General features: G+C 53.0%; 51 protein-coding genes and 2 tRNA genes (1 of these 53 running past the window's edge). 31 read left to right on the top strand and 22 right to left on the bottom strand.

The window, feature by feature from the left end; all coding sequences use genetic code 11:
* Nucleotides 1-1127 carry the 3' portion of a class II fumarate hydratase gene (locus ACT3RQ_RS07950; protein WP_441679132.1) on the top strand. The gene continues 250 nt to the left of window position 1, outside the view, so the window shows 1127 of its 1377 coding nt (coding positions 251-1377); its start codon lies beyond the left edge, outside the window; it ends in the stop codon at nt 1125-1127.
* Between the two features lie 8 nt (nt 1128-1135).
* Here ACT3RQ_RS07950 and ACT3RQ_RS07945 read toward each other — a convergent pair whose 3' ends face one another.
* Nucleotides 1136-2221, bottom strand: a complete 1086-nt coding sequence (locus ACT3RQ_RS07945) for an endonuclease/exonuclease/phosphatase family protein (RefSeq protein ID WP_444621886.1) — start codon at nt 2219-2221, stop codon at nt 1136-1138.
* 172 nt (nt 2222-2393) lie between these two features.
* On the opposite strand from ACT3RQ_RS07945, the gene ACT3RQ_RS07940 reads away from it, so the two are divergent.
* The 3 genes from ACT3RQ_RS07940 to ACT3RQ_RS07930 all read left to right on the top strand — a co-directional run bounded on the left by ACT3RQ_RS07940 (nt 2394) and on the right by ACT3RQ_RS07930 (nt 3140).
* Nucleotides 2394-2470 (top strand) — tRNA-Val (locus ACT3RQ_RS07940).
* A 21-nt stretch (nt 2471-2491) separates the two neighbouring features.
* A tRNA-Val gene (locus tag ACT3RQ_RS07935) sits at nt 2492-2568 on the top strand.
* 296 nt (nt 2569-2864) lie between these two features.
* On the top strand, nt 2865-3140 hold the full coding sequence (locus tag ACT3RQ_RS07930) for a hypothetical protein (RefSeq protein WP_193057209.1): 276 nt from the start codon (nt 2865-2867) through the stop codon (nt 3138-3140).
* Here the strand turns inward: ACT3RQ_RS07930 and ACT3RQ_RS07925 are convergent.
* The 4 genes from ACT3RQ_RS07925 to ACT3RQ_RS07910 all read right to left on the bottom strand — a co-directional run bounded on the left by ACT3RQ_RS07925 (nt 3137) and on the right by ACT3RQ_RS07910 (nt 6246).
* On the bottom strand, nt 3137-3604 hold the full coding sequence (locus ACT3RQ_RS07925; protein WP_444628744.1) for a GAF domain-containing protein: 468 nt from the start codon (nt 3602-3604) through the stop codon (nt 3137-3139). The genes ACT3RQ_RS07930 and ACT3RQ_RS07925 overlap by 4 nt on opposite strands.
* Before the next feature lie 67 nt (nt 3605-3671).
* A complete protein-coding gene (locus tag ACT3RQ_RS07920; RefSeq protein WP_172118430.1) occupies nt 3672-4463 on the bottom strand; it encodes a MetQ/NlpA family ABC transporter substrate-binding protein in 792 nt (263 codons plus the stop codon).
* A gap of 105 nt (nt 4464-4568) precedes the next feature.
* Complete coding sequence (locus ACT3RQ_RS07915) at nt 4569-5222, bottom strand: methionine ABC transporter permease (protein ID WP_087107396.1); 654 nt, start codon at nt 5220-5222, stop codon at nt 4569-4571.
* Complete coding sequence (locus ACT3RQ_RS07910; RefSeq protein ID WP_444621887.1) at nt 5203-6246, bottom strand: methionine ABC transporter ATP-binding protein; 1044 nt, start codon at nt 6244-6246, stop codon at nt 5203-5205. The genes ACT3RQ_RS07915 and ACT3RQ_RS07910 overlap by 20 nt, the downstream gene beginning before the upstream one ends.
* 462 nt (nt 6247-6708) lie before the next feature.
* On the opposite strand from ACT3RQ_RS07910, the gene ACT3RQ_RS07905 reads away from it, so the two are divergent.
* From ACT3RQ_RS07905 to moaE, 10 genes are all read left to right on the top strand, one after another.
* Complete coding sequence (locus ACT3RQ_RS07905; RefSeq protein WP_444621888.1) at nt 6709-7335, top strand: riboflavin synthase subunit alpha; 627 nt, start codon at nt 6709-6711, stop codon at nt 7333-7335.
* Nucleotides 7336-7532: 197 nt separating this feature from the next.
* A complete protein-coding gene (locus ACT3RQ_RS07900) occupies nt 7533-8831 on the top strand; it encodes an NCS2 family permease (RefSeq protein ID WP_444621889.1) in 1299 nt (432 codons plus the stop codon).
* A 38-nt stretch (nt 8832-8869) separates the two neighbouring features.
* Nucleotides 8870-9415 carry an adenine phosphoribosyltransferase gene (locus tag ACT3RQ_RS07895; RefSeq protein ID WP_172118434.1) on the top strand — a complete coding sequence of 182 codons (546 nt, stop codon included), beginning with the start codon at nt 8870-8872 and terminating at the stop codon, nt 9413-9415.
* 8 nt (nt 9416-9423) lie between these two features.
* Complete coding sequence (gene gpt, locus ACT3RQ_RS07890; RefSeq protein WP_087107385.1) at nt 9424-9912, top strand: xanthine phosphoribosyltransferase; 489 nt, start codon at nt 9424-9426, stop codon at nt 9910-9912.
* Nucleotides 9905-10588: a uracil-DNA glycosylase gene (ung, locus tag ACT3RQ_RS07885; RefSeq protein WP_193054653.1), complete on the top strand. Its 684-nt coding sequence runs from the start codon at nt 9905-9907 to the stop codon at nt 10586-10588. The genes gpt and ung overlap by 8 nt, the downstream gene beginning before the upstream one ends.
* Before the next feature lie 98 nt (nt 10589-10686).
* Nucleotides 10687-11316 carry a uracil phosphoribosyltransferase gene (gene upp / locus ACT3RQ_RS07880; RefSeq protein WP_087107382.1) on the top strand — a complete coding sequence of 210 codons (630 nt, stop codon included), beginning with the start codon at nt 10687-10689 and terminating at the stop codon, nt 11314-11316.
* An 87-nt stretch (nt 11317-11403) separates the two neighbouring features.
* Entirely contained in the window at nt 11404-12636 is a 1233-nt protein-coding gene (locus ACT3RQ_RS07875; protein WP_444621890.1) for a uracil-xanthine permease family protein, read from the top strand.
* Between the two features lie 50 nt (nt 12637-12686).
* Nucleotides 12687-13247: a molybdopterin-guanine dinucleotide biosynthesis protein B gene (gene mobB, locus ACT3RQ_RS07870; protein WP_172118438.1), complete on the top strand. Its 561-nt coding sequence runs from the start codon at nt 12687-12689 to the stop codon at nt 13245-13247.
* Nucleotides 13248-13252: 5 nt separating this feature from the next.
* Entirely contained in the window at nt 13253-14053 is an 801-nt protein-coding gene (gene moaC / locus ACT3RQ_RS07865) for a cyclic pyranopterin monophosphate synthase MoaC (protein WP_172118439.1), read from the top strand.
* 3 nt (nt 14054-14056) lie between these two features.
* Nucleotides 14057-14512, top strand: a complete 456-nt coding sequence (gene moaE, locus ACT3RQ_RS07860; protein WP_172118440.1) for a molybdopterin synthase catalytic subunit MoaE — start codon at nt 14057-14059, stop codon at nt 14510-14512.
* Between the two features lie 66 nt (nt 14513-14578).
* Here moaE and ACT3RQ_RS07855 read toward each other — a convergent pair whose 3' ends face one another.
* On the bottom strand, nt 14579-16156 hold the full coding sequence (locus tag ACT3RQ_RS07855; protein WP_444680342.1) for a ribonuclease J: 1578 nt from the start codon (nt 16154-16156) through the stop codon (nt 14579-14581).
* Between the two features lie 320 nt (nt 16157-16476).
* Between ACT3RQ_RS07855 and purU the strand changes: the two genes are divergently transcribed.
* A complete protein-coding gene (purU, locus tag ACT3RQ_RS07850) occupies nt 16477-17331 on the top strand; it encodes a formyltetrahydrofolate deformylase (protein WP_444680274.1) in 855 nt (284 codons plus the stop codon).
* A gap of 107 nt (nt 17332-17438) precedes the next feature.
* On the opposite strand, the gene lexA is transcribed toward purU, so the two are convergent.
* Entirely contained in the window at nt 17439-18116 is a 678-nt protein-coding gene (gene lexA, locus ACT3RQ_RS07845; RefSeq protein ID WP_444680273.1) for a transcriptional repressor LexA, read from the bottom strand.
* A gap of 266 nt (nt 18117-18382) precedes the next feature.
* Here lexA and ACT3RQ_RS07840 point away from each other — a divergent pair, with 266 nt between their 5' ends.
* The 4 genes from ACT3RQ_RS07840 (at nt 18383) to ACT3RQ_RS07825 (ending at nt 21289) form a co-directional block, all read left to right on the top strand.
* The gene (locus ACT3RQ_RS07840) at nt 18383-19060 is read left to right on the top strand and encodes a TetR/AcrR family transcriptional regulator (RefSeq protein ID WP_444680272.1); all 678 of its coding nucleotides are present in this window, start codon (nt 18383-18385) and stop codon (nt 19058-19060) included.
* Complete coding sequence (locus tag ACT3RQ_RS07835; RefSeq protein ID WP_444640400.1) at nt 19038-19565, top strand: L,D-transpeptidase family protein; 528 nt, start codon at nt 19038-19040, stop codon at nt 19563-19565. Before ACT3RQ_RS07840 ends, ACT3RQ_RS07835 begins: the two co-directional genes overlap by 23 nt.
* A gap of 77 nt (nt 19566-19642) precedes the next feature.
* Entirely contained in the window at nt 19643-20668 is a 1026-nt protein-coding gene (gene nagZ, locus ACT3RQ_RS07830) for a beta-N-acetylhexosaminidase (protein WP_444680271.1), read from the top strand.
* Between the two features lie 42 nt (nt 20669-20710).
* A complete protein-coding gene (locus tag ACT3RQ_RS07825; RefSeq protein ID WP_087107361.1) occupies nt 20711-21289 on the top strand; it encodes a hypoxanthine-guanine phosphoribosyltransferase in 579 nt (192 codons plus the stop codon).
* Between the two features lie 27 nt (nt 21290-21316).
* Here ACT3RQ_RS07825 and ppsR read toward each other — a convergent pair whose 3' ends face one another.
* On the bottom strand, nt 21317-22150 hold the full coding sequence (gene ppsR, locus ACT3RQ_RS07820; RefSeq protein ID WP_444621895.1) for a posphoenolpyruvate synthetase regulatory kinase/phosphorylase PpsR: 834 nt from the start codon (nt 22148-22150) through the stop codon (nt 21317-21319).
* A gap of 230 nt (nt 22151-22380) precedes the next feature.
* Between ppsR and ppsA the strand changes: the two genes are divergently transcribed.
* Both ppsA and ggt read left to right on the top strand, forming a co-directional pair.
* Nucleotides 22381-24756: a phosphoenolpyruvate synthase gene (gene ppsA / locus ACT3RQ_RS07815; protein ID WP_444621896.1), complete on the top strand. Its 2376-nt coding sequence runs from the start codon at nt 22381-22383 to the stop codon at nt 24754-24756.
* 119 nt (nt 24757-24875) lie between these two features.
* Complete coding sequence (gene ggt, locus ACT3RQ_RS07810; RefSeq protein ID WP_444621897.1) at nt 24876-26666, top strand: gamma-glutamyltransferase; 1791 nt, start codon at nt 24876-24878, stop codon at nt 26664-26666.
* A 53-nt stretch (nt 26667-26719) separates the two neighbouring features.
* Here ggt and ACT3RQ_RS07805 read toward each other — a convergent pair whose 3' ends face one another.
* Nucleotides 26720-28606: a glycerophosphodiester phosphodiesterase family protein gene (locus tag ACT3RQ_RS07805; protein ID WP_444621898.1), complete on the bottom strand. Its 1887-nt coding sequence runs from the start codon at nt 28604-28606 to the stop codon at nt 26720-26722.
* A gap of 183 nt (nt 28607-28789) precedes the next feature.
* Nucleotides 28790-31393 (bottom strand): bifunctional aconitate hydratase 2/2-methylisocitrate dehydratase, encoded by a 2604-nt coding sequence (gene acnB, locus ACT3RQ_RS07800; RefSeq protein ID WP_087107353.1) that lies wholly within the window; start codon nt 31391-31393, stop codon nt 28790-28792.
* A gap of 496 nt (nt 31394-31889) precedes the next feature.
* Between acnB and ACT3RQ_RS07795 the strand changes: the two genes are divergently transcribed.
* A complete protein-coding gene (locus tag ACT3RQ_RS07795; protein WP_087107350.1) occupies nt 31890-32546 on the top strand; it encodes a tRNA-(ms[2]io[6]A)-hydroxylase in 657 nt (218 codons plus the stop codon).
* Nucleotides 32547-32576: 30 nt separating this feature from the next.
* Nucleotides 32577-36476, top strand: a complete 3900-nt coding sequence (locus tag ACT3RQ_RS07790; RefSeq protein ID WP_444680270.1) for an AAA family ATPase — start codon at nt 32577-32579, stop codon at nt 36474-36476.
* On the opposite strand, the gene ACT3RQ_RS07785 is transcribed toward ACT3RQ_RS07790, so the two are convergent.
* From ACT3RQ_RS07785 to queC, 4 genes are read right to left on the bottom strand one after another with little or no spacing between them, the layout of a single operon-like run.
* A complete protein-coding gene (locus ACT3RQ_RS07785) occupies nt 36473-36763 on the bottom strand; it encodes a YkgJ family cysteine cluster protein (protein WP_192528300.1) in 291 nt (96 codons plus the stop codon). The genes ACT3RQ_RS07790 and ACT3RQ_RS07785 overlap by 4 nt on opposite strands.
* Nucleotides 36760-37593, bottom strand: a complete 834-nt coding sequence (locus ACT3RQ_RS07780; protein ID WP_192528299.1) for a 6-carboxytetrahydropterin synthase — start codon at nt 37591-37593, stop codon at nt 36760-36762. Before ACT3RQ_RS07780 ends, ACT3RQ_RS07785 begins: the two co-directional genes overlap by 4 nt.
* On the bottom strand, nt 37593-38237 hold the full coding sequence (gene queE, locus ACT3RQ_RS07775) for a 7-carboxy-7-deazaguanine synthase (protein WP_087107343.1): 645 nt from the start codon (nt 38235-38237) through the stop codon (nt 37593-37595). The genes ACT3RQ_RS07780 and queE overlap by 1 nt, the downstream gene beginning before the upstream one ends.
* Entirely contained in the window at nt 38237-38947 is a 711-nt protein-coding gene (gene queC / locus ACT3RQ_RS07770) for a 7-cyano-7-deazaguanine synthase QueC (RefSeq protein ID WP_441679152.1), read from the bottom strand. Before queC ends, queE begins: the two co-directional genes overlap by 1 nt.
* A 276-nt stretch (nt 38948-39223) precedes the next feature.
* Between queC and ACT3RQ_RS07765 the strand changes: the two genes are divergently transcribed.
* Both ACT3RQ_RS07765 and ACT3RQ_RS07760 read left to right on the top strand, forming a co-directional pair.
* Complete coding sequence (locus ACT3RQ_RS07765; protein WP_444680269.1) at nt 39224-39640, top strand: SRPBCC family protein; 417 nt, start codon at nt 39224-39226, stop codon at nt 39638-39640.
* Nucleotides 39633-40298 carry a VTT domain-containing protein gene (locus tag ACT3RQ_RS07760; protein ID WP_441679154.1) on the top strand — a complete coding sequence of 222 codons (666 nt, stop codon included), beginning with the start codon at nt 39633-39635 and terminating at the stop codon, nt 40296-40298. The genes ACT3RQ_RS07765 and ACT3RQ_RS07760 overlap by 8 nt, the downstream gene beginning before the upstream one ends.
* Here the strand turns inward: ACT3RQ_RS07760 and ACT3RQ_RS07755 are convergent.
* The 8 genes from ACT3RQ_RS07755 to ACT3RQ_RS07720 all read right to left on the bottom strand — a co-directional run bounded on the left by ACT3RQ_RS07755 (nt 40295) and on the right by ACT3RQ_RS07720 (nt 48689).
* Nucleotides 40295-40534, bottom strand: coding sequence for a DUF2789 domain-containing protein (locus tag ACT3RQ_RS07755; protein WP_172118460.1), 240 nt, complete (start codon nt 40532-40534; stop codon nt 40295-40297). The two genes, ACT3RQ_RS07760 and ACT3RQ_RS07755, sit on opposite strands and share 4 nt — an antisense overlap.
* Nucleotides 40535-40603: 69 nt before the next feature.
* A complete protein-coding gene (locus ACT3RQ_RS07750; protein ID WP_444680268.1) occupies nt 40604-41674 on the bottom strand; it encodes an asparaginase in 1071 nt (356 codons plus the stop codon).
* Between the two features lie 66 nt (nt 41675-41740).
* Nucleotides 41741-42940 carry an MFS transporter gene (locus ACT3RQ_RS07745; RefSeq protein WP_087107331.1) on the bottom strand — a complete coding sequence of 400 codons (1200 nt, stop codon included), beginning with the start codon at nt 42938-42940 and terminating at the stop codon, nt 41741-41743.
* Nucleotides 42941-42949: 9 nt separating this feature from the next.
* Nucleotides 42950-43453 carry a hypothetical protein gene (locus ACT3RQ_RS07740; protein ID WP_192528294.1) on the bottom strand — a complete coding sequence of 168 codons (504 nt, stop codon included), beginning with the start codon at nt 43451-43453 and terminating at the stop codon, nt 42950-42952.
* Between the two features lie 78 nt (nt 43454-43531).
* On the bottom strand, nt 43532-44785 hold the full coding sequence (locus ACT3RQ_RS07735; protein WP_444680267.1) for a DEAD/DEAH box helicase: 1254 nt from the start codon (nt 44783-44785) through the stop codon (nt 43532-43534).
* Between the two features lie 322 nt (nt 44786-45107).
* The gene (locus ACT3RQ_RS07730; RefSeq protein ID WP_444680266.1) at nt 45108-45698 is read right to left on the bottom strand and encodes a PqiC family protein; all 591 of its coding nucleotides are present in this window, start codon (nt 45696-45698) and stop codon (nt 45108-45110) included.
* A 13-nt stretch (nt 45699-45711) separates the two neighbouring features.
* Complete coding sequence (pqiB, locus tag ACT3RQ_RS07725) at nt 45712-47385, bottom strand: intermembrane transport protein PqiB (protein ID WP_192528291.1); 1674 nt, start codon at nt 47383-47385, stop codon at nt 45712-45714.
* Nucleotides 47385-48689 (bottom strand): PqiA/YebS family transporter subunit, encoded by a 1305-nt coding sequence (locus ACT3RQ_RS07720; protein WP_444680265.1) that lies wholly within the window; start codon nt 48687-48689, stop codon nt 47385-47387. Before ACT3RQ_RS07720 ends, pqiB begins: the two co-directional genes overlap by 1 nt.
* A 222-nt stretch (nt 48690-48911) precedes the next feature.
* On the opposite strand from ACT3RQ_RS07720, the gene ACT3RQ_RS07715 reads away from it, so the two are divergent.
* The 6 genes from ACT3RQ_RS07715 (at nt 48912) to ACT3RQ_RS07690 (ending at nt 56932) form a co-directional block, all read left to right on the top strand.
* Nucleotides 48912-49886 carry a calcium/sodium antiporter gene (locus ACT3RQ_RS07715; protein ID WP_444680264.1) on the top strand — a complete coding sequence of 325 codons (975 nt, stop codon included), beginning with the start codon at nt 48912-48914 and terminating at the stop codon, nt 49884-49886.
* A 201-nt stretch (nt 49887-50087) separates the two neighbouring features.
* Nucleotides 50088-51503 carry a cytochrome ubiquinol oxidase subunit I gene (locus ACT3RQ_RS07710; protein ID WP_444680263.1) on the top strand — a complete coding sequence of 472 codons (1416 nt, stop codon included), beginning with the start codon at nt 50088-50090 and terminating at the stop codon, nt 51501-51503.
* 2 nt (nt 51504-51505) lie between these two features.
* Nucleotides 51506-52507, top strand: a complete 1002-nt coding sequence (cydB, locus tag ACT3RQ_RS07705; RefSeq protein ID WP_444631627.1) for a cytochrome d ubiquinol oxidase subunit II — start codon at nt 51506-51508, stop codon at nt 52505-52507.
* A gap of 15 nt (nt 52508-52522) precedes the next feature.
* A complete protein-coding gene (cydD, locus tag ACT3RQ_RS07700; RefSeq protein ID WP_444680262.1) occupies nt 52523-54187 on the top strand; it encodes a thiol reductant ABC exporter subunit CydD in 1665 nt (554 codons plus the stop codon).
* Complete coding sequence (gene cydC / locus ACT3RQ_RS07695; RefSeq protein ID WP_444680261.1) at nt 54177-55904, top strand: thiol reductant ABC exporter subunit CydC; 1728 nt, start codon at nt 54177-54179, stop codon at nt 55902-55904. The genes cydD and cydC overlap by 11 nt, the downstream gene beginning before the upstream one ends.
* A 29-nt stretch (nt 55905-55933) precedes the next feature.
* Nucleotides 55934-56932: an adenosine deaminase gene (locus tag ACT3RQ_RS07690; protein ID WP_444680260.1), complete on the top strand. Its 999-nt coding sequence runs from the start codon at nt 55934-55936 to the stop codon at nt 56930-56932.
* Nucleotides 56933-57071: the final 139 nt, after the last annotated feature.

Below are 57071 nucleotides of genomic sequence, written 5' to 3'. Positions count from 1 at the left end.
ACGACGACCAGTTCCCGATCGACATTTTTCAAACGGGCTCGGGCACTTCTACCAATATGAACGTGAATGAAGTATTGGCTACCTTGGCAAGTCGTGAAGGTGTCGATGTGACGCCTAATGATCACGTGAATATGGGGCAATCAAGTAATGACGTTATCCCAACCGCCATACATGTGTCAGCAGCGATTGCGGTTAATGAGTCTCTCAAGCCAGCACTTGAGCATTTAAAGACCTGTATTGATCAGCGTGCCGAGGAGCTAAAAGATGTTGTCAAAACGGGACGCACCCATTTAATGGATGCGATGCCGTTACGCATGGACCAGGAGCTCGGGGCCTGGTCGAGTCAATTAGGGCAGGCTATTGAGCGATTCGACAGCGCGATGAGCAGGCTATGCCGCTTGGCGCAGGGTGGGACAGCGGTTGGTACGGGTATTAATGCACCTGAGGGATTCGCTGAGCAGGTAGCCAAAGAGCTAAGCGAGCAAACCGGGCTTAATTTTGCACCCAACGATAGTTTTTTTGCTAGTCTTTCATCTCAGGATGCCGCCGTTGAACTATCCGGGCAGTTAAAAGGCCTCGCGTGCGTCATTATGAAGATTGCCAACGACTTACGCTGGATGAACTCAGGCCCCTTGGCTGGGCTCGGCGAAATTGAGCTTGAGGCGCTTCAGCCGGGTAGTTCCATCATGCCGGGCAAAGTTAATCCTGTGATTCCTGAGTCGGCAGCGCAGGCGTCAGCCCAGGTGATTGGGTTGGATGCCGCCATTACCGTGGCAGGCCAGAGCGGTAATTTTCAGTTGAACGTCATGCTGCCACTGGTGGCAACGAATTTGCTCACGGCGATTACGCTAATGAGTAATACGTCACGGTTACTGGCGGATAGAGCAATTGCAACGTTCAAGGTGCGAGAAGATAACTTGCAAGTCCCCTTGGCTCGAAATCCGATTCTGGTGACCGCGCTTAATAGCGTGATTGGCTATAATGCCGCGGCGGCAGTGGCTAAAAAAGCCTACCAGGCAGGTAGGCCTATCATTGATGTTGCTGAGGAAGAGACGGATCTGGATCGTAAAACACTGGAACGCCTTTTGGATCCAGGCGTATTGACCCAGGGAGGCGTTCCGGAGTAACCCGTCGATCAGGTTAGTTGCTTCTCGGTTTTGCCTTTTTGAATCGTTTCGCTGGCTTGTTGATGCTCTTCGCTGTCTGCTTCGGGTCGCTCCTGCTCATTTTGGCGAGAGGGCTGATAGCATAGGGTGGCGAGAATAGGAAAGTGGTCAGACCCAAAGGCATCAAGGCGCTGCATGTTGACCAGGGTGAAGTGGTTGGTTACAAAAATGTGATCAAGAGGCCAGCGTAATAAGGGGTTCTTGGCGTGGAAGGTACTAAACATGCCCCGTCCGCGCCTAGGGTCAAGCATGCCGCTAACCCTGCAAAATAGTCGAGTGGTACGTGACCAGGCGACGTCATTCAGATCGCCAGCCACCAGGGTAGGCTGGGGCGTTTGGTGCACCTCTTGGCCCACCCATAAAAGTTCGGCATCACGCCATAACGACTTTTCGCTTTCTGATGGTGCAGGTGGGCGAGGGTGGACGGCATATAGGCGAATATAATCGCCGCTTTCAAGCTGCACCTGAGTATGAATGGAAGGGATATCCTCCTGAATTAGCCATTTAACGGAGGTGTCTTTTAGTGGCAAGCGCGAATAAAGATGCATGCCGTACAAGTTATCTAAAGGCACTTTAACGTTATATTTCCAGCGTTCTGCTAGCACGGGGTCGAGCTTATCCTGCCACCACTGATCTGACTCAAGGGTTAAAATGATATCCGGCTGGTGTTGCTGGATCATCCCCAATAATCCTTCCGTGTGCCGATTAGGCGTCAGCACATTGGCAATTAAAAGCGTAATGTGCTGTTTGCTGGAAGACTGCTTGGATGCGTTTTTAACGTCCACTGGCCATAGCCGAGTCCAAGGCAAGATATATTGGCTTTGTAAAGTGACGGTGATGAGAACGATAACCCAAATCGCGGTACGCCAATTGCCAGGCGATAGAAAGACGAGAGCGGATACCCCACAAAGCAGCGACAGAGTTGCTATTTGAACGCGAGGGAATTCAAAGCAGCGGATCCACCACCAGCGAAGAGGGATGCGTGCAATCAGTGTTGCAAGCAGTGGTATTAACGCTATGCACGCAAGGAGGGGGGTAAGGAGAGGGGCGAGCATTATGGGTTTCCTGCTTTAGAAAGAGGGGTGGACGGTTTAAAACGCTGAAAATTTAAATACTCACTTACGTAGCGATTTTATAGCGAGATAGGGCGTGAGTGGGTTGTTCAGAAAGAAAAAATTAGCTTGCAATGCAGTGATAAATAAGTAGAATACGCATCCGTTGCACGACAGGACCATAGCTCAGTTGGTTAGAGCGCCACGTTGACATCGTGGAGGTCGGCGGTTCAAATCCGCCTGGTCCTACCATCATCGCAACCTTTTCTATTTAGGACCATAGCTCAGTTGGTTAGAGCGCCACGTTGACATCGTGGAGGTCGGCGGTTCAAATCCGCCTGGTCCTACCAAATATGTTAGCCCCGTGCTTTTTAAAGCACGGGGTTTTTTTGTTTAGCGTCGTTCTCATGCCGTGCACGTTTATTGCGCGCAGCATTGCTATTCAGACACAGCTTACCTTGTCGGGTGTAACGCCCGGAGATCAGGGGGCTTGGTACGCTGTGTCTTTTGGCGTGAGATGATGCCTGTCACGATAACGTCATGCTTCATAAAGTACAATATGTGTATAGCTATTGGCATGGCGCTATGCGGGAATTCGCGCTGTGATGAACAACTCTCTCCATGAACATGATTCAAGGATGAAGATATGTATCTTAATTTATTGCCCCGTTGGGCCTCAGTTTTTGGTGGCTTAAAGTTAGGCCGTAAATCTGCAAATAAACCGCCGCTAGTGAGCGATAATAGTGAGAGTGTGGAGCTTGATGAGTATTTTCATACGGCTCAAGAGCTAGGGTTGAGCCGCTATAAGGCAGAAGAAATATTCAACCAAACGCTAAGAAAAGCGCGCCGCCGCTCTGAGCTATCCATGAGCGACGTTATTTTTCGCGCTTACTGCACCATTCATCTACATGCTTATCACTAGCGGGTCGGTAGATCTGTTTGGCGCTGAAAAGTCGCTATTAGCGCTTCGATTCCTGCCTGATCGTCTGCGGTAAAGCGCGCAGGTAGTGGGCTGTCCAGGTCTAGAACGCCCCATAGAAAGCCTTCTATCACGATGGGAATGACCAGCTCGGAGCGTGAGTCGGCATCGCAGGCAATATGGTCTGCGACGGCGTGTACATCATCGACCCGCTGTGTTTGCTGCTGACGCGCTGCGGCTCCGCATACGCCTTTGCTAAAAGGGATGGGGTGGCAGGCGGGCTTGCCCTGAAAAGGCCCTAGCCCCAGGATCTCGGGTTGACGCTGAAGATAAAACCCCACCCAGTTTAGGTCAGGTACTTCCTGCTGAATAAACGCGCACATTTGAGCGCTGTTGGTAAGCCAGTCGCGTGTATCAAGCAGGGCTTCGAGCTGGCGGTTGAGTAGCGCGTAATTAATGGTTGGCATCATTATCTCATCATAAACGCATCAGGCCGACACTAAGGTCGGCCTGATGAGGTGCTTGCTGAAGGGGTTATTCAGTCCAGCCCGGCACGGCAGCGCCTTTAAACAGCTCTTCAGCTTTGGCTGCTACTTCGTCGCGCTGATAGGCATCCACTAGTTGGCGAATATCTTCACGCTCTTCGTCACCGCCGCGTACGGCAATAAGGTTCACGTAGGGAGACTCAGGCCCTTCTTTGATCAGGGCATCGTCAAGCTTCAAACCAGCTGGTTGGGCGAACGTGTTGTTGATAAACGCCATGTCGACATCGCGCAATACACGGGGCAACTGGGCAGCTTCAATTTCACGGAAGCGGAAGTTGCGCGGATTCTCGGCGATATCGATCGGCGTCGCTTCCAGATACTCCGGGTCGTTCAGTGTGATCAGGCCTTCGTTATGCATCAAAATCAACGCACGACCTTCATTGGAAGGGTCGTTGGGCAGTGCAATCTGCGCGCCGTCGGGCAGATCTTCAATGCTATCGAATTTTTCTGAATAAGCACCGATCGGATAAACAAAGGTATAGCCTGCAACGGCAAGGTCATAGCCGCGATCGCTAACCATGGCATTCAAGTAAGGGGCGTGCTGGTAGGCGTTGGCATCAAGGCTACCGTCGGCCAGCGCAACGTTGGGCGTTACGTAGTCGGTAAATTCGATAATTTCGACATTAAGGTCGTACTCTTCTTTGGCAATCCGCGCCGCCACTTCCATGACTTCAGTTTCGGGGCCAGCAACGGTACCCATTTTCAGCGTGCGGGTTTCTGCGTTTGCAACGTTAACGGCCAGTGCCAAGGCTGTCAGGCTACCAATTATTAGTTTTTGCATGATAAGTCTCCTAATGCGTTGTATCGTCATTTTTTAATAATATTGGAATAAGAAAAATAATTCTAATGTTTTTTTGTTATAAGAGAGCATAGCCAATTGCGATCACTATTTACGATCACTTTTGCGCACCAGATAGTCGCCCAGGCTTTGAAAGCCTTGCACCATGACCACCAAAATAATCACGGTAATCAGCATAATAGTGGGGTTAAAACGGTTGTATCCATAACGGATGCCCAGGTCCCCCAGGCCGCCGCCACCTACCGCACCCGCCATAGCGGAGTAACTGACTAGCGTTACCAGCGTAATGGTTAAGCCTGTAATGATGCCGCCCCGTGCCTCTGGTACAAGTACCTTGCGAATAATCTGCCACGGGGTTGCGCCCATGGACTGAGCAGATTCTACCAGGCCCGGCGACACCTCATTGAGTGCGCCCTCTATCAGACGCGCCACAAAAGGGATGGCCGCAATGGTTAGGGGAACTGATGCGGCGTTGATGCCTATCGACGTACCTACCAGCATACGTGTGAACGGGATGATGGCTACCATCAAAATAATGAAAGGAATCGAGCGGCCAATATTAGTAATAATGCTCAATACCTGATTAAGCACTGGCTGGGCTAGAATTTGCCTTGGCCGTGTCGCGTACAACAATACGCCTAATGGTAGGCCGAGCAGTGTCGAAATGACGCCAGAGATGGCCACCATATACAGCGTATCCAGCGTGGCCTGTAAAATAAGGTCAAACATTGCGCTGGACATAACCAAGTACCTCGACTTCTAACTGGTGAGACTGAAGATAATCCATTGCCTGTTGCGTCTGCTCTGTCGTGCCAAGCAGTTCTGCAATCATAAGCCCTAAGGTGCGGTCCTGAATGGACTCGACTTTGGCCTGTAAAATGCTGACATCCACATTGCACTCGCGGGCCAGGCGGGAGATAAGCGGTGTTGAGACGGCATCGCCAGAAAACGTTAGGCGTACGACGGGGTGAGTGGTCTCTCCTGGCGTATCGCTTAAGCGTTCGATCAGCTCTTTAGGGGGGCTAAGCTGGAGAAAATCGTTCAAAAACTCGCGGCCAAGCTGAGTGCTGGGGGCCGTGAAAAAGTCGCCGACTTCTGCGTCTTCCACTAGTGTGCCGTTGGAAATAAGGCTTACGCGGTGGCAAATTGACTTAACCACTTCCATTTCATGGGTAATCAACAAAATGGTGATACCCAACTGGTGATTAATATCACGCAGCAACTCAAGAATAGAGCCGGTAGTTTGTGGATCTAATGCCGATGTTGCTTCATCACACAGCAGCACATTGGGTTGGCTGGCCAGAGCGCGGGCGATAGCAACACGCTGCTTTTGGCCACCCGAGAGCTGCGCGGGATACTGTTTGGCTTTGTCCGCCAGCCCGACCATTTCCAGTAGCGGAAGTACGCGGTGTTGAATGGCGCTACGTTTTTCACCCATCAGTTCAAGCGGCAGAGCAACGTTATCAAACACGTTCCGCGTAGTAAGCAAGTTGAAGTGCTGGAAAATCATGCCAATGCGGTGACGTGCCTGGTTTAGGGCGCCGCCGTTTAAGCGAGTCATCTCTTGGCCATCCACGGTCACGCTGCCACTGGTTGGCCGCTCAAGTAAGTTAACGCAACGGATTAGCGTGGATTTCCCAGCGCCGGATAGGCCGATAACGCCGTGAATAGCGCCTCTAGGTACGTGCAAATTAACATCTTTCAAGGCGTGAACGGCGTTATTGCCGCTGCCATAAGTTTTACTGACGTTGCTAAGTTCAATCATAGCGTCTGCCTTAATAGGAGGCCAAAGACGGAGTGCAAGGGAGCAAGCGTAGGGCGAGGAATAAAAAAAAGGCCACCCTTTCGGGTGGCCATCAACGCTGGACACACCCTTTTAGCTGCACTTCACCAAACCTGTGGCTTGGTGGGCGCCCGCAATATGGGTACAAATCGGCGCCATTACATGGGCCGAAAGTCTAAGCAGCCCCTTCCTCTTTGTCAATTGAAACCGGCTGCTTTACGCGTGTGGCCGCTTAATTAGGCGCAGTCGTGCGTTTTTAAACGTTTTTAGGCGTACTGCACTTTGCTTTGCGTCCATCAAGGCATTTGATTAGCGTCACGCATGCTGCTCATCATACTTTCCCGGGTGCGGTGTGCGCATTGTTAACTTCTCACGGATAAACTTGCGCCGGGTTGATTTCGTGTTTGAATAGGCGCTTTCACAGCGACATAGTAAGGGTGGATTATGTTTACCGGCATCGTACAGGGCACCGCAAGTATAGTAGAGGTGCATGAACTTGACGCGTTTCGAACCCATGTAGTGGCATTGCCACTCGAAATGCGTGAGGGGTTGGAAATTGGTGCGTCAGTGGCCCATAACGGCGTGTGTTTAACAGTTACTGCTATTGAAGGCGATAACGTTAGCTTTGATTTGATGCGAGAAACCCTGCGCTTGACTAATCTTGGTGCACTTGAACCGGGTGGGCGCGTCAATATAGAGCGTGCTGCACGGTTTGGTGACGAGATTGGGGGGCACTCGATGTCCGGCCATATTATCTGTATGGCCGGCGTCGTCGCGATAGAAGAAGCTCCCAATAACCGTCGGCTTTGGTTTTCTCTACCCGACACGGTTGGCCGCTTTGTGTTTGAAAAGGGGTATATCGGTGTTGATGGCATCAGTTTGACGGTCGGAGATGTGCGTCGCGCGGCAGATAATAGTGGCATTGAGTTCAGTGTGAATCTGATACCCGAAACGCTCTCACGCACCATGCTCAAAGAGCGTCTGCCTGGCGATAAGGTCAATATTGAAATTGATCCGCAAACACAGGTGATTGTCGAAACGGTCGAGCGCGTGCTGGCTAAACGATTATAAGAAAGCAGCGGGTGGTTGGCTGACCTGCTGGTTCGCTGATGGCCTGAAGATTGCTAGCGTTAGTGTCAGTGGAGGTGGCTCCGCTTAAACCGGCTGTGCGTTAGGTACTCGCATCGCGCGGGAGCTTTCGGTAATATGTGCGGCTTTTCTCGCTCCAAGGGGACGCATACTGCGTTTGCGCGAAGGATAAAACATACATGAAACTTCTGGATAAGTATTTCAAGCTCACTGAGCTAAATACGAATGTGAAAACAGAGGTGGTCGCCGGGATCACAACGTTCCTGACGATGGCTTATATCATTTTCGTAAACCCTAGCATCCTGTCGGAAGCGGGTATGGATTACGGTGCCGTCTTTGTCGCGACGTGCGTGGCGGCAGCGATTGGCTGCTTCGTGATGGGGATTTGGGCTAATTACCCCATTGCGCAAGCACCGGGGATGGGGCTTAACGCCTTCTTCACTTACGGCGTGGTGCTAGGTATGGGATATACCTGGGAAGCCGCGCTTGGTGCGGTCTTCTTCTCGGGTTTGATATTCTTCGTACTGAGTGTTTTTAAAGTCCGTGAGTGGATTATCAACTCGATACCACTCTCGCTACGCTTAGGGATTGCGGCAGGGATAGGGCTTTTTCTGGCCATGATTGCGCTTAAAAACGCAGGTATTGTGGTGGCTAATCCGGCGACTCTGGTCGCGATGGGAGATCTTTCACAGCCAGCGGCTCTTTATTCATTGCTGGGCTTTTTTGTGATTACCGCGTTGGCGTACCTGCGGGTCAAGGGCGCGGTATTAATTGGCATCCTGGGCATTACTCTCATTTCGATGCTGTTGGACCATAATGCATACAACGGTGTGATGTCGATGCCGCCCTCTATCGCGCCTACCTTTATGGCGATGGATCTGGTGGGCGCCCTTGATGTGGCGATGCTCAGCGTTATTTTTGCGTTCCTGTTTGTTGATCTGTTCGATACATCCGGCACGCTGGTAGGGGTTGCTCATCGGGGTAATCTACTCGACAAGGATGGCAAACTGCCTCGTATCGGGCGCGCCATGATGGCCGATAGCACAGCATCGATGGCAGGCGCGGCACTCGGTACCTCAACCACCACGAGCTATATCGAATCAACGGCGGGCATTGCATCGGGTGGGCGAACAGGCCTAACAGCCGTCGTGGTCGGTGTACTGTTTTTAATCAGTCTTTTCTTTGCGCCGTTAGCAGGCTCTATCCCGGCTTATGCCACTGCCGGTGCGCTGCTGTACGTTGCGGTACTCATGGCGGGCAGTTTATCCCATGCGAACTGGGAAGACCCAACCGATGCTGCTCCGGTATTAATTGCAGCATTGGCAATGCCGCTGACGTTTTCAATTGCTGACGGTATTGCCTTGGGCTTTATTAGCTTTGTAGGAATTAAAACGCTTTCAGGCCGGTTTAGCGACCTGAATCCTGCTGTCGTGATTCTGGCCTTGCTGTTTGCAGCGAAGTTTCTATTCCTGGGTTAATTACCCAGGCTATTTATTATTAATCTATGAGAGACGCGATGAGCATCTACGGTGACTACATTAAGTCGGTTATTCGCACCGTTCCTGATTGGCCTGAGCAGGGGGTGAACTTTCGTGATATCACTCCGTTATTACAAAACAGTGCGGCGTTTCGCAAACTAATTGATAGTTTCGTGCATCGCTATCAGGAAATGAACCTGGATGCCATCGCCGCGATTGATGCGCGTGGTTTCATTATCGGTGCACCGCTCGCCTATGAGCTAGGTTGTAGCTTTGTACCGGTTCGCAAAAAAGGCAAACTGCCTTTTAAAACGATCAGTGAAACCTACAAGCTGGAATACGGTCATTCGGAAGTAGAACTACATTCTGACGCTTTTCAGGAAGGTGACCGGATCCTGCTGATGGATGACCTGATTGCCACCGGTGGCACTATGCTGGCCGCCGCCAACCTTATTCAGCGTTCTGGCGGGCATGTCGTAGAAACCGCCACTATTATTGACCTACCCGAGTTGGGCGGTTCTCAGAAAATTCGCGATGCTGGCTTCAGCGTATTCGCGGTATGTTCTTTCAACGAAGACGAGTAACGCCTCTCATGAGCAGCGAACGCTATCACCAACACTTCATTATTTCCTGGGACCAGCTGCACCGAGATGTGCGTCAGCTTTGCCACCAAATGATGGAGCGGGACTTCAAGGGTATTGTGGCGATTACCCGTGGCGGGTTAATCCCAGCGGCACTTATTGCACGTGAGCTTAACGTGCGCCTGATTGATACGATCTGTATTAAAAGCTATGACCATATGGATCAGGGCGGTCTGAATATCATGAAGGGCGTTGACCATGATGGCGAAGGTTGGCTGTTGGTCGATGATCTGGTGGATACCGGTAAAACCGCGCGTGCGGTACGTGAAATGATGCCTAAAGCGCATTTTGTCACTATCTATGCCAAGCCAGAAGGGCGCCCTTTGGTTGACCAATATCTCACTGAAGTGGCTCAGCAGTGCTGGATTCAATTCCCTTGGGATATGGGAGTTGCCTATGTTGAGCCTCTCGTTGATCAAGTTAAAAGGACTTATGACTAATCCATTAACGAACGACTGGGGCCGGTGGCTCGGTGATGAATTTCAAGCCGACTATATGAAGGCGTTGAAACAGTTCTTGGCTCAGGAAAAAGCGGCTAAAAAGGTTATTTACCCTCACTCTTCTGATTGGTTTCGTGCGTTTGAACTGACGCCATTGGAAGAGGTGAAAGTCGTTATTCTAGGTCAGGACCCGTACCACGGCCCCCGTCAAGCGCATGGGTTAAGCTTTTCTGTTCAGCCGGGGGTGAAAATCCCCCCGTCGCTTGCCAATATTTATAAAGAACTGGCAAACGATGTGGGCGTTAAACCGGTGCCGCATGGCAGCCTGGTTAGCTGGGCCAAACAAGGCGTTTTGCTGTTAAACACGGCGTTAACCGTTGAGCAAGGCAATGCCGCGTCGCATCGCGGCAAAGGTTGGGAGCCGTTTACCGATCGAGCAATCGAAACGGTAAGTCAGCATGCTCCGCCGTGCGTGTTTTTGTTATGGGGTAGTCATGCGCGCCAGAAAAAAGCGCTGATTGATCAGCGGCGCCATTTAGTGCTGGAGTCGCCCCATCCTTCGCCGCTGTCTGCCCATCGGGGCTTTTTTGGCAATCACCAGTTTTCTCAAGCGAACCAGTTCCTGGTGGGGCAAGGACGTTCGCCCGTTGAATGGCAACTGCCCGAAAGCGCTTAACCTGATGGACAGATGCAGGTAGAATGCGCGCAATTTTGTATGCCTGAAGATGCGGCCTGAGTCGTTATCCTGATATCACACTGCAGTGAGGAAGCCCCATGAGTGTCTACGCCATTAACCATCCGCTTGTTCAACATAAGCTGGGACTGATGCGCGAAGTTGATTTGAGCACCAAGAGCTTTCGTGAACTGGCAGGTGAAGTGGCCAAGCTCTTGACTTACGAGGCCACGAAAGGCCTAGAGCTTGAGGATCACGAAATTCAAGGTTGGAACGGCGAGCCTATCGCCACGCGCCGACTTAAAGGTAAAAAAGTAACGGTTGTGCCCATTCTGCGGGCTGGTTTAGGCATGTTGGAAGGCGTTACGGATTTGATTCCCAGTGCGCGCGTCAGCGTTGTCGGCCTTTATCGCGATGAAGAAACGCTGCAGCCTGTGCCGTATTTTGCGAAATTCGCTAACGATATTGAAGAGCGTATGGCGCTGGTGATTGACCCGATGTTGGCAACCGGTGGTTCCATGATCGCCACACTGGACATGCTGCGTGAGCGGGGCTGTGAGCATATGAAGATCATTGTTCTTGTCGCTGCTCCCGAAGGCATCAAGCGTGTGCAGGATGCTTACCCAGACGTGGAAATTTATACGGCCTCGGTAGACGATCGACTCGATGAGAATAGTTATATCGTGCCGGGATTGGGAGATGCCGGCGATAAGATATTTGGAACGCGTTAAGCGTTTTTCCTAACGGTGCCCCTTACGCTTCGCGTTGGGGGCATTTTTTTGCCTTTTCGATATAAATTGATTCCTGGGAGTTGAGTGATGAGTAATGCTGGCAGCCGGTCCGAGTCTTGGCCGAAGGTACTGCTGACCGGAGCACAAATGCTGTTTGTCGCATTTGGCGCGTTGGTACTGGTTCCACTGTTAACGGGCCTGGATCCAAGTGTTGCACTTTTTACTGCCGGTGCGGGAACGTTAATATTTCATGCGGTTACCAAGCAGTCGGTGCCGGTATTTTTGGCGTCCTCGTTTGCGTTTATCGCGCCTATCCAAGGGTCTATTGCCAGTTTCGGTGTTTCCGCGACGCTTGGCGGTTTAATGGTAGCCGGTCTTGTGTATGTCGTTATTTCCCAGATCATACGCGTACGCGGTATCGGTTGGCTAAATCGTTTGTTGCCGGCGGTGGTGGTTGGCCCGGTCATCATGGTGATTGGCCTGGCGTTAGCGCCGGTGGCCGTTAGCATGGCAACCGGGGAAACCAGCGACAATATCAGCTATGGTCAAGCGATCTTTTTATCCATGGCCAGCCTGCTGGTGACGCTGGTATTAGCGGTATTTGGGCGTGGCCTGCTGCGTTTGATCCCCATTATGGGGGGGATTGTTACCGGTTACGCACTCTCCCTGGTGATGGGGGTTGTCGATTTTACACCGGTACATGAAGCGGCCTGGCTTGGAATACCCAATTTTACGGCGCCTAGCTTTCATTGGGCGGCTATTTTATTCATGATTCCTGTGGCCATTGCGCCTGCGGTTGAGCATATCGGAGATATGGTAGCGATTGGTTCGGTAACGCGTAAAAATTATCTCGAAAAACCGGGCCTGCACCGTACATTGCTGGGCGATGGTTTGGCGACTATGGCGGCGGCACTGTTTGGCGGCCCACCCAACACGACGTATTCCGAAGTAACCGGTGCCGTAACACTGACGCGGGCGTTTAACCCTGTTTATATGATTGTCGCGGCGATTATCGCCATTCTGCTGGCCTTTATTTCCAAGCTGGGTGCACTGTTGCAAACGATTCCAGGTCCGGTAATGGGCGGCATTATGACGCTGCTGTTTGGCTCGATTGCTGTCGTCGGAATGAATACGCTAGTACGTGCGGGTCAGTCGCTAACCGCGCCACGCAATCTGGTGGTGGTGTCGTTGATTTTAGTGTTTGGTATTGGCGGCATGCAATTTGGGGGAGGTCAATTTACCCTGCAGGGCGTAAGCTTGGCGGCTCTCGTAGGTATCGTACTGAATTGGCTATTGCCTCGTGAGCGCGAAGGGGAGTAACAGCTCCCTCGTCCTTATCAGGATTCATTACCAGGGAAGGAGACATGTATATGGTAAGTAATGTAGCCACTGCATTTCCCGTACTCGGCGTTGTCGCTTGGAGTGGAACGGGAAAAACGACGCTACTAACGCAGTTGCTGCCACGGTTGCGCCAGGCAGGGCTAAAGGTAGCTGTCATAAAGCATGCCCATCACAGTTTTGAAGTGGATAAACCCGGTAAAGATAGCTATGAGCTGCGTAGCGCCGGGGCGGCACCGATGCTGGTCGCCTCACGGGAACGCTTTGCGCTAATGCAGGAAACGCCGGGTCAGGATGAGCCAGACCTTGCAGCGTTGCTGGCGATGATGGCTTACCATGAGCCAGACCTTGTTATCGTCGAAGGATTCAAAGCATGGCCCATTCCCAAGCTCGTACTGTATCGTAAGGGAATTGGAGAGCCGTCTATTCTTCATGATGCGACGATTCAGGCGGTGGCACTTGATGATCAACCACCGGTTGAGCTTGACCCCCGGATTACCCCGCTAAACCTTAATGATATCGATGCAATTACTCACTGGGTGCGTACGTGGGCTAGTACTCAACCCAATGGCACATTTTTAAAACATAGGTGATAAACATGCAGCTAACCCACCTCAATACGCGTGGTGAAGCTAATATGGTCGATGTGGGTGATAAGCACGAAACACGTCGTGAGGCCGTCGCCTCGGGGCGGATTTTAATGCAGCCAGAAACGCTGAAGCTGCTAAGTGATGGCGAGTTACCCAAGGGCGATGTCATTGCAACGGCCCGTATTGCCGGTATTCAGGCCGCGAAGCGTACCCATGAATTAATCCCCTTATGTCATTCGTTGGCGCTTTCCAAAGTCTCCATTGAATTTGATATCGACCCTGCGCAGGGCTGTGTCCACGTGACGGCACTGTGTCGATTAAATGGGCGTACGGGTGTTGAGATGGAGGCGCTTACCGCGGTGTCGGTCGCGTGTTTAACGCTCTACGATATGTGTAAAGCCGTCGATAAGGATATGTGTATCGACGCTGTTCAGCTTGAAAGCAAACGCGGTGGCGTACGTGGCGATTATCAGCGCAGTGCTCGCCCGCAAGCCCCTATTGTGACGGGGGAGGGGACGGCAGGCGAAGTGACATTAGGCGAACGCTGCGCCTCGCCCTGTGTTCGGGTGAAGTTTTTAGCCGAGCTGCGTGAACGTGTCGGTGTGAGTGATACGGTGCTTGATCTGGACCAGGTGCCGAGCCGTGATATTGCGGGTTTGAAGGCTGCGCTGAGCCAGCGTGATACACGATTTAGCGTGCTCACCGACCAACGGACGCTGTGTGCGATTAATCAGGTGATGGCCAACGATAGCGCACGGATTACTGACGAGGATGAAGTCGCCTTTTTTCCACCCGTGACAGGGGGCTAAACGATGAATATCCAGGTCCGAGTCCAGTCAGCGCCTTTTTCATTAGGCGATGGCTATGCGTCAACGCTCGCCCAGCGAACCGATATTGGGGCGGTTGTCAGTTTTACAGGGTTGGTTCGGGACTTTAACGAGTCGCCTGATGTCACCGGGCTTACCCTGGAACATTACCCCGGCATGACAGAGCGTACGCTGGAGCAGATAGGCGAACAGGCGTGGCAGCGTTGGGCGCTTCAAGCGGTTTATATTGTTCATCGGGTGGGCTACCTGGCGCCGGGGGATCCCATCGTTAGGGTGCTGGTGGCGAGCGCTCACCGGCGCGAAGCATTTGAAGCGTGTGACTTTATTATGGATTTTTTAAAAACCCAAGCGCCGTTCTGGAAAAAGGAGCATTCCACCAAGGGTGAGTATTGGGTGAAAGAGCGCGCTACCGATTGGCAAGATGCCGAGCGCTGGTCATAAGGCTATTGCAGTACCCGCCTGGCGAGTGCACAGCGTTCTACAGGATTCGGTTACGCCTCGTTGCGTTTATAGAGGCGCTTCCGCGGCCATTATTTGTAAGTGGACCTCGGGCATGTGCTGCATGTGGTCCGCCAACCAATGAATCAAGCGTGGCTGTAGCGCAAGGCGCAAATCAGCCAGCGTATCCGCTTTAATCTCCTCCAACTGATTGTCCAGCCATTCGCTAAAGCTATCTTCGTCGAGCGGGCTGGCGCTGCTGCTATCCAGCATCAAGCGACCGATGCGCCACCATCCGGTATCGCTGGCCGCGACAGGCAGGGCGAGAAATAAACTGCCTCGGCGCGTCGTGGTTTTGGTGGCCTCCAGGCCCGGATGCGGTACAACGCTATTTTGATTAACGATACAGGGCGGTTGAGGATGGCGGGCTTCGCAGCGCAGCCCCAAGTGGTCCATAACGATCATGTCGCCATTAACGGGTGCTAAAGGTGCGCTGATGCCCAAGGAGTCTGCAATAGCTTGGTGGGCCTGCTGGTGGCGCGCTTCGCCGTGCACGGGGATCAAATATTTGGGCCTGATCCACTGGTAGAATGTGATGAGTTCTTCTTGCGCAGGGTGGCCTGTGGCGTGCAGCTCTGGATGATTAACCTCATCAAAGATCGTGACCCCAAGTTGGACCAAGCGTTTTTTGAGCTGCTCAATGGGGCGCTCATTGCCGGGGATAGCTTTGGCAGAAAAAATGACGTTATCGCCAGGCTCAAGGTCAATAAACGGATGGCGCCCTTGGGCGAGTCGTTGCAGTGCTGCACGAGGCTCACCTTGGCTACCTGTGGCGATAATCACCACTTCATCGGGGGGCAAATAGCCCAAATCATGGGGGGGGACAAGCGCTGGGAAGTCATCCATGTAGCCAAGCCCGCGTGCAATGCTCACCATGCGCTCCATGGATCGCCCCATCAAACTGACCCGACGGCCGCATTGATGAGCCGCCCGGCCAATGGCCAGTACGCGTGCCAGGTTGCTTGCAAAACAGGAGACCACGACGCGGCCCTTGCATTCCTTCAGGCTTTTAGCCAGCGCTTTAGCCACATCGCCTTCACTGCTGGAGTGGCCAGGCAGAGGGGCATTGGTTGAATCACCTACTACTAAATCAATCGGGGCAAGCGCTCGAAAGTGCGCCGCGTTAATGGGCGTGCCAATCAGCGGCTCTGGGTCCAGCTTCCAATCCCCTGTGTGCATTATGCGGTAATCGCCCGTCACGATGACCAGCGCGCAGCTTTCAGGGATCGAATGGGTAACCGGCAAATAGCGCACCGAAAAGGGCGCCGTTTCCATTGCTTCGCCCGGCTCGATGATCTTAATCGCGGCGCTACTTAGCTGGTGTTCAGCGAATTTCGCGCGTAAGAGGCCTGCCGCAAGTGGGGTGGCATAGATAGGGCAGTTCCACTTGGGCCATAACCAGGCAACCGCGCCAATGTGATCTTCATGTCCATGCGTTATAAATAACGCTTGGGGCGTTATGTTCAGTGCCTCGGCGGTGCCCAGGTTAGGTACCTGAAGGGGCGAGTTAGGCAAATCCTGGCGAATCATCATGCCGCAGTCGACCGCGATCCAGTGATCGTCGTATCCATACAGCGTTAGATTCATGCCGATTTCACCACACCCACCCAGCGGCAGTAGGCGCAGAGGCGGGCGGCGGCGAGGACGAAGTTGAACGCGTGGTGGATGCATCGGTTATGAAAAGCCTAAAAAGTAATGCCTTAACTATACGGGAAGGCAGGGGCGGCTAACAATGACCCCCGACATTAGATAACGGTGCTTCGTTAATAGGGTTCCGGTACACTAGGCAGCCGTTATTTACGGCGTCGCTATTTAGCCGCTGTTTGCGGCGCCGTTGCACTATGCCAATAGACGATGCCAATAGTGGTTTGTCATTTGTATTTCGTAGGTCGTCAAGAGTACTTCACATGTCTCATTATTACCGTTTAGTCGTTTCCTGCCCCGATCAGGTGGGTATTGTTGCCCGTGTGTCTGGATTTATTGCTCAACAAGGCGGCTCTATCACCGAGGCCAGTCAGCATTCTGACTTGCAAACGGGCCGCTTTTTTATGCGTTATGAGATATTGGCCGATTCGCTTGGCATGTCCGTTGAAACATTACGCAGCGCCTTTGAGCCAATTGCTCAAGAGTTTTCCATGCAGTGGGCGCTAATGGATACTCAAAAGCGTCGGCGCGTCATCCTCATGGTCTCCCGTGAGTCTCACTGCCTGGTGGATTTACTTTACCGTTGGCAGGCAGGTGAGCTGGATTGTGATATCGCCGGTGTGATTTCTAATCACGAAGACATGCGCTCAATCGCTGAGTGGTACGGTATTCCTTATCACCATGTGCCGGTGGACGCGAATAATAAGGAAGAGTCGTTTACTCAGGTGCAGGAACTTATTGATAACGCGCGAGCGGACTGTATTGTATTGGCGCGCTATATGCAGATTCTGCCCCCGTCGTTGTGTGAGCGCTATGCTGGGCAGGTAATTAATATTCACCACAGCTTCTTGCCTTCATTTGCTGGCGCCAAGCCTTACCATCAGGCTTATGAGCGCGGCGTAAAGCTAATTGGCGCGACGTGCCACTACGTGACGGAGGAATTGGATGCCGGGCCGATTATTGAGCAGGATATTCATCGTGTGAGTCATTGCCATACGCCAACCGACCTGGTTCGCTTTGGGCGCGATGTAGAAAAAGCCGTATTGGCGCGAGGCCTGCGCTGGCATCTGGAGGACCGCGTTTTGATCCACGGCAATAAGACCGTTGTCTTTAGCTAAGCGTTTTAAAAACTGTTTAAGCTGAACCAGTAACAAAACAAGGGGGTGGTCATGAAAATGGCCACCCCCTTGATGCTTTTCAAATCCAATTCCACGCAAACGGCTTATTAGCCTAGCGCTTGGCCATTACCGCCACGGATGACGCCTACACCTACGCCTTCAATATCCAGGGATTGGGTTCGCAGGTCGATTTCAATCGGTGCAAAATCAGCGTTTTCCGCAATCAGCATGACCTGATACCCTTGGCGTTGAAAGCGTTTTACAGTGACTTCATCTTCCAGCCGCGCAACGACGATTTGCCCGTCACGTACACGATCAGTGCGGTGCACCGCCAGTAAATCGCCTTCCAGGATGCCCACATCCTTCATGGATAAACCGCGTACCCGCAGGAGGTAGTCGGCTTTAGGGGTGAAATATTCTGCGGGTAGCGGGCAGTAACGGTCGATATGCTCCGCTGCAAGGATCGGGCTGCCAGCGGCCACTTCACCGATGACTGGCAAGCCCATCGGCGGAAGATCATTGCTGTTGGCTGCAACGGTGGCGGGTAATTCGCTAACGTCCTGAGCTTCCTGGTTGGGGAGGCGAATCCCCCGCGACGTATTGCGAATAATCCGGATAACGCCTTTACGCTCAAGAGCACGTAAATGCTCTTCAGCGGCATTGGGGGATTTAAAGCCCAAGGCCTTGGCAATTTCGGCGCGGGTGGGAGGGTAGCCGAATTCACCCATGGTTTTTACTATAAAATCAAAAACATGTTGCTGACGTGCTGTGAGTGGCCGCGACATACCAAACTCCATAAACAATAAAAGACAGTCGGTATCTGTCTGCTTGATCAGTATGTGTTTAAGTATACAGTATGTTGCTCTATCCAGTACATGGTTAAAAAAGCAGCTTGTTAAAACACTGTCTGTGAGCGGTAAGACGTTTGAATTAACACTAATGTGCAGGGTAGCCAATTAAAAAAAATCGGTGAATAAGGGTGATTGAGCCTGATTAAGATATGACTTACTATTCTGGCATGTTTTAAACACTCGTTTCTCCGGAGGCCATAATGGCACAATCTGACACGGTGTCACGCATTCTGGATACCGCTGAGGTGCTGTTTGCAGAGCGTGGCTTTGCTGAAACGTCACTGCGTAACATTACCAGTAAAGCGCGAGTAAACCTGGCGGCTGTTAATTATCATTTTGGTTCCAAGAAAGCCCTTATCCAAGCCGTATTCTCGCGCTATCTAGACCCGTTTACTCAGCGTTTTCATGGTGCGCTCGATGAGCTTGAAGCCCAATACGCCGATCGTGCCATCCCCCTGGAAGAGCTGCTTGAAACAATGGCCACCACGGTGCTGGCAGTGCCTGCTGAACGGGATAGTTTGAAAGTCTTCATGCGCTTATTGGGATTAGCCTATAGCCAAGCGCAGGGGCATTTACGGCGCCATATTCAAGAGCAATATGGGGATGTGTTTACCCGCTTTACCGGGCTTGTGCGTAAGGCGACCCCTGATTTACCCGATGCCGAGCGTTTTTGGCGGCTGCACTTTATGTTGGGTACGGTCATTTTCACCTTGTCGGGGCTGGATGCGCTACGTGATATCGCCTCCAAGGATTATCAGGAGCAGGTGACTGTGCGTGATTTAGTGCGACGCTTGCGCCCTGTGGTCGTTGCCGCCATGAATGCTCCACTGCCGCAAGAGGTTGAAGGAGCGCAGCATGCGAACGCCCCTGTTAGCTGAGTTGCCACCTAAAAAAGACGGCTGGATCGAAATTGATACCGGCGCACAAATCCTGCGCTGGTGGCAGGGTCAAACACCAGACTTTGAGTGCGCTATCTCTACTGGAGGCGCTGGCGTTGGCCAGCAAGAAGGAAGTGGCCAAACGCCGCATGGCTGGCACTATGTTCGCGCGGCAATTGGCCATGAACAGCCGGTCAATGCGGTATTTAGAGGCAGGCGTTTTACCGGTGAAATTTTCTCAAGTGACTTGGCCGACGCTCATCCGACACGTGACTGGATTTTGACGCGTATTTTATGGCTGTGTGGGTTAGAGCGAGGATTTAACCGTGCAGGCACGGTTGACTCTCAGCGCCGCTATATTTATGTACACGGAACGCCGCCCGATCAACCGATGGGCAAACCTGCTTCACATGGCTGTGTTCGTATGCGCAACGAGGACCTGCTTTATATCTTTGAGCGCGCCGTGCCTGGAACGCCTGTTTGGCTACATGGCAGCCATCTGTAATGGCCTTACGCAGAGGCTTTTTTGACTCTGTGCGTTGATCGTCTAAAATCATCGGCCCTTTTGTTGGATCCCTGCTAATGACTCAACCTATTGGCCCGGTCATGCTCGACCTGGAAGGGCCTGAATTATCCAATGCTGAAAAGCGCTTGCTGCTTGAACCTGCTGTCGGTGGCGTGATTTTGTTTGCCCGTAATGTGGAAGACGCCTACCAGGTGCGCAAGCTGTGTAGCGATATAAGGCGCATACGGGGCGATCTTTTATTGGCGGTTGACCAAGAGGGTGGCCGCGTACAGCGTATCAAAAAAGGGCTTACCCGCTTACCGGCCATGGCCCGGATTGGTGAGCGTTATGCTCAAGACCCTGAAGAAGGCCGCTCTCTCGCCATGGACGCAGGTTGGTTGCTTGGCATGGAAATGGCCGCCTGTGGGCTGGATTTAAGCTTTGCACCAGTGCTTGATGTGGATAGCGGGATTTCTAGCGTCATCGGCGACCGTAGTTTCAGTGGTGACCCTGAGCACGTTGCTCAATTAGGCGCCGCTTTTGTTGAGGGCTTACATCAGGCGGGCATGGGCGCTGTGGGTAAACACTTCCCTGGTCACGGCGGCGTAGCCGCGGATTCCCATGTCGCACTGCCCATTGATGAGCGTTCAATGGAGGCAATTAAACAGCGCGACCTTGTCCCCTTTGAACATCTAGCCCCCCAGCTGGATGGCATCATGCCCGCGCATGTCATTTATCGAGCGTTTGATACACGCCCGGCGGGCTTTTCGCCCAGTTGGTTGGGGATGCTACGTGAATCGCTGGGCTTTAAAGGCTGTATTTTTTCAGATGATTTGAGTATGGCAGGTGCTCACGAAGCGGGCTCGCCACGCGAGCGTGCCGCTGCTGCGCTCGCCGCTGGCTGCGATATGTTGCTGGTGTGTAACGACCGTGCCGCTGCGCTTGAGGTCGTTGAAGCCAGCCAGGGCATTGCCAATAAGCGCCCTGCGAAACTCCGCTATGGCCGTGCACGACCTGATTTGGATGCGCTGACCGCGCTGGGGCGTTGGCGACGTACGCATGCCAGGCTAGAAGCGCTGGCGGACTGCCCTAATCCCACCTGATTTTTCTTTTCGCAACGTTGCTACATTTTTGGGAGTTACCCCATGTCCAAATTGGATAAAGAAGCGCTTGAGTCATTGGACTCAATGCGCCAGCTAATGGAAACAGCAGACTGCCTGATCTCTCAGGAAGAAGTCGAGCGGGCGCTGGATCGCATGGCGGAGGCCATTACTGAAGACCTGGGGGACAAACTGCCGGTTTTTTATTGTGTGATGAACGGTGGCTTGATTACGACCGGGCATCTGCTGACCCGATTGGGGTTTCCGCTGGAAGTGGACTATTTGCATGCCACGCGTTATCGCAACGAGCTGCGCGGTGGCGAGCTTTTCTGGCGTGTGTCGCCTGAAATTCCCATGGCCGGGCGCCACGTCGTCATCGTGGATGACATTTTGGATGAAGGATCGACGCTCGCCGCAATTCTTGCTTACTGTAAAGAAGCTCAGGCAGCCAGCGTTACGACTGCCGTTCTGGTGGATAAGCAACATAACCGCAAAGCGGTGCCGGGCTTGAAAGCTGATTACTGCAGCCTGGAGGTCGCGGACCGCTATGTGTTCGGTTTTGGTATGGACTACAAAGGCTACTGGCGTAACGCTCCGGGTATCTTCGCCCCCAAAGGCATGTAATTTTTAGCGTTGTTATTTAGTGCTGGTTTAGCGGGGGGAGAAGCGCCTCGCTAAGCCTGTCTCGGCAATCATCCGTGTCGAAATTTCTTCTACTGAAAAGCGCGTCGCATCAATAAACGGAATATGCATAATGCGGTAAAGCGCTTCGGCCTGTTCGACTTCCTGCAGACACTGATCCATTGAGCTATAGCGGCTGTTCGGCCGACGCTCATTGCGTATGGCGGATAGCCTGCGAGCATCAATAGTTAACCCAAACAACTTGCGCTGGTGCGGTGCTAACACCTTGGGCAGCTTGAGCGTGCCGTCTTCGTCAAGGTCGTCCTCGGTAAGCGGGTAGTTAGCCGCTCGAATGCCAAACTGAAGTGCTAAATAAAGCGATGTGGGTGTTTTGCCGCAGCGCGATACGCCCACTAAAATAATATCGGCTTTGTCGTATTGATGCGTACGGGCGCCATCGTCGTTATCGAGTGCGAAGTGTACCGAATGAATCCGGTCCATATAGACGTCGTCACTGCCAATCGAGTGAGTTCTTCCCACGCTGTAAGAAGAGTGGGTGCCTAATTCCTGCTCCAAGGGTTTCAAAAAGGTAGAAAAGATATCCACCTTGAAGCCCGGCGCTTGGCGAATTACATCGCGTATCTGCTGGTCAACGATGGTATCGATAATGATCGGTTGTTGCTCATCTCGAGCGGCAGTGGATTCAATAACCCGGGCAAGCGCTTCCGCTTTTTCAAGCGTATCGATATAAGGCTTGGTCAGCATGTTGATCTCAATATCGCTGAATTGAGCCAACAGGCTGCGACCCAGGCTCTCGGCCGTAATACCGGTACCATCGGAAATAAAGAAAGCTGTCCGCTTCATAATCACGCCCGTCAATTAAATAATAGATACGCTATTGTGTGCCGAGCGTTCGCTAAGCACAACGCCCCAGGCGACTACATAAACTGCCCGTATACACCTTATGTTGTAAAAATCCTCCACTCCCTTCGCTATTAGACCAATGGCGAATAGGGTGGCACGGTGATAGGGTGACACGATCAATGATTGGCGATCTAAAAGATTGCATCAACGTCTTAAAGCGAGGGGGTTGCGTGGAAGAGTACATTCTGTGGTTCGATCAGTTAGGTATGGCCGACGTCGAACGCGTGGGTGGTAAAAACGCCTCGCTGGGCGAGATGATTTCCAATCTGTCAGGTGCCGGGGTAACCGTACCGGGTGGATTTGCCACTACGGCTCACGCATATCGTGAATTTCTCTCTCATGAAGGGCTTAACGAGCGCATTAACAGCACGCTATCGCGCCTGGACGTTGATGATGTTAAAGCACTGGCGGAAGCGGGTACTAATATTCGCCAATGGGTTATTGATACGCCGCTGCCGCCCGCTTTTGAAAGTGCGCTGCGTCAGGCCTATGAGCAACTGCAGGAGCAGCACCCTCAGCTGAAAGTAGCGGTGCGCAGCTCGGCAACCGCGGAAGACCTGCCGGATGCCTCTTTTGCGGGTCAGCAGGAAACTTTCCTGAATATCGAAGGTTTCGATAACATCAAACGCGCTGTACACGAGGTGTTTGCCTCGCTGTTTAATGATCGCGCAATTTCTTACCGCGTTCACCGTGGCTACGCCCACGAAAACGTCGCGCTGTCAGCGGGTGTTCAAAAAATGGTGCGCTCTGAGACGGGCGCTTCTGGGGTCATGTTTACCCTGGATACCGAATCAGGCTACCGCGATGCTGTCTTTGTGACGGCCTCGTGGGGGCTGGGCGAAACGGTTGTGCAAGGTGCTGTCAACCCTGATGAGTTTTATGTTCATAAGGGCACGTTAGCCGCTGGCCGCCCGGCGGTTTTACGGCGTAACCTGGGTTCCAAGCTCATCAAGATGGTTTACGGCCAGGAAACCAGCGCCGGTAAATCCGTCGACACCGTTGATGTGCCGCTTAATCAGCGTAATCGTTTCTGTATTAGCGACCAGCAGGTGATGGATCTTGCCCATCAGGCAGTGACGATTGAGCAGCACTACGAGCGCCCCATGGATATTGAGTGGGCGCTTGATGGTGACGACGGTAAGCTCTATATCGTGCAGGCACGCCCTGAAACGGTGGTCTCGCAGCAGGAAGGCGGCAAGTTAGAGCGTTTCCAGCTGCGCGAGAAGGGCCGTACCCTGATTACCGGCCGGGCGATTGGTCAGCGCATTGGCCGTGGCACGGTCAAAGTGGTCATGAGTCCGGAAGATATGGATAAGGTTCTTGACGGTGACATTCTGGTGACCGACATGACGGATCCAGACTGGGAGCCCATTATGAAGCGGGCTTCAGCCATTGTTACCAACCGTGGTGGGCGTACCTGCCATGCGGCGATTATTGCTCGTGAGCTGGGCATTCCGGCGGTGGTTGGGTGTGGTGACGCTACACAGCAGCTCAGAGAAGGCACCGATGTCACCGTTTCCTGTGCCGAAGGTGACACCGGCCACGTTTACGATGGGCTGCTGGATTTTGACTGCAAGGTTTCAAGCGTCGATGCCATGCCTGAAATCCCGTTCAAGATTATGATGAACGTGGGTAACCCTGATCGCGCATTTGGGTTTGCCAGCCTGCCTAACGCAGGCGTAGGGCTTGCCCGGCTTGAGTTCATCATCAATCGTATGATTGGCGTTCACCCTAAGGCACTGCTGGATTACGCAACGCTGCCCGCTGATTTGCAGCAGGTGATTGACCTTCGTACCGCGGGCTATACCGACCCGGTAACTTTCTACGTGGACAAGCTGGTGGAAGGTATTTCCACGTTGGCGGCGGCCTTTTACCCTCAGCGGGTTATCGTGCGTTTGTCTGACTTCAAGTCCAACGAGTACGAAAACCTGATTGGCGGTAAGCTTTACGAGCCGGGCGAAGAGAATCCCATGTTGGGCTTCCGTGGGGCTTCGCGGTATATCTCGGACGCTTTCCGGCCCTGCTTCGAGCTTGAGTGTCGCGCCTTAAAATACGTACGCGACGAGATGGGGCTTGATAACGTCGAAATCATGGTGCCCTTTGTACGCACCACCGATGAAGCCAAGCAGGTGGTTGATCTGTTGGCAGAAAACGGCTTGAAGCGCGGCGATGCAAGCGGGCTGAAAGTGATCATGATGTGCGAGTTACCTGCTAATGCATTGTTGGCTGAAGAATTTCTTGAACACTTCGACGGCTTCTCAATCGGCTCTAACGATCTTACGCAGTTAACGCTGGGGCTGGACCGTGACTCAGGCATCGTGGCGCATCTGTTTGATGAGCGTAATGCGGCGGTGAAAAAGTTGTTGGCAATGGCTATTCAGGCTTGTAAAGCCCAAGGCAAATATGTGGGTATTTGTGGGCAAGGGCCCTCAGATCATCCTGAATTGGCTAAGTGGTTGATGGAACAGGGGATTGATTCAGTATCCCTCAACCCTGATGCAGTACTTGAGACGTGGTTTATGTTGGCAGGCGAGACAATCACCTAACGTCGACCTGTAAACCGCTATTTTGCGCCCGGCCATTGTGCCGGGCGCATGCGTTTTATAGGCTACTCTGTTGTGTGGTTACTTACTTGATATTTCCCAGGATGCGAGAGGGCAGTGTAATGTCCCCAAAAAGGATTAAATTAGCACTATCAGGATTGCTGTTAGTGCCGGTCTATAGCTTTGGGTTTAGCTATGAAACCCCCTCTATAACGCCAGAAGTTGGGTCGGGGTATGAGGAAAAACCCGGCTGGGAGGCGGAGTCGTTTGCAGTTGCGGCGGCTAACCCGTTGGCAACGGATGCAGGCTATCAAGTGTTGGCAAATGGTGGTAATGCCATTGACGCTGCTATCGCTGTGCAAATGGTATTAACACTGGTCGAGCCTCAGTCCAGCGGTATTGGCGGTGGTGCTTTTTTAATGTTCTATGATGGCTCAAACGTTCAGGCTTACGACGGCCGAGAGACAGCGCCTGGTGCGGTGACAGGGGAATTGTTCATGGAAAATGGCGAGCCGCTGCCCTTTGCAGATGCGGTAGCCAGTGGACTTTCTGTTGGTGTACCAGGCACGGTGCGAATGTTGGAACAAGCACATAAAGAGCACGGCCAGTTGGCTTGGGAGGCACTTTTTGAACCCGCTATTACGCTTGCCGAGGAAGGGTTTGCCGTTAGTCAACGGCTGCACACCAGCCTTGCCAATGATGAAGCGTTACGTAGTGACCCGCTCGCCGAGAGCTTCTATTACCAGCCTAACGGCGAGCCGCTAGCGGTTGGCGACACGTTAAAAAACCCGGCGTTGGCGAGCATATTGCGCCAAATTGCGACCAACGGCAGCGCGGCCTTTTATGAGGGCGACATTGCTGAGGATTTAGTAAATCGTGTACAGAACCATCCGGTGCGGCCAGGCAGCATGACCCTTGAGGATGTTGGCGGCTACCAGACAATTGAGCGGGAACCGCTGTGTACGCCATGGCAACAGTGGGAAGTGTGCGGATTTCCTCCGCCTTCGTCTGGGCATATTACCATTATGCAAATACTGGGCCTTTTAGATCAGCAGCCGTTGTTGGAAGCACCCTTGGATAACGGCGTATCCAGCAGTGGTTGGCTGCATCAGTTTTTGGAGGCTTCTCGGCTGGCCTTCGCTGATCGCGGACGTTATATCGCGGACCCTGAGTTCGTAGAGGCGCCGGGTGGGGACTGGTCATTAATGCTGGCGCCTGACTATCTTTCAGAGCGTAGTAAGTTAATTGGCGACACCAGCATGGGCGATAGTGCGGAGCCAGGAAACCCTGGTGAGCTTGACGTTAGCTTTGCCTCACAGCCGGATCAGCCGGAATATGGCACTAGCCATATCAGTATTATTGATGCTGAAGGCAATGCCGTGGCGATGACCACGTCTATTGAGCAGGCGTTTGGTTCGCGCATCCTTGCCGATGGAGGAACCGGGCTGCCGGGTGGGTACCTGCTTAATAACGAGTTGACCGACTTTTCGTTTACCCCAGAGGTGGACGGCGAGCTGGTTGCTAATCGGGTTGAGCCTGGCAAGCGTCCGCGTTCAAGCATGAGCCCAACACTCGTCTTCGATAAAGAGTCGGGCGAGCTGGTGGCAAGCCTGGGGTCGCCGGGTGGCGCGGCTATTATTCATTACACCGCCCGCACGTTAGTTGCGATGCGTGATTGGGGGATGAGTGCTCAAGAAGCGCTCAATTTGCCTCACGCCATTACCATGGGAGGCGATGTTTATTTGGAAGAGGGGCGCTTCCCGGAAGCGACCCTGGAAGTGCTTGAGGAGTACGGGCATACCATCAGTGAAAGAGAGCTAACCAGTGGGCTTCAGGCCATCCGTAGGCTGGAGGATGGGACGCTGTTTGGCGGTGCCGACCCGCGTCGCGAAGGCGTTGTTATGGGCGATTGATCCCATTAACTGGCTTTACGAAATGAGCTGTCAGTGGCGTGTTTAAGTACACGTCACTGACGTAGCCAATTGCGCAGCTTCACCAACAGAAGCTCCCCATCGCTTAACGCTCGCCGCTCTTCAATCAATTCGCGTAAACGCGCGGGATAGTCGGTAATAATTGCATCAACCCCTAAATCGATCAGTGTAGACATTCTTGCCCGGTCATTGACTGTCCAGGCGTGTATCTCATAGCCATAAAGCGCTGCAAGACGCACTTCCTCTGCTGTAATACGGTTATGGCGAAGTCCCAAGGCATCGAAGCTTCGGCGGTCCAGCGTGCCTGGCAGGATTAATTGTGCCAGCAGTGTGACGCGTAGTTCAGGCGCTTGGCGTTTGATGTGGGCAGACAGTGATGGCGTCATCGTGGCTACCCGCATCTCCAGCATTGCGTTGGGAAAGCCGCACTCGCCATACGCTGTTATAGGATGACTGCTTTTAGCCCAGCAGGCATAGCGCATATCGGTCTCAGCACGCAGTAGGGCAATGACTGCATCAGCAAGTGCTTGTTCCTCGCCGGGCAGTGCCTTCATGTCGATCATCAATCCGGCATGGCCACGTACGCGTTCAAGTACCTCATCCAGGCCTGCGATAGGCTCGTTTTGAAAAGCATCACCGAACCAACTGCCTATGTCGTACTGACTAAGCTCTTCACGCGTTAAGTCGCCGAATTCTCTGTTATCACCGGTTAATCTTGCCAGGCTTCGGTCATGGTAAATCATGACCTGCCCATCGGCGGACAAGCGAACATCCAGCTCTACGGCGTCAGCTTTATCGATGATGGCCTGGTTAACCGCGGCCAGGGTGTTTTCGGGGGCGACCGTTGAACTACCACGGTGCGCAAACACGTTTACATTGTCGCGTAGTTCAAAGCTGTTCAGGATCCACCAGGCTTGTAAGGCGGCCAGTAGCAATACACTAAGTTCAACCGCCCAGGCAAATCGGCCCGGGAGGACGATTTTTGATGGAGGGGCAGGGCGCACCTTGTGATGCGCTAACTGAAGGTACAAACAAGCAGAAAGCAGTGCGTTAGCCGCAATACCGATAAAGGTAACGGCGAGGGTTAACAGCAGATAGCCTGTTAAATAGGCAAACATGATGGGAATTAGAAAAGTGTTGTGTTCTGGTAGCCACCAGAGAAGCGGCGTTACCAGCGCATCAAAGGCGATGGTGGTGATAACAGGTAGTGCAATAATGAGCAGTAACAGGATGAGTACGGCCGCGCCAATGGAGCGGTGCCAGCCTTTGGTTAAATGAAAACTGTGCGTCAGGGCGCGTAGCGGGCTGTAGTTATCAAGCGCTACTAAAGGAAGCGCTAACAGCCAGCGCAGATAAAGCCAGGCCGCTAAGCTTAGCCAAATCACCACAAGCGGCAGCGCGCAGGCAATAAAATACCAAAGCACTGGCGGCATGACACGCTGTAAATAGTAAGGGTCCAAGCCGCTTAGCCAAACACTATAAAGCCACGCAAGAGCGACCATGAAAGGGGCCAGCAGCAGCAAATGCGTACCGACCTGTAAAATGACTAACCCTGCCAGTGCGGGGAGGCGACGAACGCTTAACCAGAGTGCATCAAACGCAAGCCGGTAATGATTGCCGTGAGGCCGAACGGCGACCTGGAGCATGCCAGCCTGTTGCCAGTAAAGTATAAGAAAAGTAAAGACCAGGCCGACCAGCATGCAAGCAAGGCCCAAGGGGCTAAACAGCAGGCTGATTAGCTCGTCATTGGTGATCACTGTACGTTTTAATTGGGCAAGCAGGCCTTGGGTTATCCACCCAATTAGGGGTAATAACAGGGCAGAGGCCAGTAAGGTAAAAAACAAATGATAGGCGATCAAGGGGCGTAGATGATCGCGCAGTGTCTTCATTAAGGCCGAGCCAAGATGTGTCAGTGGCTGCATTGTCTTTTAAATCATAAGGATGAACTAACAGAGTGGCAGTATCCGGAAGCCCTCGCAAGTCGCCGACATCTTGCGGTAATAAAAACGCCCCACAACGAGAGGTTGCGGGGCGTTCGGTCATCGTCTCAGAATTAACGGAATTTCATTAAGTCTGTGATGGTGCGAGCATCGGCGATAGGATGGTTACGCTTCTTGAGCAACCGGAATCACGTTTGAGGCGATTTTCTGATACTCCTCAATTTCGTGGAAGTTCATATAACGATAGATCTCTCCTGCCATGGCGTCAAATTCACTCATGTAACGCTGATACTCTTCAACGGTTGGCAGGCGACCTTCCACCGCGGCAACCGCGGCGAGTTCCGCCGAGGCAAGGTACACGTTGGCACCATCGCCCAAACGGTTCGGGAAGTTACGTGTAGACGTAGACACAACGGTGCTTTTTGCAGCAACGCGCGCCTGGTTACCCATACACAGTGAGCATCCCGGCATTTCCATACGCGCACCGGCACGACCATAAATGCCGTAGTAACCCTCTTCGGTCAGTTGGTGCTGGTCCATTTTGGTCGGCGGTGCCAGCCACAGGCGAGTTTTGAGGCTGCCTGCAGGCTGCTTTTCAAGTAGTTTACCCGCTGCGCGGAAATGACCAATGTTGGTCATGCACGAGCCGATAAATACTTCATCAATCTTTTCGCCCGCTACGTCTGACAGCAAACGAGCATCGTCAGGATCGTTAGGCGCGCAAAGTACTGGCTCTTTAATCTCGGACAAATCAATTTCGATGACTTCGGCGTATTCGGCATCCGCATCGGCACGCATCAGGCTCGGGTCGGCAAGCCACGCTTCCATACCTTCGATACGACGACTAATCGTACGCTCATCGCCATAACCGTTAGCGATCATCCACTTCAGCAGTGTGATGTTGGATTTCAGGTACTCGGTAACGCTCTCATCAGACAGCGTAATAGTACAGCCAGCGGCAGAGCGCTCAGCAGAGGCATCGGAAAGCTCAAATGCCTGCTCGACCGTTAAGTCTTCAAGGCCTTCAATTTCCAGCACGCGGCCAGAGAACGCATTCTTCTTGTTGGCCTTATCAACGGTCAGAAGACCTTGCTTGATGCCGTAAAGCGGAATGGCGTGAACCAGGTCGCGCAGGGTAACGCCAGGCTGGCGCTTGCCTTTAAAGCGCACCAGTACGGATTCCGGCATATCCAGCGGCATAACGCCGGTGGCAGCAGCGAAGGCCACCAGGCCAGAACCAGCCGGGAACGAGATGCCCAGCGGGAAGCGGGTGTGCGAGTCGCCGCCGGTGCCTACTGTATCTGGCAACAGCATACGGTTCAGCCAGCTGTGGATGATGCCGTCGCCAGGACGCAGCGATACACCGCCGCGGTTCATAATGAAGTCAGGCAGTGTGTGGTGAGTGTCCACGTCAACCGGCTTCGGATAGGCCGCCGTGTGGCAGAATGACTGCATGACCAAGTCCGCTTGGAAGCCCAGGCAGGCCAGGTCTTTCAGCTCGTCCCGGGTCATCGGGCCAGTAGTATCCTGGGAGCCGACCGTGGACATTTTAGGTTCGCAGTACATGCCCGGACGAACGCCTTCCAGGCCGCACGCCTTACCGACCATTTTCTGCGCCAGGGTAAAGCCCTTGCCAGTGTCTTTGGGCTGATCCGGCAGGCGGAATACGTCAGAAGGCTCAAGGCCAAGAGACTCACGTGCTTTGCCCGTCAGGCCACGACCGATGATCAGAGGAATACGGCCGCCAGCACGTACTTCGTCCAGGATCAGCTGAGTTTTCAATGCAAACGTGGTGAGCACTTCATCAGTACCGTGCTTGCACACCTTGCCTTCGTAGGGGTAGACGTCGATGACATCGCCCATTTCCAGCTTTGATACGTCCAGTTCAATCGGGAGTGCGCCAGAATCTTCCATGGTGTTAAAGAAGATCGGAGCAATTTTGCTACCAAAACAGAAGCCGCCAGCGCGCTTGTTGGGAACGTAAGGGATATCGTCACCAAAGAACCACAGCACGGAGTTAGTGGCTGATTTACGTGAAGAGCCCGTACCCACGACATCACCGACATAAGCAACCGGGAAGCCTTTGGATTTGACTTCCTCAATTTGCTTGAGCGGACCCATAGAGCCCGGTACTTCAGGCACAATGCCGTCACGCTCGTTTTTGAGCATGGCATTGGCGTGCAGCGGGATATCGGGGCGCGACCAAGCATCGGGTGCTGGTGACAGATCATCAGTGTTGGTTTCACCCGGCACCTTAAAGACGGTCAGGGTGATTTTTTCTTCTAAAGCAGGCTTGGAAAGGTACCACTCTGCTTCTGCCCAAGACTGAATAACGTCCTTGGCAACGCTGTTACCCTTTTTGGCACGCTCTTCAACATCATGAAAGGCATCAAACATCAGCAGGGTATGCTTGAGCTGTTCGCCGGCTTCACGCGCTAACTCTTCGTTATCCAAAAGTTCTACCATGGATACGATGTTGTAGCCGCCTTGCATGGTGCCCAGCAGCTTAACCGCGTGGATTTTATCGATCAGCGGAGAGGTTGCTTCGCCCTTGGCGATTGCAGTAAGAAAGCCCGCTTTTACATAAGCGGCTTCATCGACGCCCGGCGGAACCCGGTTGGTGATCAGATCAAGAACAAATTCCTCTTCACCCGCCGGTGGGGTTTTTAGCAGCTCAATTAAGGCGGCAACTTGCTCGGCGTTTAGAGGCTTGGGTGGTACGCCTTCAGCGGCGCGTTCCTCGACATGTTGGCGATATGCTTCAAGCACGTTGGGGCCCTCTCATCTGCTTTATGGTGGCGAGCACACATTTTCACGGTGTTTGAGCGTGCGCTCGGACACATGACATACGCTTGGAAACAGCGTCTGGTTGGATGACACGGATTCTACGGCAAACTGTCGACAATGTTAAGAAGAAGGCGAGAGGCAGGTGTTGTACTTTATGTTGATACACAAAAAATACCGCTTTAAAGGCCTGTGTTTTGGCCGTTTGGGACACTTTCTGGCAGGGTGTGATGGGCCTGAGCATGCTAAAGGTGTGATCGCGGTTGCGCCGCGTTACCATGGCTTGGACGCTATAACGTTACGGTTGCTTTCCACGTTGAGCTAACCTCACAGCGAAGCGTAGAGCGCCATTATTTCTATTAGCGGTGGCCAGCAATATGTACCCAAGAGACATGGCATTGTTCTTGCGGTTTGGGAACGGGGTGAACGCTATCGGCGTTTAAATATTGTACAATTGTGAAAAAATGCTCGGAAGAACGTTATGTCAATGCAATTGCCGGAATTAACACCCGCAGACCATAAACTTCAAGCAGATGACTTGTTGCCCGAAAGTTTAAATGAATTTCTTGCCTGTATAACGCCGGACAGCTGGCTTAAATGGGCGCTAGATAACCCCGAAATACTGCTTGTTGACCACGCTCAGTGTGAGAAAAAGGCCGCTTCGACGGCCATGAGCTTGCTGTATCGTTATGTAGACCAGCCTCTTTTATTGAGCAAAATGTCTCAGCTCGCCCGCGAAGAATTGCTGCACTTTGAGCAAGTTGTGGGTTTAATGGAAAAGCGCGGCGTTGAATACAAGCATTTAACCGCTTCCCGGTACGCTGAGGGCTTGCGACGTCATGTGCGCAGCAATGATCCAGAGCGTCTTATTGATATCCTCATTATTGGCGCCTTAATAGAAGCACGCAGCTGCGAGCGTTTTGCTCGCTTGATTCCTTACCTGGATGAAGAGTTGGCTAAATTTTATCGCACGCTGGTTAAGTCCGAAGGGCGTCATTTTGAAGACTACCTACTGCTTGCGCAGCAGCAAACTAACGCTTCCATTGATGAAAGAATTGCTTTTTTTGTGGCCCGGGAAGCAGAGCTGATAACGTCACCCGATACGGCTTTTCGTTTTCATAGTGGTGTACCCGCTTAATACACCACTAGCCCAGGCAGGATATGTAGCATGCGCGATACTCGTGAGTCTGATCAGCTAATCCTCTTTGGTCATTTTTCCCTCTCTCAGGGGGATGGTGTACTAACCCACTTTAGCTATGACAAAGTCAAAGCGCTGTTAGTCTACTTACTGCTTCACCGCCAGCCGGTGAACCGTGCGGTGCTCGCCGAGCTGTTATGGCCTGACCAGGGGCTTTCATCAGGCAGGACTAACTTGCGCCATGCCCTGCACTGCCTGCGTCATTCGCTCGGGGATAACGCTGATCAAGTCTTGAATGTGTCGCGCCAAACCATCGCTTTTAACCTGCCATCGACTTGGCGCATCGATTTACATGAACTGCAGCAACTGCTGGAAGGCCCCCGCGAATTAGCAACGCTCGAAGCGGTGCTGACCTGCTATCAGGGAGACCTCGTTGAGGAGCTCCAGCTAACCAACTGTAGCGAATTTCAGCGGTGGTTCGTACAAGTGCGCAACGAATGGCGTCAGCGTGTCATTCGCTTTGCTGAGCAGGTCCTGGAAGCCCATGAGGATGCGCCAGATGTAATGCTTGAAGGCTTGGTAAGCCGCTTTTCTGGTTACGCACCTTTTCATGAGCGCTTGGTGCGCCAGCTTGCCGAGCAGAACCAAATCGCTGCTGCTCACGAGCAATACAATGGTTATTTACAGTTATTAGCACTTTCGGGGCAGCAGCCTGAGCCCAGTTTTTTACAGCTCGCAAGCTATTGGTCGGATGGGCCGCATGATCCTCGTGCTATGTCCCCTCAGGGCGCTTTTTCGCGCGTATTGGCAGCGGACAGCAAGCCGCTACGCGACGATGAAATCGAGCTGCGCCAGCTCTCCGTGATGGCTATTCGGCTGCGCTTGAAGGGCGACTGGCAGGAGCGTGCAGCAGTGCGTAGCTGTCTGGCCTTGCAGCTGGAGTTACTGCGTTGGTTAGAGCAGCAGTGTCATCATCTGGGGGGATTCTGGTTACCTGGGGCAACCGGAGGACTCGGGCTCGCCTGTTTTGGTACACATGGGCCCGCACACCAGCTTGCGGAGCTGGTAGCGCTTTACGAACACTGTCAACATGCGCTGCCGCAAGAGTCGGCGCGTCATTGGGACAGGGAAGGTGAGCCGCCCGCCTTTGAGCTTGCCGCCGGTTTAAATAGCGGGCGGGTCGTCTATTTGGCAGAGCGTCAGCTAGCGGACCCTCTTGGTCAGGTGACGCAAGTTGCCTTGGAGCTAATGAGTGCGGCAGAGGGCAGTGAGCTGGTCATCTCTCAGGAGGCCAGCCAGCACATGCCCCCCGCGCTTGATCTACAGCCACGCCTGGTGTCTCGGCTGGTGGCAAGCGATGGGCGTATTCGTCTGCGCGCGCTGGTCTTGGGTCAAAATGAAGGGGGGCGTGATGCGCTACCGCCGAGTTTAGTCGGGCGTGAGGCCGCGCTGCGTACGCTCCGCGATGCCTTGGCGCGGGCGGGAATTGGGCTGCGCCAAAGCGTGCTTGTCCGAGGTGCTTCGGGCATGGGGAAATCTGCGCTCATGGTGGGCTTTCGTCAGCTTGAATTAAGTCGCGATGCCGCGATTTGTTGGCAGCCAACGACGCGATTATCTGTACTTGAACCTTACGGCATTGCCCGCAGCCTGGTGGCCTGGCATCTAAATGCGCCACCTGCACTGGATACCTTGCATGCCATGCAAACAACTCTGGGCTTGGGTCTTTTAGAAAAGAGCCGACAGCACCTACTTGAAGAAGCGCTTGGGGTTAGGGACGTTCAAGAGGTGGCGCAGCTTGCGCAAAATGGCGAGGCGGCGGAGCTGGTCGTACAGTTGTTACATCGCTTGATTGAGCAGCAATCCAGTGAACGTACGCTGGTGCTAATGATTGATGATCTTCAATGGGTTGATGAACCCTCCTTTAAAGTGCTGGCAGGCCTTCAGGCGCGCTTGCCTATCAATACGGCGTTTATGCTGATTGCCAGTCACCATGGACGTGAACCCTTACCGGTTAAGCTTCACTGGGACCAGCAGATCAATTTGGGCAAGTTGGATGTCCAGCAATCGTCACGCCTGCTTTCACAGCTGTCACGCCGCTACCGCATACATTTAAGCCCCCGGCTGCGTAACCAGATCATAGAGCGGTGCGATGGCGTGCCGCTTTACATGCAGGAAATTTGCCGACGCCTGGACATGGACCGTCGCGAAGGACGTAGTGTCCAATTTGATGAGCTGCCGAAGGGGTTGCTGGGCTTGCTAGCCAGCCGTATTGATCAGTTGGAGGCCGACCGCATTATTGCCCACGTGGCGGCAGTACTTGGCAAACGTTTCCGGCTGGATTTTTTGCTGGAGTGCAGTGGCTGGGAGCCCGCTCGACTAACGCAAGCGCTCGAGCATATGCGTCAGCTCGAGATCATTGAGCCCGTTAATAAAGAAGTCGGTGAGCAAGAGTACCAGTTTAGCCATCAGCTTCTTCAGGAAGCTGCCTATCTCTCCTGCCCGCGCGATGTACGCGTCAAACTGCATCAGCAGGTCGTCACGCTAATTGAAGAGCGTTTCCCCATGTGGATTAGTCGCCATCCTGGCGACTTTGCTGCGCACTTGCGTAGAAGCGGTCATTACGCGCGCGGCGCACGCTATTTTGAGCTTTCTGCTCGCGAGGCGCTAAAGGTCAGTGCTAACCGAACGGCGTTGCGGATGGCCGACGCAGGGTTGGCAAGCTTGCGCCATGTTGAGCATGAGATAGAGCGCGAGGTTAGCCTGCTTACGGTACGTGGGCAGGCCGCATTTTCCTTGGAAGGACACGGCTCACCCATCGCTCATGAAAGTTTTGTTCGCGCCCGAGAGCTACTGCGTGAGTCCGGCAGCGATATGTTGGATGACCCTGAAGAGCTTGAGCAGGTCTTTCTGGTTAAGTGGGGGCTCTGGGTAGGGCGCAGCCAGCGCTATGCGCATGCCGATGCGTTTGCGCTTGCCTCGACGCTTGCGGATATCGCGGAGCGACTGGAAGACCCGCGCTATCGCCGTTTAGCGGATTATGCACGCGCTCAATGCGAGTACTGGGCAGGGCGTATCCAGCAGGCCCACGATCATCTGGATGAAATTGATCCGCTCAATGCGCAAATGATGATTGAGTGGTTACCGTTCTCTGATCACCCGCAGGTAACGGCAGCGTGTTTTCAAGGCTGGGCGCTCTGTTTACGGGGCGACTATCAGCGTGCAGAGCGGCAAGTATCGGCAGCGCTTCGGTTGGCGGAAAAAATTGGCCATCCAGGCACGCTGGCAATGTCGCTGTTATTCGCGGCTTCACTCTATCGTCAGTTAGGGCATGTGCACTTGGCGGCGCGCCAGGCGGAGAGGGCGGCAGCCATGACCGTCACGCCCGACTTGCAATTATGGCAAATCTCGGCCCAGGCGGTGTTGGGATGGCAGCGCGCATTGGCAGGTGATCAAGGGGGGCTTGCACAAATACGCGAAAGCCTTGAGCGGATGACCGAGCTTAAAGGGAGCGACCGCTACCAGCGCCCCTCATTATGGTATATCGATGCCTGTATTGAGCTGGGTGAGCTTGATGTCGCAGAAGACTATTTGGATCAATGCCTTGTGATCGCCCGTGAGCGTACTACGCTGTTTTTGCCTGAGCTAGCGACGCTGTTGGCGAGCGTTCGGCACCAGCTTGGACATCCAGCGAACGAGGTTAGGGCGCTTGCCGAGATGGCCATCAGCCAGTCCCGAGAAAATGGGAACCGCCACCAAGAGCTGGCGGCCCTTGAGTTATGGTTGATGCACATTGAGCCGGGCGACCTTAACGCCAAAGAGGCGTTCCGGCATTTGCTGAATGATGTTAGTCATAGTGATGCGCCGGTGCTGGTACGTTGGGTGAGCCTGCTGGATCGTCGTTTGACCCAGCCTGCGGGCGTAGAAGGTTAGGGGTATCCAGTTTCTGTTTCGAGGTGCGCAAGGGTGGCGAGTGCCTGATCACGGTGCTCGCCACAAACGCTGGCATCAAAGTTAAAGTTGGCGCATACGGCGGGGCGGCTTGTATCGCCAAAAAGCCGACATAGATTCTGCTCATCCAGCTGAATGCAGCGAACCCCGGCAGGCTTGCCTTGAGGCATCCCAGGAATCGGTGAGCTGATGGATGGCGCTATACAGCACGCCCCACAACCCGCTCGGCAGCCTTCGCTTTGCTTAACGATAATGCCTGCCTCACTCATGGCGTAAATTCCGCAAAGGCGCCTTTGTTAATCCCCTCGAATGCTTGAACATGTGTTGCGTGGCCGCTTTCATCGGCGATGCTACGTGCCAGCCAGATGGCGATATTCTCTACGGTAGTGGGGCCTGGTAATACCGCGCAGCGGTCTGTTGGCAGGCGAATGGCGAAGTCTCCCTGGGCTGCCTGGTAACGACAGGTCAAGAACACATCGTCCTGGTGTTCAATATCCGCTTGCTCAAGTAGGTAGCGGTTATCCAGCCAGTGTGCCCAGCGAGCTTCCAGCTCAGGTTGGCGCGTGCCCGATTGCCAAACAGAGAGCCTGGAGCGGTGGCCGTGGGCAATACGTTGGCAGTTGCCCTGGTGCCGTTTAAGGCCATGGCTATAGCCATAGGCTGCTCCGGTCGTAGCTTCATCACTTAACGTTAGCGTGACACGGTCAACGTTGACGGGGCGCTGCGCGGTCAACTCGCCACTTAAATACGCCGCTACCTGTTCAAGCGTAATAGATGCCCAGGGAAGCAGGCTAAAGGCTTCGGCAGGCCCACGTACTTCCATGGGGTAAGGTGTTTCGGTGCGAACGCAGAGGCCTTCCTCGCAATCAGTAATGCTTACACCGGGTGCCTGCGTGGGCACCAGAAGCGTATGGTCGAGACCGCTGTCCAGGGTGTGTTTGATCCAGGGCTTTACCTCGCCAAAATCAAATAGCATGCCGTCTTCACCCAAGGCGCCTTCAAGGAGCGCATCTACTTGCCAGCTGCAGCCGATGAGTCCGCGCGTTGGGCACCAAACAGAGACATCCATATGGGTTAACTGATTTACAAATAAAGCCATTAGTCAAACCCTGCGATTTTGTGAATTTGAAGCGTAAGGCGCCACTGTGGGTTAGCCATACAGTAATCCGTTGCCTGAGCGATGGTGTCGGACTGCAGCCCTAACGGGCTTACATCCATGGGCTGCAAAAAGAAGTGAGTAAACGCAAGGTCTTCAAATGCAGGAGGCAGAGCATTAGCCTGCGGATAAACAAGTTTTAATTCATTTCCCTGAGTAATGGCCAAAGGATTACTACCTTTAGGGCTAACGCACAACCAATCAATACCGGGAGGGGGAAGCAACGTACCGTTCGTTTCAACGGCTACTTCAAAGCCCTGCTGGTGTAGCTTGTCAATTAACGGTGTATCCAGTTGGAGCAGCGGCTCACCGCCGGTAAACACCACATAAGGGGTGGCATTCGCGCTACCTTTTGGCCAGAGCGCATTAATATGCGCAGCCAGCTCGGCCGCTGTCGCGAATCGCCCGCCGTTTTGTCCGTCAGTGCCGATAAAATCGGTATCGCAAAAGGTACATTTTGCATGAGCGCGATCCACTTCACGGCCTGACCACAAATTACAGCCACTAAAACGGCAAAAAACGCTGGCACGACCCGCTTGTGCGCCTTCGCCCTGTAGCGTGTAAAAGGCTTCTTTAACGTGGTACATCAGCGATTCACCTGAGCTGTCGCATCGTAAGCCAAAGGGTCGAGCACATTGTTAGCGGCAAAGGCCTCCAAGCGCTCTCGGCAGCTGCCGCACTGACCACACGCTAACGCACGTCCTTCATAACAGGTCCAGGTATGCTGGTAATCAAGCCCCATGGACAGGCCATCGCGTAAAATATCCGCTTTTGATGAGTAGAGGTAAGGGGCATGCAGCGTAACGTGCTCAAAGTTGGCAATACCCGCCACGTGATTCATGGCATCGACAAACTCGGGGCGGCAATCCGGGTATAAAACATGGTCACCGCCATGGGCGCCATAATCCACGCGCCCAGCGCCTATATTGACCGCTTTGGCAATCGCCAGGGACAGTAAAATCATATTGCGATTGGGAACGACAGTGGCGCGCAAATTATCATCTGCGTAGTCACCCGTCGGCATGGCCTGGTCGGCGTTGGTCAGTGCGGAGTTATCGATCAAACCGTGAATGGCTCGAATGTCGACTACCTGGTGAGGAATACCCAACTGACGGCACACGTGCGTAGCCACATCCAACTCGCGTGCGTGACGTTGGCCATAGTCAAAAGATAGTGCGTGAACCTCCAGACCTTCACGCAGTGCGCGGTGAAGCACCGTATAGGAGTCCATGCCGCCGGAATAGATAACCACCGTCGCTGTCGGTGACGTAGAAGGGAGAGAAAACGTACTGGACATAAATAGTGCTCGCTGTCGGAGAATTTTTCGTGCGCGATAAGGCTGCACGGAGTGCCGGGGTCCGGTCCGGGAGGGCGGCAGTTTACGCAATGAGAACGTATCTGACCAGCCGTAGTCTGAATGATCGTCTCTCCTTGTTCGCCATTCCCGATAAATTGAGCAGCATGCTACGCTCATTGTTTTGCTAAGCTTATCGTTTCCGGCGGTTACAGATGGTGTTTCGGTTTACAGGTAGCTTAGCGGTTAACAGTTAGTTTTCAGCGGTTCGAGGGGATCATGGCCACCATAGAGCACAGTGAAATTGTTAAAGCATCACCTGAGCGCGTATTTGAGCTATTGCGCCGCGTGGAAGATTTTGCTGATTATTCTGATTTAATACGTTCCATTGATGTATTGGGGGGCGACCGCTATCGTTGGCATGTCCGTGCAGTAGGTATGGACTGGGCATTTGACGTGGAAGTGACAGAGATTCAGGCGCCCCATACGCTGGCTTGGGAGTCGCTTGATGGGGTGAAAAATCAGGGGCGCTACCGGCTGCGTGAAGTGCCAGAAGGAACGGAAGTATCGCTTACGCTTGGTTATGAAATTCATAATCGCTTTATGGAAAAAGCCGTTAATAAAGCAGCGAAGCCGCTCGTAGGTAAAGTGAGCCGGCAAATTCTTGAGCGTGTTGAGGTCAGGCTGAATGCGTAATGCCTTTCGTCTTGTGTGGCGTTTGGCGATAGCCGTTGGCATGATAGCCATACTGGCGTGTATGTGGTTTTGGCACTCGCCGGATTTAATGGCGGTCAGGCATACCGTTGACGAATGGACACATCATCCCGCAGTAGTGGTTGGGGTGGTTGTCCTTATGGCCGTTACCCTGGCTGCCGGGTTGCCCGGGAGTATTGGCTTTTGGCTAATTGCGCCCTTTTACCCACCTGTCGTTGCCACCATTATGCTGACACTTGGAAGTGTGGCGGGCGCATTCGGTGGCCATCAGTTAGCAGCACGTACCCGTAGCGCATGGCAACCTAAAGGGCTAACCCTAAAAGTCATGCAAACGCTTCAGGACAGGGGAGATCTATTAACCCAGTGCGCACTTCGTGTCTTGCCGGGTTTTCCTCACGCGGTGATCAACTTTGCAGCTGGGCTATGCCGTGTGCCACTGTCGATTTTTCTTCTTGCGGCAACGCTAGGCCTATCGATTAAGTGGGGCGTATACAGCAGCGCTATTCATGGGGCGCTTGAAGCGATAGAGGAAGAAAATGCACTTCAGTTTGAGGTGCTGCTACCGCTTGTTGCTCTTACGGTACTATTGCTTGTTGGTGCTTGGGTCAAGCGCCGCTCGAAAGCGGCGCCAGCGCGTTAACTCCCTTGGTGCATGGCAACGTCCAACTCGTCGACTAGCTCGGCCCAGTCAGCGTCGTCTTCAATGGCTTCACGAAGAAATTCCGCTTGGCCTTCATTCCAACAGGGCGCATCGGAAAGCACCATCTCTTTGGGCAAAGGGCGATGGCGCTTGATGAAAACTTCAATCGACTCAGCGTCTGATGGCAGGCCCAGTTGTTCGAAAAGATCACTAAAAAGATGTACCGGTTTTTCCATAATTACGGGCTCCGTCAACTGGTTAGCATTGATTAAACATAGCGTAAATTACGGATATCACCATGCTTATTAGCGTTCGCCGACTAATGAAGCGAGAAAGCGTTGCCGCTGTGTCTCTACATCAAGCGGTTGAGCTAAAAGATGGACCAGTTTGGTAAAGGTGGCTTCTGGTGTCATGGCATCGCCTGAGAGCACGCCTGCATCTGTTAACCCCTCGCCCGCAGCGTATGCTCCCATATGAACGCTGCCTTCAGGGCAAAGGCTTATCGCCGCTAGCAATTTCCCCTCACCGGCCGCGCTAGCCAGTACATTCAATAGGGCTGGATCGTTAGGCAGATTGCCCGCTCCCCACAACTGGATAACAGCGCCTTTAACGCGTGAATCTCCAAGCCAGGCTTCCAGTTGCCAAGCGGCCAAACCGGGCCAGAGCGCGATACGAACCACTTCGCCTTTATCCAACCCTTGGTAGCTGGGGAGTTCAAAGCGTGGCGCGCCACGCTGTAGAAAGGCAAGCCCACGGCTTGGATAGTAAACAAAGTCATTGCCTACTCGCTCACCAAGTAGCGGATAACCTTGAGAGGTGAAGGCTGTTAGTGCGTCGCTGTGCAGCTTTATAGCTCGTACGCCACGCATTAACCGGTTTGCAAAATAAATAGCGACTTCCTGAAGCTCGGCGTTTGCCGCAAATCGCAGCGCGCCATGAATATTATCAAGGGCGTCGCTGTTTGGTGCTTCCAAGGGGCGCATTGCGCCGGTTACAACGACGGGGCGCTCTACGCCTTGCAATTGATAGGCAAGGCTGGCGGCCGTCCAGCTAAGCGTATCGGTACCATGAATCACGACAAACCCCCGGTAATCCGTTAACCGGGTGGCGATGTCGCTAGCTAACTGCTGCCACTGAAGTGGGGTCGCCGCGCTGGAATCAATCAGCGTGGTATAACTAATAACATCATAAGCAGGAAGCGATTGCTGTTGGGCAATGGGGAGCTTGCCAAACGCGGTCGCCATACGTTGGGTAAAGTTCGCACCGGGCGTCAGCCCATTGGCACCTTGCTGCATGCCGATGGTGCCGCCCGTATAAATAACCAAAATGCGTTCGTGGGTGGGAGCCGTTGCGGTTAAAGGTGAGAAGCTACTCATCACGGATTTCCTGGCGTAAATATTTGAAGGCCAAGCACTAGAACTCCTGTTTGATTCCAGTGCAGGTTAGTAGCGGTGAACCTGAAGCTTGCCGCTTTGATCGTCCAGCTGGCGCGTGCGGCCAGCCAACAGGGCGAATCCACAGCAAACACCAACCAACAAGATCAAAAGCCAGGCAATCTGGTCAGCATGAACGCCGGATTGGAGCAGCAAGCCGACACTAAAAGGCCCAATAGCGGCAATGGTATATCCTCCGCCTTGTACCAAACCGGAAAGTTGTCCTGCAAGGCGTGATGTCGCCGTTCTTAATACCAGCAGGCTAAGGGCCAGACTAAAACTGCCGCCTTGGCCAAGGCCTAACAAGATGGCGCCAGGCCATTTCCAGGCTAAGGGCGCTATAAGTAGCAGCCAAAGCCCTAGGGCCGTACTAAACAGTACGAGCAAGAGCGCCGGACGCTGGTCTGACCCCATGCGGGCAAGCCAGGGCGCCCCCAGTGCTGAAACGAGTTGACACATGATCGAAATAGCCATTGTCCAACCCGCGCTGGCCTCATCATAGCCACGATCGACAAGCAGCGTTGGCAGCCACCCAAAAACGATATATGCCATGGATGATTGAATGCCCATGAACAGCATGACTTGCCACGTGAGCGGTTTGCGTAAAAGTTTAAGAAGCCCCGAAGATGGCGGCTGAGGCATACCATGAGAGATAGTCGAGGGCATTTGGCATTGCCAGAGAATAAGAGCAAACAGCGCCAGTAACGACCAGCTCATCAAACTTGCCTGCCAACTGCCCAGCCACTCTGTCAGCGGCACGCTAAGTCCCGCCCCCAACGCACCACCCAGACAGAGCGCCATCGTGTAGAGGCCAGTCAAAAGATCAGCACTTTCGGGTAGCTCGCGTTTCACCAGTGCGGGCAGTAAAGTGCCGCTAATGCCTATGGCGGCGCCCGCCATTGCTGAGCCTATAAATAGGACGCCGGGCAACGGTAAACCGCGCAGAATCAAACCTGCAGCCAACAGTAATAGCGCAGCACTAAGCGCCCGCTCGCTGCCTAGCCGTTTTGCTAAAAGCGGCGCAATAGGAGCAGCCAAACCTAAAAACAGCACGGGGAGTGTTGTCAGTACGCCCGCAGCCGCGGGTGAAAGCCCGGCAGCTTCCTGAAGACGCGTAAGCAAGGGGGCCACTGAGGAGAGGGCGGGGCGTAAATTTAGCCCCACCACAACCATCAGTAAAATAAAGGTAACGGAACGTCGAGATAACATCAGTGCAGCCTACTTAAGATAAGGGCGTAAATCGCCGCGGACTGCATCCAGTAGCGTAATGAAGTGATAATCCTGTGGTGTTTCCATGGAGTCCACACGGACGCTAGTGCGCATACCTTGATTGATATCCAGCTTATCGAAAATCTCAAGTGTCACTTTCAGAGCAGGTTTATCACCTGGTGCCAGAATGCCATCTTCCAAGGTAAAGGTTTCGATTAGCGTGGCGCGCACGCGGGTGCTGTTTTCTTCGCTGAGTACACGGCGAATAAACAGCCAGCCTTCGCAAGGTAGCGCTACATTATCGTCACGCTCGCGTAGGAACAGCGTCCGGTAGCAAGCGCCTTCGTTAGCGGCTTTCTCCGCCATGCTGCGATAGGCTTGTATGACTTGCTTTGAAGAGGCGCGTGCATCTTCCAAGCGTTGCGCGATTCCCTGGTGTTCACGACTAAGCTGTTCTTGGCGCTGAAAACTGAGCCACTGCCGATATTCATTAATAAGTTGAGAAGATGACATGATCGCTCCCTGATAATGTAGTAGCCAACGTAGTGGAATATGCGAGGGCATAACCTTCGCATATTCCTTGTTAGCAGGCTAGCGGCGTGCGCGCCGACGGCGTTCGCCACTGGCATTTCCATTATCGCTAGTCGGTTTGCGCCGTGCTTGAGGTTGGCGCTGGCGGCGACCATTCTCAATGGGCTCTGGTTTGATAGTGGGGTCTGGCTCAAAACCCGGTTCTATATGTTTGGGTAGGTTTTGCTTGATCAGCCGCTCGATATTGCCCAGCAAACCATGCTCGTCCACACACACCAGTGACACCGCTTCACCATTGCTACCCGCTCGGCCTGTCCGGCCAATGCGGTGTACGTAGTCTTCCGCCACATTGGGTAGGTCGAAATTAACCACGTGGGGAAGCTCGCTAATATCCAGTCCACGTGCGGCGATATCCGTCGCGACTAATACTTGTAAGTCACCGCTTTTAAAAGCCCCCAGCGCGCGGGTGCGAGCACCCTGGCTTTTGTTGCCATGAATAGCCATGGCAGGGATATCCTGTTTTGAAAGCTGTTCGGCAAGTCGGTTGGCGCCGTGTTTGGTACGGGTGAAAACCAACACTTGGAACCAGCCGTGGCGCTGAATCAAATGTGCCAACAGCTCGCGCTTTTTTTCGCGGTCTACGCGATAAACCGCCTGAAGAATTTTCTCGGCGGTTGTGTTGCGTGGAGCCACTTCAATAAGGGCGGGGTTATTGAGCAATTGCTGCGCCAGCGTCTGAATTTCATTCGAAAACGTGGCGGAAAATAGCAGGTTTTGGCGCTGTTTGGGCACCAAGCGTAGCACACGTTTAATATCGTGAATAAAGCCCATATCCAACATACGGTCGGCTTCATCAAGCACTAGAATTTCGACGGCTGAAAGATCAACGTGGCCCTGCTGCTGAAGGTCCAGCAGGCGGCCAGGGGTGGCAATCAGTACGTCCAGGCCTGCTTTAAGTGCATCGACCTGAGGCTGTTGGCCTACACCACCAAAAATAGTGTGCGAGCGTAAAGAGAGATGCTTCCCATAGGTGGATACACTTTCACCTACCTGAGCAGCAAGCTCCCGAGTAGGCGTCAATACCAGCGCACGCACCTGGCGTTTGCCTGGCCGTTTTCCACCGGAAAGACGCTGTAGCATGGGTAGGGTAAAGCCGGCCGTTTTACCCGTGCCCGTTTGGGCGCTTGCGAGCAAGTCGCGACCTTCTAATACGACAGGAATAGCCTTTAATTGGATCGGAGTAGGCTGGGTGTAGCCTTGCGCCGTAACGGCGTGTAATAAATCTTCTTGCAGACCAAGTTCAGAAAAGCTCATGCGTTCTCCGCAGCTACCTAACAAGGCAACAGCTGCTTAAAAGCGTTGTTGCTAGGCGTAATTTTTCAAAAGACGAGAATGGTTATCCTCGCGACAGCAAAGCTTGCCAAGCCGCGATGATCGTTGATTAGCCACGTATGACCATAACGAAAAAAAGTGGTCAGTATGGAAGAGACGGGCAATTGACTGTGGGTGTTACGCTATCGCAACACTCAAAATATACCCGTCAGTGTAACATGAAGATTACCGCAGACGGGCATACTTGTGGTGATTGGTTGGCGGGCTCTCAAGCGCTTTGGTTATTTCATCCCGCTTAAACCGGCTAATGGAAATAGTTACCCTGACGTATCTGATCGGCAATTTGTCTCGCAACATCCTCCCAACTAGCGCTTAGGGCACGTACCAGGGCGGGGTAGCCGTCCTCATCCAGTATTGTTTGTGCAGAAAAACTCTTCATGGCCAACAGTTCATCACTTGGGCTGCGTAGCTGCCACTGCCCGGCCACCACCGCTAAACCATCGTAGCGGCCTTGAAATTGATCAACATCAAGCCGCAGGGTGAGCGCTTCAGGTTGGCTGCTGTCATCACGGACTACGCGAATAAGCGGTAGCTCTTGCGACAACTGTGTCCGTAAGCTGCGTGCAAGCTGTCGGTCGATGCTTTCAGCCCATTGGTGCTCTCGCGCCTGGTTCAACGTAATGTCATCCAGTTGCATGACGATGCCATCGACGTCGAGATAGTGAGCAAGGCGTGGCGAGCGCAGCTGTAGCGTGCCTTGGGGGCTACTTGGTGTATTGGCCAGCCCGTTACTGGGTAGCATGTAACGCGCCGGGGGCGTCACACTACTTGCGCAAGCAGACAGTATGAGCGATAGGGACATTAGCAATAAGGATTTTAAAACGAGTATACGCATAATAGTCCCCTGTTTAGCGCGGTGCACGCGGTATAGGATCTTGAGTATCCAGATTATCAAACAGCAGCGCCCGCGGATTATCGTTCAGTGTGCGGGTTAGTGGTTGAAGATCGCGCATTAATCGATCCAGGCGCTCGATAGCCGACGTCAGATCCTGGTAAGCCGGCGAGGAAGGCGACACGCCCTGAAGCGTGCTTTGAAGCTCATTAAGCGTAGCATTGAGGTTGCCGCCTACTGCACGAGTTTCAGGGTCGCTTAAAAGCTGATTGAGCGACTCGCTGACACCACGGACTTCATTAAGCATGCTTTCAGAGGCTTGTAAGCTACTGTCCAGGCCCGCCAGTAAGGGCTCCACTTCAAGCGCGTTCAGCTTGTCGAGTAGATCGGTAATTTGGGATTGGATTTGGGAAAAACCACCCGACACCGTGGGGAAAACCGTGCGGCCAGAGAAGGTCGACGCGATGTAGTCCTCTTCGGTGTCTCGCTGAAAGTTTAGGTCCACAAATAAAGCGCCGGTTAGCAGGTTACCGTTTTTAAGCGACGCACGAAGGCCAAGCGTAAACATGCGGTTAAAGCGTTCTTCCCACACTTCCAAATCAATATCCGAATTCTCGATGCCAAGCCGCTGGGGCTCAAGGCGAATGAGTACGGGGATGGCGAAGCTTGCGCGTGAGCTCGGTTGTGGTGATGTAAAGTTCCAAGGGACAGCGGCCACGGTGCCTATGCGAACACCTCGGAACTCGACGGGCGCACCGCGTGAAAGGCCGCGAACGGTGTCATCGACTAACAGAACGTATTCAAGGTACTGATTGAAGGTACCTTCGCGGGCATCATCCTCATCCCCGTACAGATTAAAGCTGGCGCCCGCTTCTACAGGACGTCCCATTGGCAAGTCTTCGGGCACCCCAAACGTGACGCCTCCTCCTAACAGGGTTTCAAGTGATTCAACGTTGACGCGAAAGCCGTTTGAATCAAGGCGTAGGTCAATGCCGCTTGAAGACCAGAAGCGGGTGCTGTCGGTCACCAGTAGCGCATAGGGCTCTTCGATAAATACCTGGTGATGCATGGTGCGTGATTCAGGGTCGAAGCTTGCTTCTTCAACGCGGCCCACCGTATAGCCCTGGTAGGAAACCGGGTCGCCGACACGCAACGAATTGCCGAGTTGACTAACGAGATTGATATTGAGACCGGCCATTCCGGCAGTGGCGACGGGGGGGACGTCGCTTACCGGAAAGTCACGCCGCTGTTCTTCAGAGCTTCCTGGCTCAAGCTGTATATAAGCGCCAGAGAGTACGGTGCCCAGGCCGCTAATCCCTTCACGCCCGATACGAGGCTTTACCACCCAAAAGAGGCTATCTTCACGCAACAAGGTTTCCGCCTGAGGCTGAATGCGTGCTGTAATCACAGCGCTGCCTAGGTCTTCAGAGAGCTGGACACTTTGCACGAGGCCGATTTCAACGTTGCGGCTGCGGATTGAGGTATTTCCCGCTTCGATACCTTCGGCGTTGTTCATGGTTAATGTGATAAGTGTGCCGCGGCTGGTGTAATTATCGTACACCAGCCATAACCCAATAATGATAGCTACAAAAGGCACAATCCAAATAGGGGAGATACGTGATTGCGGCGAAGGCCTGGCTTTGTTCATGTCAGGCTCTTGCTTGTTAGCTATGGGGGTGTCGTTACCCATTAATGGCTCCCAGAGTGGCTATTATTTGATGTGGACGCTGCCTTGGTAGGAGCATCCCATATTAAGCGGGGGTCAAACGTCATAGCGGCTAGCATTGTCAATACCACGACCGAGCCAAACGCTAGCGCGGCAGGACCTGGTGTGATCGACATAAGTGAGCCAGCGCGTATCAAGGCAACCAGAATAGCCACTACAAAAACATCAACCATCGACCATCGTCCGATAAATTCGGTAATGCGATAAAGCCGTGTGCGGCTTATGGTATTGGGTTGGCTGTTGCCTCGAACGACAGTACATAGCCATGAAAGCGCCAGCAGTTTACCGACAGGCACAATAATACTGGCAACGAAAATAACGGTGGCGACTGGCCATGAGCCCATCTGAATCAGTTCAACGACCCCTCCTATGATGGTGGAAGAGCCGCTATGCCCCAGGCTCGTCGTGGTCATAATAGGGTAAACATTCGCAGGGATATACATGATAGTCGCTGCGCCTAGCAGTGCCCAGGTGCGTTGTAAGCTATAGGGTAGTCGGGAGTGAAGTTTCTCATGACATCGAATGCAGCGAGATTTATGTCCTGGGGTGAGTGAATTGACAAGCCCACAGGTTGGACATCCTGTTAGGCGCTGGCTAGCGGCGGTTGCTCCTGTTTGGGTGCCCTCTGGCGCCAAGGGTTCTCCTTCGAGGGAAAACCACATCCAGTCGGCATCAATGGACTGGATGGTCATTAATAAAAGTACCGCAAAGATGCAAAAACCCCAGAAGGAGATGCCCAGCTCAATTTGCGCCATACCGGCTATTTTAATCAGGCTTACCAGCGCTCCTATAATAAAGACATCCGCCATCATCCAGGGCGTCAAGTGGGCAAGTGAGCGGGCTATGTCGCGACTATAGGCGAGTGGCTTGCCGTGTAAAAGCCCCAGCTGCAGCCAAATAACGCTAAGCAGATAAAGGGTTGGCAGCACAGCGATGGTCATGATGACGATAATGGCCACGACCGGTTGGTGAAAGGCAATTAACGTGGTGGCCGTTTGTGACAGCTCTATGCGATTGCCGACGCCACTAACGCTGAAGCTTACAAACGGAAACGAAATAGCCACGATTAATGCAATTAATGCCGCAATGGCAAGTGCCATACTGCGCTGAGCGGGGTAGCGGTGGCGTTTTACGAGTACATGTGAGCAGCGCGGGCAGCTGGCCTTTTCGCCCGAGCGTAAGGGGGGCAGCGCGGATACCCAGTCGCACTCATGGCAGGCGCGTAAACGTCGACGCTGAACGCGAGACTCAGGTGGCTGCCGATCCACTAGAGGCGCATTAACGGAAAGTGAGGAACGCTTTAATAAACGGAAGTGGGGCAAAGGGGACACTCTCACTGCGAATGCGAAGTAAACCGAATGAACACCGGGCCTTTTTTATATCAAACCCAAATAGATCCATGCTGGCATAACCCGATGCTTGACCCGACTGAAGGATTAGTCAAGGATGCAGCCGCGATAGTGCCTAATATTCTGCCATAAGGAAATAACATGTTGCTTCCACTTGTAGCTGTAGCGATGGGACTGGTGTTGCTCATCTGGAGTGCTGAGAAATTTATTGATGGCGCAGCTGCAACGTCACGTTGGCTCGGTCTTTCGCCTTTATTGATTGGTATGTTGGTCATTGGATTCGGTACCTCAGCCCCTGAGATGATGGTGTCAGTATTGGCAGCCTTGCAGGGGAATCCCGGGCTTGCAGTAGGGAATGCCTATGGTTCCAATATTGCCAATATTGGTTTGGTATTGGGTTTTGTTGCACTCATTGCACCGTTAGCTGTGCACTCCAGCGTCATCCGCAAAGAGATGCCGATTTTAATTCTGGTCACACTGATCACTGGGGTTATGCTCTGGGATGGTTGGGTGTCTCGCTGGGAAGCGGCCCTTTTATTGGTGGCCCTCGTCATATTTATCGGCGTAAGCATCTTTCGTTCAAAAAAGCAAAAGGACGACGCGCTGGTTGAGGAAGTCGCTGAGACGCTGGACAGTAATCCCATGTCGCGTGGTAAAGCGATTATGTGGACGTTGGTTGGGTTGGTGTTTTTGGTTGCAAGCTCGCGTATGTTGGTTTGGGGAGCGGTAGAAATTGCGCAACGTTTTGGCGTGAGCGACTTGATTATCGGGCTAACCGTCGTAGCCGTTGGTACCTCACTGCCCGAGCTTGCTTCTTCGATTAGCGCACTGCGCCGTAAAGAGCACGATATGGTGCTGGGTAACGTTGTTGGTTCTAACTTGTTTAATAGCCTTGCTGTAGTGGGGCTTGCGGGGGTTATTGCACCTATTGATGCTGGGCGGGAAGTGCTGGTGCGTGATTGGAGCATTATGACCTGCATGACCCTGCTAATGGTTCTCTTCGCATTTTCCTGGAAAGGACGTCCGCGTCGAATTAATCGCCTCGAAGGCGCTGTTCTTTTTACGCTTTTTATTGCGTATACCGGATATATGATAAGCGTTGTCGTATTATCTTAATGAATAATTGGCATTATTTGATGTGCGTCAATGCGACACGCTTTGCGAAAGATAGACCGGTGTATAGTGAGATGTAAGCCAGTAATATGGCAATATAAATAAAAACAGGCTAGATGCTTATAATTAAAGGCTGAATCTTTAAGTTTCAGCTAAGCTTGCGTTAACAAAAACTGGGGTATTAATTCAGGTTAGGAGCGTGCAATGGAACTCGATCCCTTAATGCTGTCGCGAATACAATTCGCGTTTGTTATCTGTTTTCACACGATCTTTCCGGTTTTCACCATTGGGTTGGCCTCTTATATTGCGCTTTTACAAGCACTTTTTTTTAAGACGCAAAATCCTGCATGGGACCGTTTAGCCCTGTTCTGGACGAAAGTATTTGCCGTGGTTTTTGGCATGGGGGTGGTGTCGGGAATCGTGATGTCGTTTCAGTTCGGTACGAACTGGAGTAATTTCTCTCTGGCGACCTCCAATTTTATAGGTCCCTTGCTCAGTTATGAAGTCGTGACAGCCTTCTTCCTTGAAGCTGCCTTCCTTGGCATATTGCTGTTTGGCCGTGGAAAAGTGCCACAGGGTATCCATTTGATGGCGGCTGCCTTGGTGGCGCTGGGCACCTTTATTTCAGCGTTCTGGATCCTCGCGGCAAACAGTTGGATGCATACACCGGCAGGCGTTGAGTTGATCGACAATCGTTTTCATGTGATTTCCTGGTTTGACGCGATTTTCAATCCCTCCTTCCCTCATCGCTTTGCACACATGGCCCTGGCTTCTTTTATCACCGGCGGGTTTGTCGTGGCAGGTGTTAGCGCCTGGTTTTTGTTGCGTGGAAGAGATCCAGAGGCTAACCGTCGAGCGCTTTCCATGTGCTTATGGTTGCTGCTTTTCCTGACGCCTCTTCAGGCGTATGTGGGCGACTCCCACGGGTTGAATACGCTCAAATATCAGCCAACGAAGGTCGCAGCAATGGAGGGGAACTGGGAAACATCTACCAGCGTGCCATTGCTCTTGTTTGCGCTACCGGACCAGGAGGCGCAGAGAAACCTTTATGAGATTGGCATTCCTAACGTGGCCAGTCTCATACTTACCCATTCGCTGCATGGTGAAGTTCCAGGGCTTACGGCCGTGCCACCTGAAGACCAGCCTCCTGTTGCCATCGTCTTTTGGGCGTTTAGGGTGATGGTTGGCATTGCCTTAATAATGATTGCTGTCTCCTTTGTAGGCTTATTCTTGCGGCGCAATCAACGTATTTATGAGAGTCAGCTGTTTTTGAAAACATTGGTCGGCATGATTTCTTTACCCTTCATTGCGGTTCTGGCTGGCTGGATAGTGACCGAAGTAGGTCGGTCCCCTTGGCTGGTATACAACATCATGTCTCATGCAGAGGGTGTGACACCTTCGCTAACAGGCTGGATGGCGCTGTTTACGCTTATTGGGTATGTGCTGGTATATGCGGTGGTTTTTTATGCTGGTATTTACTATCTAACCCGGGTGGTTCGCAACGGCATGTTGCCTGAGCAAGAACAGGCGTCTGTTAATAGGGATGCTGACCGTCCCAAGCGGCCACTCTCTGCCGCCCACACCCCTTTTGATGATGACATTGATCCGGCGAGGAGCTAACCATGGAAATGTTTGATCTGTCGATTATTTGGGCTGGCATTATCGGGTTCGGCGTCATCATGTATGTACTGATGGATGGCTTTGATCTTGGCTTGGGAATTCTATTTCCCTTTGCCCCTGATGAAGAAGCTCGTGATGTCATGATGAACTCTGTGGCACCGGTCTGGGACGGTAACGAGACTTGGCTGGTTTTGGGAGGGGCTGGCTTGTTAGCGGCTTTTCCCTTGGTTTACTCGATTTTCTTACCGGCACTCTATATCGGTGTTTTCTTGATGCTGGCAGGGTTGATTTTTCGTGGCATTTCGTTTGAATTCCGCTTTAAGTCGCGCCGTAACCGCCGCTGGTGGAATCGCTCCTTTGCCTGGGGTTCGGCGGTCGCTGCGTTCGCTCAAGGCGCTGTGGTTGGTGCATATATTCAGGGCTTTCAAACCGAAGACTTTGTTTATACCGGGGGCGCCTTTGATTGGTTAACGCCGTTTACGGTGTTAACAGGCTTGGGGCTTATGGCAGGTTATGCGCTTTTGGGCTCAACCTGGCTGATTCTGAAATCGGAAGGCCACGTACAGGATTGGGCGTATAAAATCACGCCTATGCTGTTGGCAATGGTGCTGGTGGTCTTCGCCATTGTTAGTATCTGGACGCCGTTCGTGAACCCGGTTGTTTGGGATCGCTGGTTTGGTCATCTGCACTTGATCTGGATTTTCCCAGCGCTAGCGCTCTTCTTCGCCTTTCTTGTATACCGCTCGGTAAAGCAGCGCCGTGAGAGCTATCCCTTTCTTGCGACTATCGGTATTTATGTATTTACCTATCTGGGCTTGATCGTGAGCCAATGGCCGATGATAGTGCCGCCTAACTACACCTTGTGGGATGCGGCGTCAGCACCTGAGTCACAGCTTTTCTTGTTGATTGGTGTGCTCTTTGTTATCCCCTTTATCCTGATGTATACCGCATGGACGTATTGGGTATTTCGCGGCAAGGTGCGTGTAGGTGAAGGTTATCATTAAGCCAGAGGCAATCAGATGACGGAGCAGTCGCTAACCGCGCGCTCCTGGTTAAAAATGCTGGCAACCTTAGAGCGGCGAAGATTAAATCTCGCCGCTTTTCTTGGCATTTTAGCTGGGGTTCAAACGGTTATTATTGTAGTGGGATTGGCCTGGTTAGTAGAGCAGTTGGTTATTGATCAGCAAGCGCCTTATCCGTTTTTAAACGTATTAATAGGGCTGGCGCTGTGCGTGCTTGGGCGCGGAGTATGCCTGTGGGGGCAAGAGGTAATAAGCCTGGAGGCTAGCCTGCGTATCCGCCAGTACGCCCGACGCCAACTGCTGGATAAATGCTGGACATTGGGTCCTGTGTGGTTGGCTTATCATCAAAGCGGCGCCTTGGCGACGCAGGCGGTAGAAAACATAGAGGCACTGGATGGCTATTTTTCGCGCTTCTATACGCAGCTAAGAATTACTTCTCTCTTACCGCTACTGATTCTATTGGTGGTGCTACGACTGGATTATGTCGTCGCTCTCTTCTTGTTGCTTTCTGCGCCCATTATCCCGCTATTCATGGCGCTAGTAGGTATGGGAGCTGAGCGTATAAATCGGGATCAGTTTGCAGCGGTTGCACGGCTCTCTGCCCACTTTCTTGACCGTGTTCGTGGAATGTCGACGCTTCAGCTATTTGGTCGCACGGCGAGTGCTCATCAGGACGTTTGGTGGGCAACAGATGATTACCGTCGTTTAAGTATGCGAACGTTGCGCTTGGCTTTTTTATCGTCTGCAGTGCTCGAGTTTTTCGCGTCGGTCGCCATTGCCGTAGTAGCGATATACGTAGGGTTTGGCTTACTGGGATATATTGAATACGGGCCTGCACCTTCTTTAACGCTCTTTACGGGCTTAGCCGTATTGCTGCTCGCTCCTGAGTTTTTCCAGCCGTTACGCACCTTGTCACAGCACTACCATGATCGTGCTACTGCTTTAGGTGCCGCAGAAAGCCTGGTAACGGTGCTGAATGAGTCGAGCATACAACGAAGTACGTTTGATGAGCCTGCAACTGATGACGATATTGCAGTGCTTCAAAATGTCAGCGTTGACTATCCGATCCGCGGTCGGGTGTTAGGGCCAATGGATCTGACGATCAAAAAAGGCAGTGTCATTGCGATTAGTGGTCCATCCGGGAGCGGGAAGTCGACACTGTTGGCGTTATTGGCCGGTTTTTTGACGCCATCAAGCGGCACGCTTCAGTTGGCTCAGCCGCGTTACGCGTGGCTGGATCAGCAGCCGGGCCTGTTACATGGCACTTTGGCGGATAACTTGCGGCTGGCAAACCCTGATGCCGATGCTTCCGCAATGCTTTCAGCGCTTCACCAGGCTGGTCTGGAGGAGCTTCTAAACCAATTGCCTGATGGTTTGGATACCATGATAGGAGAGCGCGGAGTAGGGTTGTCGGGTGGTCAGGCCCAGCGGCTGGCGTTGGCGCGCATTTATTTAAGTGATGCTGATTTAATCCTGCTCGATGAGCCTACAGCAAGCCAGGATGCTGAAACCGAAGCCTCTGTGATTAGTGCATTGTTAGCATGGGCTGCACAGGGGCGTACGGTGATTATGGCAACGCATCACCCGGCTGCAATTAAGGCGGCTCAGCTCCACTTTTATATGCAGGACGGCCGTTTAAAGGAGGTGCGTGATGCAACCTAATGCGTCCTCACAAAAAAGTGAGCTGTCCCAAGCGCGCCAGGCATTGTCGCCCTGGGTGGCGTTAATGATGAAGCGTCGAAGGCGGTTCGCGATCGGCGCGCTCCTTATTTGCTTAACGCTTGCTGCGGGGCTTTCACTGCTGGGCCTTTCTGGGTGGTTTATTACCGCATGTGCATTAGCGGGCATCGCTTTTTTGCTTGGCTTACCTGTTCAGTTGGATGTGTACGTACCTGGCGGAGGAATACGCTTCTTTGCGCTATTACGTACTGTCGCCCGCTATATAGAACGTCTCTATAATCACGATACGGTGCTTCGCCTCTTGGCTGATTTACGCTACCGCGTGTTTGGCCAGCTTATGCGATTGGATGAGGCGGCGTTGCAGCGCGAGCGTGTCAGTGACTGGCTGGGACGTTTAACCGCTGATATAGATGCTCTCGATAATCTTTATCTTCGTTTGCTGATGCCACCCCTGGTTAGCTTGGTAGTTATTGTGGGGTTAACCCTCTTTATTGCTATTTGGTTGCCTGCGTTAGCGCTGTGGGTCGGCGTGGTTCTGCTGGTTCTGTGGGCGAGTGTTACCTATGGCATGGCGCGCTTGGGGTATGCGCACAGTCATCGCCAAGTGGCTGACCAGGAAGGGTTACGGCGGTTGGTCGTTGATCAGTTGCAGGCCTCAGCTGAGTTAATTGCCTATCGCAGCGCTGCGTGGCACCGTCAGCATGTGGAGGCGCACGAAGATGCAGCGCTTGATAATCAACGGCGCCTTGGCCGAAGCGTTGCTATGGGTGATAGCCTCATTAGCGTTATTACCGGGTTGCTGCTGTTAAGCGTTGTATGGCTGGGTGGCGTGCAGGTGGCGAGTGGGGTAATAACCGGGCCTATTCTGGTGATGTTGCTGCTGGTGATTCTAAGTGTGAATGAGGTTTTTGTACCGCTTCCGGGTGCTTTCGCACGCTTGGGGGGCAGTGCCGCTGCAGCAGAGCGTTTAAATGCACTTGGGCCCGAGTGCCAGCAGAGTCAACACCAGTCATTTTCCGGCCAACAGCTTGACCTTGAGTTGCGGAAAATCACGCATTGTTATCCTTCTAGCCTGATGCCAGCGCTCGATAGTGTTTCATTTCATTTGGCAGCGGGGGAGTGGGCTATCATTACCGGGCGCTCAGGTGCGGGTAAAAGTACCCTGGCGGCGCTTTTGACGGGGCGGCTTGCTCCTTCTAAAGGTGTGGTTAATGTAGGAGGCTGCGTGCCTACTGCTGTGCCAGAGCAGGAGCGTTCGCAACACATTGCTTTGTTAACCCAGCAGGTAGACCTTTTCGATGCGTCATTGGAAGAAAATCTACGCTTGGGGAATCCTGATGCTGATGATGAAGCGCTTTGGGATGTGCTGAAAGCAGTAGCGCTCGATGGGTGGGCTCAATCTCTTCCAGGCCAGTTGCAAACACCCGTAGGTGAGCGAGGGCAGCAACTGTCTGGTGGGCAGGCGCGGCGGGTGGCGCTGGCTCGGCTGTTGCTCATGGACCCTTCGGTGGTTATTTTAGACGAGCCTTTTGCGGCGATTGATCATGATACGGCCGTAATAGTAGCTAACACGCTTTCTCGCTGGTTAGTCGGGCGCACCACCATCTTCTTTGTTCACCATGAAGTGGGTAGCTTGCTAACGCGACAGATAACCCATCACTGGCACTTAAGTGCCGGGAAGCTCAGCTCAGGTAAGTAACCGCTTGAGTTGGGCGTTAAGGAAAAATGATGCAGGATTTTTTACGTAACCTCCCTAAAGTCGAGCTTCACTTGCATATTGAAGGCTCGCTGGAACCGGAGCTTATGTTTGCTCTGGCAGAGCGAAACAGTATCGAATTACCTTATTCCTCCGTCGAGGAGGCCAAGGCAGCCTATCAGTTTAAAGATCTACAGGGTTTCTTGAACCTCTATTTCCAGGGCATGAGCGTTCTTCGTCATGAGCAGGATTTTTATGACTTGGCGATGGATTATTTCAAGCGCGCTAGTAGTGAGGGTGTCGTCCATATCGATATACATTTTGATCCTCAGGCACATCTACAGCGCGGCGTTTCTCTGGACGTGGTCATGTCCGGATTACTGCGTGCCAAGCAAGAGGCAGAGCAGTCTCTGGATTTAAGTGTCGGAATGATCATGGCCTTTTTGCGTGACCGGCCTGCCGAAGAGGCACTTCAAGTGCTGGAGCAGGCAGCACCTTACTGGAGTGAGCTTGACGCCATTGGTCTGGATAGTGCTGAGCGCGACCATCCACCCTCAAAATTTGTTGCCGTTTTTAAACGCGCCCAAGATTTGGGGCTGGCTCGGGTGGCTCATGCAGGAGAGGAGGGGCCGGCCTCCTATATCATTGAGGCATTGGATTTGCTTGATGTGTGCCGCATTGATCACGGTATCCGCTGTCTGGAGAGTGACGAAGCGGTGGAGCGCCTATATCAAAAGCAAACCGTGCTGACCGTATGCCCCTTATCCAACGTAAGTTTAAATGTGGTTGATAGCTTAACCGATCATCCTCTGCCGGCCCTTCTTGATAAAGGGCTTAATGTGACGATTAGCTCGGATGATCCGGCTTACTTTGGTGGTGGTCTATTGGCTAATCACATCGCTTGTGCTCAATCATTCGGCTGGGATGAAGAGGCTTTCCTGACTCTTAACCGTAATGCCATAAAGGAAGCCTTTACAACGGAATCCAGGCGCCAAGAGCTGCTGGCCCGTCTTGATGTGGTCGAGTATTAGGCTGACTAGCGTATAAGGGCTATTGACTTAGCTTCTTGTATCAATGCGTTAGTGCTTTAAAGTAATTGCAAAAAGTTGTTGACCCATCAGGAAAAGTGGGTAGAATACGCCCCACATCGAACGGGCAGCGCCCTTCGGT

Origin of the sequence: Halomonas sp. AOP43-D1-4, from assembly GCF_052446175.1 — a bacterium.
Taxonomy (GTDB): domain Bacteria; phylum Pseudomonadota; class Gammaproteobacteria; order Pseudomonadales; family Halomonadaceae; genus Vreelandella; species Vreelandella citrativorans.
This window is presented reverse-complemented; position numbering and strand designations above follow the sequence as displayed.

Bases quoted from the DNA above. Each gene is read 5' to 3' on its own strand.
- ung (WP_193054653.1), top strand. From the start codon at position 9,905: ATGACTAATCCATTAACGAACGACTGGGGCCGGTGGCTCGGTGATGAA.
- ACT3RQ_RS07905 (WP_444621888.1), top strand. From the start codon at position 6,709: ATGTTTACCGGCATCGTACAGGGCACCGCAAGTATAGTAGAGGTGCAT.
- queC (WP_441679152.1), bottom strand. From the start codon at position 38,947: ATGTCCAGTACGTTTTCTCTCCCTTCTACGTCACCGACAGCGACGGTG.
- ggt (WP_444621897.1), top strand. From the start codon at position 24,876: ATGTCCCCAAAAAGGATTAAATTAGCACTATCAGGATTGCTGTTAGTG.
- ACT3RQ_RS07930 (WP_193057209.1), top strand. From the start codon at position 2,865: ATGTATCTTAATTTATTGCCCCGTTGGGCCTCAGTTTTTGGTGGCTTA.
- ACT3RQ_RS07795 (WP_087107350.1), top strand. From the start codon at position 31,890: ATGTCAATGCAATTGCCGGAATTAACACCCGCAGACCATAAACTTCAA.
- ACT3RQ_RS07875 (WP_444621890.1), top strand. From the start codon at position 11,404: ATGAGTAATGCTGGCAGCCGGTCCGAGTCTTGGCCGAAGGTACTGCTG.
- cydB (WP_444631627.1), top strand. From the start codon at position 51,506: ATGGAAATGTTTGATCTGTCGATTATTTGGGCTGGCATTATCGGGTTC.
- ACT3RQ_RS07855 (WP_444680342.1), bottom strand. From the start codon at position 16,156: ATGAATCTAACGCTGTATGGATACGACGATCACTGGATCGCGGTCGAC.
- ACT3RQ_RS07735 (WP_444680267.1), bottom strand. From the start codon at position 44,785: ATGAGCTTTTCTGAACTTGGTCTGCAAGAAGATTTATTACACGCCGTT.
- ACT3RQ_RS07765 (WP_444680269.1), top strand. From the start codon at position 39,224: ATGGCCACCATAGAGCACAGTGAAATTGTTAAAGCATCACCTGAGCGC.
- ACT3RQ_RS07755 (WP_172118460.1), bottom strand. From the start codon at position 40,534: ATGGAAAAACCGGTACATCTTTTTAGTGATCTTTTCGAACAACTGGGC.
- mobB (WP_172118438.1), top strand. From the start codon at position 12,687: ATGGTAAGTAATGTAGCCACTGCATTTCCCGTACTCGGCGTTGTCGCT.
- ACT3RQ_RS07710 (WP_444680263.1), top strand. From the start codon at position 50,088: ATGGAACTCGATCCCTTAATGCTGTCGCGAATACAATTCGCGTTTGTT.
- cydD (WP_444680262.1), top strand. From the start codon at position 52,523: ATGACGGAGCAGTCGCTAACCGCGCGCTCCTGGTTAAAAATGCTGGCA.
- moaC (WP_172118439.1), top strand. From the start codon at position 13,253: ATGCAGCTAACCCACCTCAATACGCGTGGTGAAGCTAATATGGTCGAT.
- ACT3RQ_RS07690 (WP_444680260.1), top strand. From the start codon at position 55,934: ATGCAGGATTTTTTACGTAACCTCCCTAAAGTCGAGCTTCACTTGCAT.
- moaE (WP_172118440.1), top strand. From the start codon at position 14,057: ATGAATATCCAGGTCCGAGTCCAGTCAGCGCCTTTTTCATTAGGCGAT.
- nagZ (WP_444680271.1), top strand. From the start codon at position 19,643: ATGACTCAACCTATTGGCCCGGTCATGCTCGACCTGGAAGGGCCTGAA.
- ACT3RQ_RS07715 (WP_444680264.1), top strand. From the start codon at position 48,912: ATGTTGCTTCCACTTGTAGCTGTAGCGATGGGACTGGTGTTGCTCATC.
- ACT3RQ_RS07785 (WP_192528300.1), bottom strand. From the start codon at position 36,763: ATGAGTGAGGCAGGCATTATCGTTAAGCAAAGCGAAGGCTGCCGAGCG.
- cydC (WP_444680261.1), top strand. From the start codon at position 54,177: ATGCAACCTAATGCGTCCTCACAAAAAAGTGAGCTGTCCCAAGCGCGC.
- ACT3RQ_RS07760 (WP_441679154.1), top strand. From the start codon at position 39,633: ATGCGTAATGCCTTTCGTCTTGTGTGGCGTTTGGCGATAGCCGTTGGC.
- ppsR (WP_444621895.1), bottom strand. From the start codon at position 22,150: ATGAAGCGGACAGCTTTCTTTATTTCCGATGGTACCGGTATTACGGCC.
- lexA (WP_444680273.1), bottom strand. From the start codon at position 18,116: ATGTCGCGGCCACTCACAGCACGTCAGCAACATGTTTTTGATTTTATA.
- purU (WP_444680274.1), top strand. From the start codon at position 16,477: ATGTCTCATTATTACCGTTTAGTCGTTTCCTGCCCCGATCAGGTGGGT.
- ACT3RQ_RS07740 (WP_192528294.1), bottom strand. From the start codon at position 43,453: ATGTCATCTTCTCAACTTATTAATGAATATCGGCAGTGGCTCAGTTTT.
- ACT3RQ_RS07910 (WP_444621887.1), bottom strand. From the start codon at position 6,246: ATGATTGAACTTAGCAACGTCAGTAAAACTTATGGCAGCGGCAATAAC.
- ACT3RQ_RS07920 (WP_172118430.1), bottom strand. From the start codon at position 4,463: ATGCAAAAACTAATAATTGGTAGCCTGACAGCCTTGGCACTGGCCGTT.
- ACT3RQ_RS07895 (WP_172118434.1), top strand. From the start codon at position 8,870: ATGAGCATCTACGGTGACTACATTAAGTCGGTTATTCGCACCGTTCCT.
- ACT3RQ_RS07925 (WP_444628744.1), bottom strand. From the start codon at position 3,604: ATGCCAACCATTAATTACGCGCTACTCAACCGCCAGCTCGAAGCCCTG.
- ACT3RQ_RS07900 (WP_444621889.1), top strand. From the start codon at position 7,533: ATGAAACTTCTGGATAAGTATTTCAAGCTCACTGAGCTAAATACGAAT.
- ACT3RQ_RS07730 (WP_444680266.1), bottom strand. From the start codon at position 45,698: ATGCGTATACTCGTTTTAAAATCCTTATTGCTAATGTCCCTATCGCTC.
- ACT3RQ_RS07835 (WP_444640400.1), top strand. From the start codon at position 19,038: ATGCGAACGCCCCTGTTAGCTGAGTTGCCACCTAAAAAAGACGGCTGG.
- upp (WP_087107382.1), top strand. From the start codon at position 10,687: ATGAGTGTCTACGCCATTAACCATCCGCTTGTTCAACATAAGCTGGGA.
- ACT3RQ_RS07840 (WP_444680272.1), top strand. From the start codon at position 18,383: ATGGCACAATCTGACACGGTGTCACGCATTCTGGATACCGCTGAGGTG.
- ACT3RQ_RS07750 (WP_444680268.1), bottom strand. From the start codon at position 41,674: ATGAGTAGCTTCTCACCTTTAACCGCAACGGCTCCCACCCACGAACGC.
- ACT3RQ_RS07790 (WP_444680270.1), top strand. From the start codon at position 32,577: ATGCGCGATACTCGTGAGTCTGATCAGCTAATCCTCTTTGGTCATTTT.
- queE (WP_087107343.1), bottom strand. From the start codon at position 38,237: ATGTACCACGTTAAAGAAGCCTTTTACACGCTACAGGGCGAAGGCGCA.
- ACT3RQ_RS07780 (WP_192528299.1), bottom strand. From the start codon at position 37,593: ATGGCTTTATTTGTAAATCAGTTAACCCATATGGATGTCTCTGTTTGG.
- ACT3RQ_RS07915 (WP_087107396.1), bottom strand. From the start codon at position 5,222: ATGTCCAGCGCAATGTTTGACCTTATTTTACAGGCCACGCTGGATACG.
- ACT3RQ_RS07825 (WP_087107361.1), top strand. From the start codon at position 20,711: ATGTCCAAATTGGATAAAGAAGCGCTTGAGTCATTGGACTCAATGCGC.
- ACT3RQ_RS07805 (WP_444621898.1), bottom strand. From the start codon at position 28,606: ATGCAGCCACTGACACATCTTGGCTCGGCCTTAATGAAGACACTGCGC.
- ACT3RQ_RS07945 (WP_444621886.1), bottom strand. From the start codon at position 2,221: ATGCTCGCCCCTCTCCTTACCCCCCTCCTTGCGTGCATAGCGTTAATA.
- gpt (WP_087107385.1), top strand. From the start codon at position 9,424: ATGAGCAGCGAACGCTATCACCAACACTTCATTATTTCCTGGGACCAG.
- ACT3RQ_RS07745 (WP_087107331.1), bottom strand. From the start codon at position 42,940: ATGTTATCTCGACGTTCCGTTACCTTTATTTTACTGATGGTTGTGGTG.
- pqiB (WP_192528291.1), bottom strand. From the start codon at position 47,385: ATGGGTAACGACACCCCCATAGCTAACAAGCAAGAGCCTGACATGAAC.